The following is a 57671-nucleotide window of genomic DNA, read 5'->3' as shown; positions in this document are numbered from 1 at the left end:
TTCTCTTATCGGAGTTATTTTCAATATATAGTTATTTGATTTCGTCTCTTTTACACGTTTGAAGGAATTGCAGTGTGACGGGAAAGAGCATACTCATGAGCCATATTTACGGCAGTCATTTCAATCGCTAGTGTAGTAGTGTTAGTAAAAAAACTGCCGACACATTGTCAGGCAGTTTTTTCTTCTATATATCTAGTCTTCAAAATGATGTTCCGCCATCTTGGCGAGGTTTTGCGCGTTGCTGCTGATCTCCTGCATCGTGGCGGAAATTTGTTCAACGCCGGCGGCCTGGCCGCTCGTATGTTCATTGATGACTTCGATCGAATGCTCAAGGTCTTTCAATAACGCGTGGATTTTCTTCGTGATTTGGTCAATCTGCCCGACGTTTTCTTTTGAGTGTGTCGCGAGCTTGCGGATTTCGTCGGCGACGACGGAGAACCCTTTTCCTGACTCTCCGGCTCTCGCCGCTTCAATCGCCGCGTTCAGTCCGAGCAGGTTGCTTTGATCTGAAATGCCTTTTACGGTAACTGAAATTTTCTCAATTTCTCCGGCGCTTTCACTGACTTCTTTCGCCTGCTTGGAAATGTCGGACATTTGTCCGGAAAACCCGCTGACAGATTCGGCGATATCCTGAATGGCTGAGGCCGTCTGCTCGACGATGACCGACAGGCTTTCTGCGACGCGGTGAAGCTGATCCGATTTTTCAAGACTCGTACCGAGTCCGACTCCGCCGATAACCCTTCCGTTCTCGTCATGGAGCGGGATCGCTCTCGCCGCAAGAGGGAAGCCGAACAGTTCCTTAGGCACCATGCTCACTTTCTTTTTGTTTTGGCGGATGGCGTCTGTAATAATATCGCCTTCCTGCAAAGGATCACCCGCTTTGACATCAAGGGAAAATGTCTTTCCCGGAATGTTGACGATCAGCTTTTCAGTATCGTAAATCCCCACTGTCACATCGTCCTGAATCAGCTGATTCAGAAACGGCGCCACTTTCACAAAAGCATCCAGCAGCGGGTGGATGTCCGTTTTTACTGCTTCATTCATGTATCAAATCCTCCTTTTAATATGGAAAAATCCTTTTCTGGTGCTGGACGGAAATCCATTTTAACGTTGTAAATTCGTCAAGGCTCCACTCACCGTTCAGCCTGCCGATTCCAGATTGCTTTTCACCGCCGAAAGCGACATGTGGCTCGTCGTTGATCGTTGTGTCATTGACATGGATCATGCCCGTCTCGATTTGCTTCGCGATGGCAACGCCGCGCTCCACATTTCCCGTGTGTACGGCTCCGCTCAGTCCGAACGAAGTGTCATTCGCGATCTCAACCGCTTCTGCTTCGGTCTCAAACGGCATGACGCACACAACCGGGCCGAACAGCTCTTCCTTGGCGACAGACATGTCAGACGTGACATCCGCAAGAATCGTCGGCTCGACGAGATTGCCTTTAATATCGCCTTTCAGAAGCGGTGTGGCGCCTTCTTCGATGCCTTTCTCAATCGATTTTCTTAAATGTTCAGCTTGGCGTTCATTAATGACAGGGCCGATCACAGTTTCAGGATCCAGCGGATCACCCGTTTTAAACCCGGAGATTTTTTGGCTGAACAGCTTTAAAAATTCCGGATACACTTCTTTTTGAACGAGAATCCGGTTGGCCGACATGCAGATTTGCCCCTGATGTGTGAAGCGGCTGAAAGCCGCGGCATTGACAGCGTATTCCAAATCGGCATCCTCAAGAACGATCAATGCGCTGTTTCCGCCGAGTTCAAGCAACGGTTTTTTAAAATGTTTGATCGCCAGCTGCCCGATATAGCTGCCGACCTTCGTTGATCCGGTAAACGAGATGATTCTCGGAATCGGGTGCTCAACGAAGCTGTCGCCGATTTCCCCGATATCCGTGACGACAACATTCAGAAGTCCCTCCGGAAGACCGGCTTCTTCAAAAATCTTTGCAATCAGCGTGCCGCCGCAAATCGGTGTTTCTTCATGCGGCTTTAAGACAACGCCGTTCCCTGCGCCAAGCGCAGGTGCAACCGATTTTACAGATAAAAAGAACGGAAAGTTGAACGGACTGATGACACCGACCACTCCCGCCGGAATGCGGTATATCCGATTTTCTTTCCCATCAACCGGTGAAGGGAGAATTTTACCTTCCATTTTGAGCGGGAAACCTGCCGCTTCTTTGATCATATTGACGACAAGATCGATTTCAAAAGCCGCTTTCAGCCGTGTTCCGCCAAGTTCCTCCATAATGAGGTACACGATCGCTTCTTTATTGTCTTCAATATAAGCCGCGGCTTTTTCTAAAATCGCTCTTTTTTCATAAGGATTGACGTTATCCCATTTCTTTTTCGCCTCAAGCGCAGCTTTGTACGCCGCATCGACATCCTCCCGCGTCGCTTTCCGAAAAGAGGTAATCGTTTTATGGGTAAAAGGATTCAGATCGGCCAAGACGCTTTCACTTTGGCCGTCTCTCCATTCCCCTCCTATGTATTGACGGTTGAGGTCAGTTATTTGAATCATTCAGTCCATCTCCTATCAAACAGTTTTGGGAAAAGTTAGACTACATCTTATGTATCGGCAGTCTTTCAAGAAAATTCAATCTCATGAGTCTTTTGGATATAAAAAAAGATTTTACCGATAAATCGGTAAAATCCGGAATCGATCATCAAACTCTGTTTTCATAAATCTGAAACAGTCTGACATTTGTCTTTTCATCTTTTTTCAGCTGATGTTTAAGGCATGATCACTCAGTAAATTTGTAATTTTGATATACAACAGCAAATTTCTTTTTCTTATTTAGCTTATGTAACTTGATTGTACTGTATATTTCTGATGTAAAAGATGCATATATACCTGAAATACCTAGTTTCCATTTATACGAACCTCTTGCATTCATATCATACCCTACCTTTTCAGCTTTACCGTCAGGAACCGATGTAGAAGAACTTGTGATAATCATTAAAGGATCTATTCAGATGTTCCACTATCGGATGCATACCTCATTTTCAATCCAAAATTCCCCACTGTATAGTGGTTTCGTAGCACTAAAGATCCTAATGTGATGCCAAGGGATTTCACACTAACCCTACATGTAAATCTTCTAGCACCATATTTTTTTTCGAGTACATTTCCTTTTGAAAAATCATATCCAGAAGTCTTTACTAATTCATCTTCAGTTGACTCTATAACATCGGAAGACTCTAATTCAATAGTCGTCCCCATGCCTAAATCTATTTCTTTATTTTCACCTAATTGAACATCAACTTCACTTAAAGTATTTTGTACTCGCTCTCCTACTTCTTCAAGATATTCAGTCTTCTCCTCATCAGTTGAATCCTCCAAAGCTTGGATAAACTTTTGTTTTTTAACTTGTTTTGATAAATCATCACTTTTATCAATTTCAAAAATTTTTTCTTCCAAACTTAAACCTTGCGTTTTTTCCTTTGCAATGGCAGTCCCATAGGCAGTAGGGAACACTAGCAATAAGGATACTAATAATAAGAATCTCTTCATTCAAATCACCCTCCGAATAAAGTAATTTTTTTAGGTGTATTTAGCTGGAAGTCTATTCAACTATTGTTAATATTATCATGTGTAATACTTAGAGATAATGACAAATCGGAAAAAATATACTTTAATTACATTTATATTAAAATATACTTTTAATTTCATCTTTCTTCTCTATAAAATTTATTTTTTGATTAAAATGTGTTTTAAGATAATGCTCCTTTTTATGATTCACATAATATAACAAATGAATTATTTTTTTGAAAAAACACCTTTTTTTAGATGCACATGTGTTAAATTATTATTACATATGAATAAAATAAATGAACCAAACCAATTAATCTTAATTGCAAAGGCACTTGGAAACCCAATTCGCTTAAAAATTCTAACCATCTTATCAAAAGGAGGTTGCTATGTTAGTGAGCTTGCACGCAAGTTAGAAATCAATAGGACATTACTTTATTTGCATCTAACCAAGCTCGAGGAGACAGGAATTATATTTAGTGAAATGAAAGTTTCATTAGATGGTAAAGCTCTTAAGTACTATTATCTAAAAGAATTTTCCTTTACGATTGATAATGATTTAATCGAGAATTTGGGGAAACAACAATCTACAGAATGTAAGGAGACTAAAGATGGGGACAGTTGATATTATCACAATTTTAATACCAGTATACTATTTTGTAATGGCAGCACTTGTCATTGCGGGTATCGTTGCCTTAACAAAGGTTGTCAAAAGATATTTAAGGAACGGCAAATTGGCCGAAGAGAAATTGAGACTTGAAAACGAGGAAATAAAGGATATCAAGCAGCGGCTTGAGAAAATTGAAGCCATACTAAAAGACGTAGAATAAAAATTTTCCCAATTCAGTCATCTGTATGATGGGGATTTGTTTGCAATAATCTTCCCCTCAAGATGATATCCAGCTGAATGACTTGATTGGGTGACGGGCTTAATGGTTCGTTTTAATGTACCACTTTAGTGGCAAGCTCAAAGGTCTTTTCTTATTTTTGCTTCCTTTTCTTGACCTTTTCATCTACAAAGGATTCCATATATCCCTTAAATCCCCACGCGACGATATTATCTTCGATCTGATTTCGTATATATGTTTCTATTACTTTTTGTTTCTTCCTACTTTATCTACGTAATGTCCAGCACACCGAAAATACCGACTCGTATCTGTATTTCAGATTTGCGTGTCGATCGGAACCCTAGGCCTTGCCTCGGGTTTTCTTTTCCACAAAAAAAGATTTTACCGATAAATCGGTAAAATCCGGATACAAAGGGGAACAGCACCATCTTAGTTTTTCTGCGCAAGGTAAACGGTTGTGATCAGCATTGATAAACATTGCAGGATATATAAACCTGTTATTAAGAAAAATGAAAAGGAAATCCCTTGGAAAATAATTGCCAATGTCCAGGCCATTAAAATAGCCGCCATTGTAATGTTCCAGGAGAGCGCCTTAGCCTGATAATTAATTTTCTGCTGGCGTTCATCGAACAGCCTCTCTTTTTTTCCAATCCGTTTGTTCACACTGTATATAATTACGATCCCGAGCACGCCTATTCCTAAACCTGCTAAAGCGATCAGTGTGTTTGTCATCGTTTCAGTCAATATTTTCATCCCCCTCAAAAATAAATAAATCTTCAATCAGACATTCAAAAATTTGAGCCAGTTTATGCGCCAGAACAAGTGAAGGTTTATACTTCCCCTTTTCAAGGGAAATCACCGTTTGCCTTGACACATCGAGCCTTTTAGCCAGTTCTTCTTGTGTCATGTTCAGCGAAGTGCGCTTTTCCTTTATTAACGTTTTCATCTTTCCTCCATCGGAATGTAAAGTTTACTATACGTAAAGTATACTTAACAAAAAATCAGGTGTCAAGTTAACTTTACAAATAAAAAAAGATAGACAAAACAGACTTTCGCCTGTTCATCTATCTTTTTACTTCACGATTTCTTTTTACGCCCCTAAATCGACATTATGGTAAACTTGCTGAACGTCTTCCAAATCTTCCAGCGCGTCAATCAGTTTTTCAAACTGCGCGCGCGCATCCTCAGGAAGGGCGACGTCATTTTGCGCGAGCATGGTCAGCTCGGCCACCGTGAACTCTGTGATGCCGGCGTTTTGCAGCGCCTCCTGTACGGCGTGGAACTGATCGGGCTCGGCATAGACGATCACCGCATCGTCTTCTTCTAAAATATCACGGACATCAATATCCGCTTCCATCAATAATTCGAGCGTCTCATCAGCCGTTTTCCCTTCAAAGCCGATGACGGCCGTCGGATCAAACATGTAAGCGACAGATCCGCTCACACCCATGTTTCCGCCGTTTTTGCCAAATGTGGAGCGCACATCGGCAGCCGTGCGGTTGACGTTGTTTGTCAACGCGTCAACGATCACCATCGCTCCGTTCGGCCCGAAGCCTTCATAGCGCAGTTCGTCATAATTTTCTTCAGAACCGCCCTTCGCTTTTTCAATCGCCCGCTCAATAATCGCTTTCGGGACATTGTATGTTTTGGCGCGCTCTAGCACGAATTTCAGGTTCTGGTTCAGTTCGGGATCGGGCTCTCCCTGCTTTGCCGCCACATAGATTTCGCGGCCGAACTTGGCGTAGATTCGGCTCGTATTCGCATCCTTGGACGCTTTCTTCTCTTTTATATTGTTCCATTTACGGCCCATGATGTAACCACTCTCTTTCAACATTGAATCTTTCATTCACAAAATCTATTATACCGCAGGGCAGGGCGATTTCATCAAATTGATGCATCGAATTTACGACATTTTTTTGGAAATCCGTCTTAAGATGCGAGTTTTCCGCTGTCTTTCTTCTGCTCTTTTTTCAAAACAGTAATGAAAATTCCTGCAATTACAAACACGATTCCGGTCAAATGAACCAGTGTGAATTGCTCCTTCAAAATGACGCCTGAGAGCACAACGGCCGATACGGGGAGAACCGAAGTGAAAATCCCGGAAACGCTCGCCGGCACTTTCGTCACGCCATTGTACCATAAGTAAAAAGCAAGCACCGTAACAATCAGCGCGTAATAAAGGACATATGACCAATCAAGAAGTCCGGGCTCGCTAAAATCAAACGAGACAGCCTCAATGACCGCAAACGGCAGAAAAAACAAAAAACCGAACAAGGAAACAAACGCCGAAATCGCCAATGCGGAAATATGGGGCGACAGCAATTTTGCCATTAGCGTAAACATCGCTTCACCGATCACTGCGGCCGCGATTAACAGATTTCCCATCAATGCATAAGGGCTCCCCGCTTCGCCGCCGGCCCCGAACAGGTTGATCGCCATCACGCCGATAACGGCAAGTACGATACCGGCAGCCATTCTTTTTTCTATTTTTTCTTTTAATAAAAAGAAAGCCAAAACACCGACAGCCATCGGCGTCGTGCTCGTAATAATGCCGCTCTCCATCCCCGTCGTCAGCTTAACCCCGTAAAGCATGCAGATGCTGAACAGAAAGACACCCGTAAAAGACTGCAGCAAAAGAACAAAGACATCTTTTTTCGATAGAGCGGGAATGCCTTTCTCAATCCAAAAAAGCAAGATCATTAAAACGGCAGCCGCGATAAAAAAACGAATGCCAGACGACAAAAACACCGGAATCGTCTTCACCATCAGCTTGCCGACAACAACCGAACTCCCGACGATCGCCATGGCGAGAGCCAGAGAAAAATAAACCGACATTTGGTTCCGCATGAGTTTTCTCCTGTCATAATGTATTTAAAATCCTTTTTAAGTTTAACAAAAATAAGGTAAAATTTATTTCTTTTGGAATAAATATTTTCAACTCTTGCACATCAACCAGACAGCATTTTAATCAGTCCGCTTAATTGCGTAATCCCTTTCTTCAGGTCTTCACAGGAAGCAAATGCATATGACAGCCTCATGTAATCGCCTCTTTCCTGCCCGTATATGGCCCCAGAATTAAAGAGAATTCCTTTTGAAAGTGCTTTGGCATAAAGAGTTTTCATGGATACCGGCGGCAATATCTTCAGCCAAATAAAGAAGCCGCCTGCTGGAACGCTCCATTCCGCGAGTCCTTCCAACTCTGTTTTTAACACATGCAACACAAAGTTTCTTCTTATTTTTAGCTGTTCTCTGACGTTTTCCAAATGTTTCTGGTAAAGCCCAGATGTCAGCCATTCGGCTGCGACTCTCTGAGACAGTGAACTCGAGCCGTAGTCCGTCTGCATTTTAATATCTGATAAACGTTCAATGACCGGCTCCGGGCCGACGATCCAGCCGATTCTTAATCCCGGGCTCAACGTTTTCGAAAAACTGCCAATGTATAAGACGCGGCCGTTTTTATCCATCGCTTTCATTGGAGCAGGCGGCGGGGCATCAATCCATAATTCGCGGTATATATCATCTTCAATGATAGGCAGGTGGTGTTGTTCGCTGAAAGCCAGAATCTCTTCCCTCCGCTTTTTGGACATTAACACTCCGGTCGGATTTTGAAAACAAGGGTTGGTGTACAAAATGGCTCTCGTCCGCATGTTTGGCGTCATCTTGATGCTTTCTGGCATGAGGCCTTCTTCATCCATTTGCAATCCGGCCATCCTCATTCCCGCAGATTGAAAGACATGCAGCGAATAAAGGTAAGACGGCTGATCAAGAAAAACGGTTGATCCGCTTTGCAAAAGCCCCATTGCGATTAACTGCAATGCTTGCAGCGCGCCGGAAACAATTAAGATGGAAGACGGGGAAGCGTGGATGCCGACCGTTTGTAAATAGCTGCTCAACGCCTCTCTTAAAGGAAGATAACCTTTCGGCTCCTCATACCCAAAGGCATCCATGTTATGAGCAACCTTCTCCATCATCTCCTTCATAATGTCCAGCGGAAACAATTCATTTGAAAGCTCGCCTTTGCTGAGCTGTATCAATGTTGAATTCGATTCAGATTGATTAATTTCCTGAACCGTTTTCCGGCTGGGCTGCTGGAATCCGGCTGCCACGTATTTATCCCAATCAGGGGTCGAATGTTTGGCCAACAATGTCCATGTATTGTTAATAACGATCGTGCCTTTCCCCATTCTGCCTTGTACTAATCCATCGGCTATTAATTCTTCCAAAGCTGTAATCACCGTGCTTCTGTTCACAGCGAAATGTTTGGCCAATGAACGCTGACTCGGAATTTTGGTGCCGATCGGCCATTCTCCATTTGCAATCTTCTCTTTTATAAATTGAATGATTTGTTTGTATTTTGGCGCGCGGGGCATAAATGGATCTCCTTTTATCGATATGTGGTTGGGTTTATATTCTCAAAACTGGTTGAAGCCATTTTACCAAACGTCCATTAAGATGGATACACACATTTAAACCGGTTGGTTTTTTTAAAAAAGGAGATTGAAAAATGATGAAGAAACAGAGAATGTACATCATGTTGTCATACTGCCTGATGATCGGCTTTTGGGCTTCGGCTTTTCCGGGGATCCGAGTCGGGCTGGAAGACTATACGCCTCAGCACCTCACATTGCTTCGACTACTGTCAGGTTCTTCGGCTCTAATATTGCTGGCCGCTGCCGTCCGGATGCGCCTGCCGGAGGCAAAGGACGTCTCCATCATCTTGCTGCTCGGCTTTTTAGGATTTTCTGCTTACCACACATTGCTCAATTTAGGCGAGGAAACGGTAAGCGCCGGAATGGCAAGCCTCCTGGTCTCGACAACGCCTATTTTTTCAGCATTGTTAGCGAGGCTGTTTTTTGCAGAACGATTTGGTGCAGCGAAATGGCTCGGATCAGGGATCAGCTTTTTAGGCGTCATGCTCATTTCACTCGGCGTCGGAAACTTTGAAAACACGGCGGCTGGGGTGTTGTTCATTATACTGGCCGCGGTATGTGAAAGCATCTATTTCGTATTTCAAGAGCGCTACATTCAAAAATACGGTTTTATCCCTTTTGTTTCATACGCGATCTGGGGAGGAACCATCCCCATGCTGTTCTTTTTGCCCGGGCTTTTCGAAGAGCTTTGTCATGCTTCCACTCAATCTACTGCAAGTGTCGTTTATTTAGGATTGCTCCCTACAGTTGTTCCATATTTTGCGCTTGCTTATATCACCTCGTACAGAGGATCTTCAGAGGCCGCGATTTCGCTTTATTTAACGCCAGCCGCAACACTTTTCATATCATGGGTATGGATAGGCGAAATTCCCGCTTTCCTATCACTTGCCGGGGGAATCATAACGATAGGCGGCGTACTGTTTACATACAGAAAAACGAAAAATACCATTTGCAAACTCGAATAATTTAAATCTGCTTATCTCCCAAAAAACCGGAAAGGATGTCCGGACCCGGAAGCATCTTTTTTCAATGGAATGGGCGTTGCTTACGAAAACGAAAATTTTCTAATGGATGCTGCACGCTCGTTTCATCTTTTAATCGATCAGTTGTCAGGCAAAGAATGGTTTCACATTAGAAAAAAGCCTTTTTATATGGAAAAGGCTCTTAAACTTTATTTTTCTCATAAACTTGTTTAACCAAATCAACGATATATTCGATATGTTTTTCATCATCGATTTGAATTTCATAATCACCGTTCCCCCAGTGGCCGGTGTTTGCGACATCCCTAAATAAATCCATGGGATCATCTAACTCGCCTCTTTTGGCATTTATCCAAATTTTTAAGCCCTTTTTTAAGAGAAGAACGTCTACCATGTTACGCTTATGAACAGTAAATGCGATATATAGCTTTGTTGCTTTGACAGATATGTTGTCACCCACATTTAAAATCTCTTCTTTTAACTGCTGGTATAGATCAATCACCTCATCAGGCTTACGGACTAGATGATCTTCTTCTGTGAAAACTTTGATTTCCCTGTTCACTTGTTCAATTGCTTCACTTTGATTCGAAATTGTGTTTATCGACCCCGATGCCCCATTTGGTCTGATAGGATTCATTTGTAGCAGGTCATTTTCATACCTTTTGATTTCCCACAATTCCATCGGCAAATCTCTAAAATTAATGGATTCCTTTTGGTGTGTAGTAAACTCAGGCGAAATAAAGATGACCCTTGATTGCGACCAATCGACACTGTTCCTTTTTAAAAGCTTCTCTTGATTTTCATTATATTCAAGAATAAAGTCAGCTTTATTATTAAGCATGATGGACAGATAAGCATAGCCTTGATCTATTACGCTGGAATGTTTCTTGTTTTTATATTCAATAATAACAAACGATTGTGTCTGGTCATCAAATGCTAGCGTATCAATCCGAAATCCGGCGACTCGAAACTCAGAGGCAATGAACTTGAGGCCTAATAATTGCTTTAAATTTTTTTCACATAGGTGCTGTATGTCTTTTTCTTTCTCAAACGGTATTTCCCGGATTTCTTTCATATCTTGATGGTGTAATTGAAAGAGATTCATGGCTGCGCTCCTTACCTTCATTAAGAATGAACAACGTCATTTTCTAAAAGCATCCTCTTCAACAATCCGCTCGGTTTATTCGCGCTGTCTGATAAACAATTCATATCACCCATGACAAGGAAGCTGTCCTTTGCCCTTGAAACTGCGACGTTTAGAAGGCTTTTATTGGCGTCTATAAAAAAGCAGCCGTCATTTTTCCCGTACACCGTCGACATGATGATGACCTTTCTTTCGCCGCCTTGAAAAGTATGGACCGTTCCTACGTCGATAAACGGTTTAACATCGGGTGATAGCGCACGCTTGATGATGCCGACTTGCATTTTAAAAGGGGTGATAATGCCAATGAGACTTTTTGGATCATCTTCATGATATGCATTTCGGATGTTGTAGAAATGCTCATTGATCCATGTGGCGATGGCCCTTGCCTCTATTTCATTATATCGGCTGCCCGCTTTTTTGCTTGACTGGTATGAGTCAACCTGCATATGACCAAGAGGTGGAATCGATAATTGAACAAGCGGATTTTTCTTATCCTCTGCCGCTTTACCTCTCATTGGCTCAAGTTTTCCTCTATACACCAGATTGTTGCAGTATTCAATAATTTCATCATAACAGCGCCTATGTTCGCTCAAAAACAAACCGCGTTGCTGATGTTTTTCGTATTTACAGCTTTTGCACGCTACCCTCATCACACTAGATTCTGACGTATTCAAGCCGAGTTCGCGAAGCTTCTCAAACTGTTCGATCGAAGCGATGACTTTATTGGAAAGCGCTAATGAAATATCCAACGTTTCGTTGATATTCCACACCGGTTCAATCTGATAAACATCTCCGACAACAACTGCCCGTTTCGCAAGCGAAAATGAACATGCCGCAATCTCAGGAGTCACCTGTCCTGCTTCATCTACGATTAGTAAATCAATATAATTGTAGAGAAAATGCTCCTTCCCATTGTTATAGGCCAGCAGCATTCGCGGAAGCTGATAAAAAGTCATCACAAAACAAGGGGTCAACATACTTAAATTTGTATAAAACTGATTTAACACATTATCGAAATTTGTGCCTCTTTGTTTTTCCGACAGTCTTTTCTCTAAAAGCCATCTGCACTCATAGTAATGAACTGCTAGCCAAAAAGAGGCGTATTTTATGGTTGTATCTAAAAATTCATTCGCCTTATCTAAAGAAGAAAATGAACCAGGATATTTCTCAAGAATGTTCAGTGATATAAGTTCCACCATTAATTGTTTATATTTTGTGTTCAATTTGCTGACTTGTTGGTATGTCGCATCGACCTGCTTTATTTTTTCTCTCGTCTCTTTTGCTTTTTCGCTATACAGAGAGAGAATTTTATCGAGATTCATTGACTCATCAATAAATTCTTCATCCGGCTGAATAAAATATCTGACATAACTGACTAATTTGCTCTTGAAGAACGGCAGAAACTTGAATAAGCGAACAAAGAACGGCAAGTTTGAAAAGTGCGTCTGCCACTCTTTTATTCTTTGTTGTATCGATTGAAACGTGCTTTCCCACTCGGTTTTTTCCTCGGTCAATTGCGTCATGTATGTATCTAAAGAAACGCCTTTAGGAGCTATTTGATCATATTCGGAGAATAAGGATAAAACTTTTTGTCTGATTTCTTCAAGCGCTGTTAACCGATTTGAAATCGTTTGCTCACATTGCTTAATATCAGTATGGTTTGTTTCAAAATATCGACTGCATTCTTTGAGCATCTTTTCGGTTGATCGCTCAATGTTCTCGTTGCTTTCAACTTCGTCAAAAAAGTTTTCTCCCCGAGGGTTCGTATATTGAAATCCTTTTTCTTGCGCCTCTTTCTCCTTGCTGCCGGACGGAAAATAAACAGCAAAGCTGTCGACTCCTTCGATCCATCGCTGCTCTAAATGATTGTTTTCCCATTTTGGTTTAATCTTTCCGAATGATTCAATAATATTGGTTACTGCCTGATTGTTTGTTGATGAAGCGACAATGACAGGAGGATCTTCCTTTTTTAATGCTCGTTCGACATAAAGATTGGCAACGAGCGACTGCAATAACGTCGTTTTCCCCGTACCCGGCGGACCGTTGACTGCAAGAATTTCTCCATCTTCCATATTGTTGAAATGGTTCAGGCACTCCCTTTGCGATGGCGACAAAGGATATTCCCCGCCCATTTGTCCGACATGCTTCTGCATTTCTGACATCCGGTTTGGAATAAGCGGCGATAAAGAAGTGAATTTTTGGTTGATAAAATTTTGATAAAGCTGCAGATGATTCGGCTGGCTGGATAAAAGGTGATCATATAACTTTAATATATTTCTGGTTGCATTGATGGAATCATCCTTAAAGATATAAACATTTTTCTCTAATTCTATTTCTTTAACTGTATTTGAAGTTATTTCGGTTTCTGTAACTGACTCATACATATCTTTTGCAAACTCAAAATAGCTTTTCCAAGTGAGGTTGCTTTCCAACCTCTGATAATTGTTGCTCATATATTCATCAAAGTCATTGACATAGCCGATCGCAAGCTCTTCGTCAATGATTGGATGAAGATGCTCTCTCGGAATCCATGGATATTTGTCTTCTGAAGGCAACAACATACCATTGGCAGTCAAAACTGCCGGGATATAAAGAATGCCGGTCATATCTTCAATATTTGTCTCAACCCTTTGCTGCACGTCGAATTTCGTCTTGATCGTCTTTGCCACAACGATAACATCGAGTTTACCGGAGACATTTTTGTGGTCTGAAAGAACCGCGTAGTACTTACTGTCTATCTTTCCTTGTATAAGGCTATTCAAATCTGAAATCATAAAACGACTGTTTTTAAAGTTGATTTTTAGTTTCGCAGCGACACTATCGCGAAAATACTTGGTTACAGTTTGGGATGCCATCGCTTTTCCTCCTGATGTATGAAAAAAACATAATACTGGTAATAACATTAAGTAGTAACAATTATATCCTAAATGAATATATGGATAAATAACTGGCTTTACAAAAATATAGGAAAATAAAAAAGGATGTCACCATATAATATGAGACACCCTTCATAGGCAAATCTTTGATCAAACTCTAAATCGCTTCCGCTAAAATCATAAACCGGTACTGTGTGACATCAAAATAACCCTTTTCTTCAATCATTTTATGAATCGCGTACAATTCATCCGTGTATTGATCCACTTCAAAACCGGGCGCCTGCCAGGGAATGGCTTTTAAGTAATAGACCAGAGCCCCAATATCATAAAACCTTTGAGTCGGACACTCTTCCCTGCTTTTTAAAACCTTAAAATCATGTTTTTCTATTTCTTTTAACGCTTTTTCCAAGTTCCAGTCCTTAAATTCTTCATTTAGCGGTACACCAAGTTTTTCATTGATTTCTTCGCAATCATGCCCGCCGACTTGCTGAGTGAGAAACAGTCCTCCTTTTGAAAGGATTCTCCTCACCTCTTGTGCTGAATATGACTCGTGTTTATTGATGACCAGGTCAAATTGGCCGGATTCAAATGGAAGATCTTCATCATCATCAATTTGGACGACCTGAACCCCTAAAGGCGTCAATCGTTCCTTTGCAACTGGCACATTGGGCAAATAGCATTCAGTAGCGTATGCTGACGAAGGAAACGGCCCCAATTTCGATAAAAATTCTCCGCCGCCTGTCCCCATATCGAGCATGGATTTGGAATCTTGAATAAGAGACAGAGCCATGCTTCCGTATGACCATGAAAGCAGGTCGCTTTTCATTCTTCCCGTATCGTCAATGAAAGAAAAATCCCAGCCGCTGAAAGGCTTATCTGCGTGTTTTAAAAATGATAAAAATGTTTTGTCATTCATGATATTCCCCTCCAATATTTAGTTTAAATATGTTTTAAACGATTGGAGGGCCTCTCGCGAATATGGAAGGTTTTTATATTTCATGCTCTTGCAGATTCACTGTAATCGCACCCCATTTCATGTCTTTAAAAAAGAAGCCCTGTAAAAGGACTTCAGCAAACATTAACCCCCAACCGGCAGCTCCGCTGTTTGAACGCCGCCTGACGCCTGATTGTGGCTTTGGGATAAAGCTGCTCCGCCTAAGACCATAGCAGTTAACGACAAGCAAAGAATCAATTTTTTCATGACAATACCTCACTCCCTAATGATCTCATTTTGTTTTCGGCTTTCATGAATATTTTAACAAATTCCAGCGCTTTCTTGTCATCTCCTTTTTTCTCGAAATAGCTTGAGATGAGCAGAGAAAGGTCGCAAACACCGTCTAAATCATTCATCTCGTCCAAGGAATCGATGTCGTCTTTGATGCTTTTTACGTTTTCATGGCAATACAGCTCATACATAATATTTATTTTCTTTTCATAATGCTTATTCCCGTTTTTCTCTAATTCCTCCTGTCCTTTTTTATAATAGAACAGGGCCGCTTCTGTTTCGCCGATTTTGAAAAACTCTCTGATCAGCATGTAAAGCGAGTTGATATAGTAGCTTGACTCGCACCATTCGGGGTTGCTCAACGCATGCTGGACGGCGAGAATGCATTCCTGAGACCGGCCGGAATTGGAATACAGAATGCTGATATTGTGATGAAGCATCGCTTCTAAAAACGAATCGTCGATCTTTTTGGAAATTTCAATCGATTGTTCAAAGTACTTCTCCGCATCTTTAAAGCGCTGCATCTGCATGTAATTTGTCCCCATCACAACCTGGGAAATCGCCAGCTTTTTTTCGTACCCGTCATGCATTTTGTAAATATTCATCGCGTCTCTCGCATAATTGAGAGAAACCGCATTTTGCCGGAGAGACATATACAGCCAAGACACTTTAAAATAAAATTCGCCCGCTTCGATCTGATCGGGCACCTTCGCCAGTTTTTTCTCGGCAACCTTGTACAGACTGATCGCCCGCTCAACATTCTTGTTGTACGCTTCATGCATCGCCTCAAAAAAGTAGAAATAGTAATCGATCATATGATCCGTCTGCTCGATGCACTCGATTTGCGAATCATTAAAGTAAGACTCCCGCGGCAGCCGCTTTCCCCTCGCATCATAAAGCATCATCCGGTACCGCTCCTCAAGAAGCGAAAAATAAGCCAGCACATTCTGATCCTCTTCCATCTCGGAAAACATCGACTTCGCCTCTTCAAAAAGACTTTTCGCCTGCTCAATAGCATGCTTTTTAATTGCCAAATGGAATTCGTTCAACACCCCCGCAACCACCTCTGAAGCGACCTTGCTCATGCCGAACCCCCTCTTTCTCTTTAAGATTGTTCTCTATCTGTAAAATGATCTTATCACATGTGTAAATTTTTGTAATGACCTTTTGTCAATTAGTGATATGTTTTTGTCAACAATTGAAAAAGCCTTTTGTTGTCAATTTTAACTGTTGGTATAGATCAATCAACTCATCTGGCCTATAAACAGAAATGCTCCTTCTTTTTCAAAAACAAGAAACCACTCGCCTTCCACAAAGGCAAGTGGTTCTTCATTTATTTTAATTGCTGATAAGAAATCAAGCGATGAATATGGACTCCCAAGTATGTTAGTTCATCGTTCGGAATGACGATTCCGTGTACCTGTTTGATATAATCTTTGATTTTGAAAGCTACATCCATTGCTTGCGGATATAAATTAGCAATTTGCTCAAACAATTCATGCTCCTGATCTGCCAGCAATTTATCAGCGTAAAATCTTTCAACAAAAAATTTAACGTGTGTGATAAATCGGCTGTAATGGATATTTTCTTGATCCCATTTCATATTTAATGTGTACCGGACAAGATTGACAATGCTCCCGATCATTTTTGCATACTTCATTCCATTTTTAGATTCTGTTTCTTCACCTAATGCATTAATTAAGTGGAACGCAATATTTGCCGCTTCCTCTTTCGGTAATTGGATCCCTAGTTTTTCATTGATGAGCTGCAGTGCATAATTCCCTGCCTCAAACTCTTCTGTATAGTAGTTTTTAATTTCCCAGTAGACGCGATTCGTAATATTGATGTTCTTTTTATAACGCTCTACTGCAAAATTTAAGTGATCCATTAATGTGAAGTAAACGCCGGAATTTAGCTTTGTTTTTAATTTTTCTTCTGCATAATGAACAATTTGCTGTGTCAATTCAATAAATTCTTGCGGTATTGAATCCAACAGTTGAAGAAATTCTTTTGCCTTCATATTGTCTACTGGCATAAACACTTGATCAGCTTGTTTTTCTTCAATCATATGCCCAGGTTTTCGTCCGTAACCGATGCCTCTGCCGCATAAAACCATCTCCTGTCGGTTCTGATCTTCAGCCAGTACCACACTCGAGTTTAAAACCTTTTTTATTTTAAACATCGCCATCACCTTTTCATGAATGCGGTTTTTTAGTCTAATACTTCTCCATTTGACTCGATCACTTTCTTATACCAGTAGAATGAATCTTTACGTGAGCGCTTCAATGTCCCGTTGCCATCGTCATCTTGATCAACATGGATAAATCCATATCGTTTGGACATTTGAGATGTTCCCGCACTAATAATGTCAATGGATCCCCAGCTGGTATATCCGAAGAGATCTACACCTTCTTCAATGGCTTCTTTCATCTGACGGAAATGTTCTCTGAAATAGTTAATACGATAATCATCATGGATCGATCCATCGCTTTCAACAACATCTTTCGCACCCATGCCGTTCTCCACAATAATGAGAGGTTTTTGATAGCGATCATACAATTCAATGAGCGAAATTTTTAAACCGACCGGATCGATTTGCCAACCCCAATCTGTTGAAGGCAAATAAGGGTTTTTCACACCGCGAATCGTATTGCCATCTGTTTTTTCCAGCCCTTCTTGTGCAGATTCTGTCAGGGACATATAGTAGCTAAATGAAACGAAGTCTACCGTATGTTCTTTCAAAATGGCAAGATCGTCCGCTTCCATCTTAATATTGATATTTTTTCGTTCCAGCATGCGTTTGATCAATGGCGGATATTCGCCAAACACTTGAACATCTGCATAGAAATAGTTATCAAGGTTTTGCTTCAGTGCGCGTTCGACATCATTCGGATGACAAGTGTGCGGGTAAGTCGTAAGTTTCGTTAGCATACATCCCACTTGACTGCCTGGAATGATGCGATGGCAATCTGCAGTCACAAGAGCAGAAGCCACAAATTGATGGTGCAATGCTTGATAAACGGTTTCTTCTACCTTCCCCTCTGGACAGCGGTCAGGAATGATTCCCGCTGTAATGAAAGAATGGCGATGTATACTGTCAATTTCATTAAAGGTAAGCCAATATTTCACAACATCTTTATAGCGTTCAAAACACACATTGGCGAACTTCACAAAGAGGTCGATCACTTTTCTTTCAACCCATCCGTTGTATTTCACACTAAGTGCTAATGGCATTTCATAATGTGACAGCGTCACGATCGGTTCAATGTTATGTTTTTTCATTTCTTGAAACAGACGGTCATAAAACTGAAGGCCTTTCTCGTTCGGCTCAGCTTCTTCCCCTGTCGGGAAAATTCGGCTCCATGCAATCGATATACGCAATGTTTTAAAACCCATTTCTGCAAAGAGAGCCAAATCTTCTTTATAGTGATGATAGAAATCAATCCCTCTGCGCTTTGGATATTTTTTTACGTCCGGGTCTTTCATTGCGCGTTCAATGTTTTCAGAAGTAACAGCAAGGTGTCCTTCGTAATCTTCTACACTCAAATTCGAACGGTACATGGCAATATCTGCAACAGACGGTCCTTTTCCATCAACATTCCAAGCTCCTTCTGCTTGGTTTGCGGCAATCGCACCGCCCCATAAAAAACCTTTTGGAAATCCTTTTGTCTTTGTCATCATGATTACCCTCCTAATTGTGTAACAACCATCAACGTATCTTGACGATTGACCTCTTTTAATTGCGTTACTTTTATATCATATTGATCCGTATTCGTAATAACTGCTAGTGTAACTGGATCATAACCTGCTTCTTTAATTTTTTCTAGGTCAAATTGAATGAGCAGATCACCTGCTTTGACTTTGTCTCCTGCTTGAACCAAAGGTTTAAAGAACTTGCCCTCTAGCTGAACGGTGTCGATCCCAATATGGAAAAGAACCTCAACTCCGTTTGCTGTTTTCATACCGAGCGCATGGTTTGTTTCAAAGAGAAGGGAAACCTCGCCATCTACCGGTGCATATAGTTCACCCTTTGAAGGAATAATGGCAATTCCTTCCCCCATGACCTTTGAAGAAAATATGTCATCTTCTACATCAGATAGTGAAATCATTTGACCGATGACTGGACTTTTGAACGTCTCATCTGCGCCAAGTTTTTCAGCGAAAGCACCTGGCTCTGCTTCTTTTTCCGTTTCTTCTGTCTTTCGATCCTTTCCTAAAATAAAGGCAGCAACAAACGCAACAACAAATGAGATGGCAAAACCAATCACTGCAAACATGAAGTTGCGTGGAAGATCGTCAGATATAAACATCGACATACTTGCAAGACCAGGTCCAACAAGAACAAACGCTTGAAGTCCGACAAGCCCAATGAAGATACCGCCGATGAAAGAACCGATCATGACACTGCCAAGCACACGTTTATTTTGCAATGTCACCCCGTATAATGCCGGTTCGGTAATGCCAAAGAATGCGGAAATTCCCGCAGAAATGGCAGTTGAACGAAGCACTTTATCTTTTGTGCGAAGGGCAACTGCGAAACACGCCCCACTTTCAGCGATATTATGTGCAAGTGATGCAGGCAAGTAAAGTGCTTCTTTTCCGAGATTGCCCATTGTCGTTACAGCGTATGGCACCATCGCTTTGTGCATCCCTGATGCCACCATAAATGGAAGGACTGCTGCCAGGATCGCAACCGCAACCCAGCCCACTTTGTCAAACATAGCAAGGATGAGCGCTGTGAAACCTTGCCCTGCTGTAAAACCGATTGGTCCCAGCAACAGGAGAGTGATCGGAACTGTCATAACCAATGACATCATCGGTACGAAGAAGATACGAATGGGTTTTGGCGAAATACGAGTAAACCATTTTTCCATCTGTGCATACAACAGGACAGATAAAATCGCCGGAAACACCTGATAGGCATACGCAATATTTTTCAAATCAAATGAAAATAATTGAGCGCCTTCTGTCAGCATAGCCGTCATGTTTGGCAGAATAAGAGCGCCGACTGCCGATAATGCAACAAGCGGATTCACTTTTAGTTTATTGGCTGTCGTCACGGCGACTAGCAATGGCAGGAAGTAAAGCGGCGCATCGCCAACCATATTTAAAATCTGATACGTTTGCCCTTTGGCATCCATTAATCCGAATAACGAGAAGAGGAGGAGAAACGATTTTAAAATCCCTCCACCCGCAATGGCTGGAACAAGCGGTTGAAAAACGCCAACAATGAAGTCTAATAGTACAGTCCCCACTTTTCGCTTTTCCTTCGGCTGATGGGTAGACCCATTTTGTCCAGAAAGTGCTCCGCCGAGAAGGCCGGTCAATTCCTCATAGACTTCGATGACATCGTTTCCAATCACAACCTGGCACTGACCCGACATACGGACAGCGATGACACCTGGTGTTTTCTCAAGTGCCGGTACATTCGCCTTGTTTTGATCAATCAGCGTAAAACGGAGTCGTGTCGAACAATGCTCCAAATGGGCAATATTCTCTTTACCGCCTACATGCTGCAATACGTCTCTTGCTGTTTGTGTGTAATTCACTGTTTCTCCCCCTTTTCTGAAACATGAGACCTATATTTAGGCAATAAAAAAAGGACCTAAACCGACAAATTAAAAAATTTATCGGTTTTAGATCCTGCCTGCATGACCAGTCACATGTCTAATTTATCAATATTGGATTTGATTAAAGTATATATCGGTTTTATGAAAGCGTCAACATTTATTTTGGTTTTTTGGTAAGAAGGAAATTTCCTGGTCGAATGGCCTGTAATTTATTCTCAATGGCGAGCATGAACCATCCTCAAGCACCCGAAAATCGCGCACCAAGGTTCCAGGGTTACAAGATACATAAACTGCAAGCCTCGGTTTTATCTCAATAATGGTCCACAGCAAAACATCATCCGACATCACTCCTCAAGCAGCGAGAAGTAGATTCTAATTCTCTTCCATCTCGAAAAACATTGACTTCGCCTGTGCAATATTTATGCTTTTTAATTGTCAAAAGGACTTCGTTTAACACCCCCGCAACCACTTCTAAACCGACCTTGTTAATGCCGAACCCCTCTTTCCCTTTAAGATGTTATCTATTATTAAAATGATCTGTTATAGCCTTTAGTATTAGGTTAAACAGCACAAAGCCATGGTACGCTTGACCAAAGCTTTTAATCTGAATCTAAATATTCGATATTTCATATATTCGTTTAAGTTGTGAAAAGGTAATTTCAATCCCTACCTTTTTTAAATGATCCTTCCGCTGATCATACAATTTTTTCAAGAGTTTTTCCTTCTCCTCATCTTGACCATAATGAATAAGACGATGACAGTGTGGGCAGAGGCTCACCAAGTTTGCCAGTTGATCTAAGTCATATTTGAACTCCTCTTGCTTGGCGATAGGAACAAGATGATGACATTCAACATAAGGCATGTTGGTAGATTTAGAGATAAAAGTTTTGTGGGAATGGTCAATTTCACAAGTATAATTTGAAAGCATCATAGCTTTTGATGCAAGACTTGCATTTCTTGTCCATTGCCTTTGACCACCTTGATTAATGATAGCTTGCGGACGTTCTCTCTTTTGATTGATTTCATATCCGATATTCGAATTCTCGGATATGATAAAGGTTTGAGCCGCTATCTGATACTCCTCTTCGTTAACCCGGTCTTCTAAAAATTGGCCGTCTTCCTGGGACAGAATAAAATCATTAAATTGTTCTATCGATCGATGTCCGATAAGGCCTTCTATTTCTCTGTATGTAACTAATAGTGCTTGTAAATCGCTTATAATGTCTTCTGAACTCGGAAAATTGCTTATATCATAAAAACGACCACATACATGTCCTAACTCATATCCCCTCGCAAGATTACCTTCACCCTTTAAATTGATATTTGAAAGACTCATATTTCGAGGTATGGTATTTAGTTTTTCTCTAATAATAGAAGCTGTTTTTTGGATTTTGGCCCTACCTATCTTTGTACCATACTTCTCCTTGAAATATGTCCACCCCTGATACAAACTAACATAAACACCATTTCCATCTGCTCTAAATAAGTAAACAATATAGTAGCCTCTTGTCGCCGAAGTCGTTAAGTTCTTTAGAAAAATTGAAACCCAAGGAATCTCAGCCCAACGGCCTTTTCCAACTGAACCTGCTACATGATATATATTAGGATCTAAGTCAACAACTTTAAAAAGAGTATCCTTTATTTCATGACAAATAAGGTGTGACAAAGGATGTCCTTTAAACTCCTCATTTTTTGCTTGCTGATATGTTGATAAAACACGCTTCATTTGTTCACTAACCGTTAGTTGATTCGAGATTTTCTGTTCTATTTTGATACACCTCTTTATTAAGAAAGGCTAGGACTTTATGCAAGAAATGGAACCTTCATATAACATTATAAGCCTCTCCTGGATTAGAGAGGCTTATGTTTTTAAATTTTTATTTATCTTTTTTGAAAAGTACAGCCACACACTCCACATGGCTAGTATGCGGAAACATATCAACAGGCTGCACTTCAAGCGTCTCATACCCGCCATCCTCAAGCACCCGCAAATCGCGCGCCAAGGTTCCCGGGTTGCAAGACACATAAACCACACGCTTCGGCTTCATCTCCAAAATCGTCCGCATCAATGCCTCGTCGCACCCTTTGCGCGGCGGGTCAACCATAAGCGTATCAGCCTTGATACCTTCCTTATACCACTTCGGAATCACGACCTCAGCTTCGCCAACTTCAAACTCAGCGTTCTCAATGCCGTTCAACTCGGCATTCCGCTTCGCGTCCTCAATCGCTTCCGGTACAATTTCGACGCCGTATACTTTTTTCGCCTGCTTCGCCAGAAACAGCGAGATCGTGCCGATGCCGCAGTAGGCGTCAATGACTGTTTCTTCGCCGTTCAATTCGGCGTATTCAAGCGCTTTGTCGTAGAGCACTTTCGTTTGCTCGGGGTTGACTTGGTAGAATGATCTCGCAGAGATGGCGAATTTGATCTCTCCGATGGTGTCGTAAATGTATTCTTCTCCCCAGATGACAGTTGTTTCGTCGCCGAAGATGACGTTTGTTTTTTTCGGGTTGATGTTTTGGACGATCGATTTGACGTGCGGGAATGCCGCGGTGATCTCTTCGACGATTTTCGCTTTGTGCGGGAAGTCGTTTGTCCTTGTGATGAAGACGACCATCATTTCGCCTGTGACGGCGCCGTATCTGACCATAATGTGTCTGAGCCAGCCTTTGTGGCGTTCTTCGTTGTACGCTTTGATGCCGTATTTGCCGCAGATTTCTTTAATCGCTTGCACGACGCGGTCGTTTTCCGACTGCTGGATCAGGCATTCGTTCATGTCGATGATCTCATGGCTGCGCTGCTGGTAGAAGCCTGCGATCAGGCCGCCTTCTCTTTCGCCGACAGGGACCTGCGCTTTGTTTCGGTAGTTCCACGGGTCTTCCATGCCGAGAGTCGGGTGGACGGTGATCCGGCTTAAATCGAGCTTGCCGATTCGCTCGAGCACGTCTTTGACTTGCTTCTGCTTGTATAAAAGCTGGCCTTCGTAGTTGATGTGCTGAAGCTGGCAGCCGCCGCACTGCTTGTAGATCGGGCACGGCGCGTCCGTGCGAAAGCGGCTTTCTTCTTTCAAGTCGATGAGGCGGCCGAAGGCGAAGCCTTTTTTGACCCGGGTCACTTTGATCTGCGCCTTTTCGTCAGGCAGCGCGTTCGGCACGAAAATCGGGAAGCCGTCAACTTTGGCGACGCCGGCTCCTTCGTGTGTTAAATCTTCAAATACGACATTGTAATATTCATTTTTTTGAACGGGGGCTTTTTGTTTCATCTTTTTCACCTACTATAAGAAAAACTTGGCCAGCTCTTTAGACCAAGTTCATTCATCCAATTTTCTCGCTTTTTCTTTTGACATGACGACGTCGATATGGCGGTAGAGGTTCTCGAATTCGCCCGGCAGTTCGCCGCCGTATTCGCCGTCAAGATTCAGGAGCATTTTGTCTTTGACCGTCACTTTGACGCGGTTCGCTTTCGTGTAGATGACATGCTCGTCATTGATGTGTTCGCCGCGGAGGGCAAGTCCGACGAGTCTGATGAATTCGGCGAGGTTTGCCCGCTTTAAAATGACGAGGTCAAACATGCCGTCATTCAAGCTTGAGTCGGGGGCGAGCTTTTCAAAGCCGCCGACGGAGTTCGTCAGCATGACGAGAAACAGCATCACTTCTCCTTCAAACAGCTTGCCGTCGTATTCGATTTCAACCTCGGTCGGCCTCAGCGAAGGAAGGAGCATTTCCATTCCTTTTAAATAATAGGCGAGGTGGCCGAGCATCGTCTTCAATTTGCTTGGTACGTCATATGTCAGTTCGGTGAGGCGTCCGCCGCCGGCAATATTAATGAAATATTGGCCGTTGACGCGGCCGATGTCAATCGGACGGGCTTCTCCCTCTAGTATTGTGTTTACCGCCTTTAAAATATCCTCGCGCGGAATGCCGAGCGCTCTCGCAAAGTCATTCGTCGTTCCGACCGGAATGACTCCGAGCTTGGGACGGTGTTCCAACGGCGCCAGTCCGTTGATGACTTCATTTAATGTGCCGTCTCCTCCGGCCGCAACAATCAAGTCAAATTCCCGCTCAGCGGCGTTTCTGGCGGCCTGTACGGCATCCCCTTCCCCTGTTGTCGCATGGCAAGACGTTTCATAGCCTGCCTGCTCGAACTTCTGCAGAACTTGGGCAAGGTTTTTTTTTGAAAATTTCGCGTCCGGAAGTCGGATTGTATATGATTCGTGCACGTTTCATGTTTTCATCATCCTATTAGAGTATCCGTATCATTTCTTTACCAACAACCTTTAATTATACTAGTTGTTGAAAAAATCGCAACAAAATGGGTTTTATTATTTGTTTAATTTTAGATAAAATGCCCTAATTCATGGTAAAAAAGACTTCGGGATCTAATTGATGTAAAATAATCAATATTAAGAAAAAAGGAGATGTTGCTGTGAAAAAGCCCGTTTATTTTAACCATGACGGAGGCGTCGATGATCTCGTCTCTTTATTTCTGCTATTGCAGATGGAAGATGTCAAATTGATCGGAGCATCCGTCATACCGGCGGATTGCTATTTGGAGCCGGCTCTCAGTGCCAGCCGAAAAATCATTGACCGCTTCGGTTCGTACCAGGTCGAGACTGCGGCATCCGATTCGAGAGGGGTGCATCCGTTCCCGAAGGAGTGGCGCATGCACGCTTTTTATGTCGACGCCCTGCCGCTTTTAAATGAAAAAGGCGAAGTCCGGACCCCTGTGTCAGACCTGCCCGCTCACCTCCATCTCATTGAATGCGTCAAACAGAGCCCGGAACCGGTGACGCTGCTGTTTACCGGCCCGCTGACAGACTTGGCGAGGGCGCTTGAGGAAGAACCGGCGATCATCAAGCACATTGCCAAACTTGTCTGGATGGGCGGCACCTTCCTTGAGAAAGGAAATGTGGAAGAGCCTGAGCACGACGGGACGGCGGAATGGAACGCCTTTTGGGACCCTTACAGCGTCAAGACGGTGTTTGAACGCGATATTCAGATCGAAATGGTCGCGCTTGAAAGCACGAACCAGGTGCCATTGACAAACGATATCCGCTCCCATTGGGCAAGCCTCAGAAAGCATGTCGGGATCGATTTTATCGGCCAGTGCTATGCGATGTGTCCGCCGCTTGTCCATAACGAGACGAATTCGACATACTACCTTTGGGATGTGCTGACGACGCTGACACTCGGCACAGTCGATATGACACGCTCGCGCAGCGTCAAGGCGGTTGTCCATACGGAAAGCCCGCGCCAAGGAACGACAGAAGAGCATCCTCACGGCAGAATGGTCGAAGTCGTCGATCAAGTCGACAGGGATCAATTTTTTGCGTATTTTGAAGAGTTGATGAAAAAAGCCGACCGCATTCCATCTTTATAAAAGGAGACTTTCCATGATCAAAAAAGGGACAAACATTTATATCAGGCCGCTCACGGCTGAAGACGCCGAGGCTTGCCTTGACTTGCAGAACGCAAACCGCCCGTTTTTTGAACAGTTTTCAATGGAGCGGAACGAAGAGTTTTATACAATCGAAGGACAACAGAAGAGGCTTCAAAGTTTATATGAAAATATGCAGAACGATGTAGATTATTATTTTGGCATCTTTGATCCTGCAAACGATACGCTGATCGGAACGATCAACCTTTTCCAGGTACTGCGCGGCTCCTTGCAAAGCGCCTTCATCGGCTATTTTTCGGATCAGAAACACAACGGCAAAGGCTACACGACAGAAGCCGTCAAGCTGATGGTCGAGTTCGCCTTTCAAGATCTCAAGCTCCATCGCATCGAAGCCGGCGTCATGCCCCGTAATCTTGCCTCGATCCGGGTGCTGGAGAAGGCGGGCTTTCACAAAGAAGGCATCGCCCGGAAAAACGTTAAGATCAACGGAAAATGGGAAGACCATCAGCTGCTGGCGGTAATCAATCCGAATGATTAACCGCTTCTTTGCGGGGCTGGAAAACGAAATCAGCAGCATTAAAAAAGCTTGTCGATGAAGATCATTCCAACCTTTATCGACAAGTTTTCATCTGCTTTTTGTCTCTTTCATGATGCTGAAAATGACTAAGGTGATAACACCTGCACATACAATATAAAATAAAACATCAGTCACAGGATTTCTTATATTTTTCAAGAGAAAAATGACTCCGATCAACACGATCGGTATGATCCAGGTGAGCCGCTTTACGGCTTTGGAGCTTGGTTCGTTGTTTCCTTTCGATTCCATTCACTGCCTCCTCTGTTGCCTTTTCTAAACAAAGCATAACACAGGATATATTTGTTAAACACCGACGATCGTCTCATCAAAGAAAAAACCCCTTGGAAAGGACCATTCCAAGGGGTTCATGTTTTATCGACTTACTCTTCTTTCATACCCGGTTTTTTCCGGCGGAATTTCGCCAGCACTTCGTATACGATCGGTACGATCAGCAGGGTAAGGAGCGTCGAACTGATCAAACCGCCGATAACGGTGACGCCGAGTCCTTTTGAAATGACCTGGCTGCCGCCTTCAAATCCGAGCGCCAATGGAATCAGGGCGCCGATTGTGGCGATGGCCGTCATCAGGATCGGACGGAGCCTTGTAGAGCCGGCTTCAAGGAGCGCTTCTCTCGTTGAGAGCCCTTCCGCTTCCTTATGGATGACGCGGTCGATTAAGACAATCGCGTTTGTGACGACGATTCCGATCAGCATCAGCATTCCGATCATTGCGTTCAGGCTGATCGTTTCTCCTGATACGTATAGTCCCACCAAGGCGCCGATAATCGTAAACGGCAGCGAGAACAGGATCGCAAATGGCGCCAGTGCTCCGCCGAATGTAATCACAAGCACGAGGTAGACGATCGCGACCGCCGCAAGCATCGCGAGTCCGAGTTTTGTAAAGGAATCTTCGATATCAGCGGATACGCCGCCTGTATCGATTGTGACGTTGTCAGGCAGCTCGATCTTGTCGATGTTTTTCTGTACGTCGACTGATACGGCTGTGACGTTGTCCGATGTGACTTCCGCCGTGACATCGGCATAGATTTTGCCGTCGCGTTTTGAAATCGTGTCAGATGTCGTGCCTTCTTTCACTTTCGCGACATCGCCGATTTTCACTTCCTGGCCGGTCGGAGTTGTGATTTTCTTGTTTTCTAAATCTTTGACGCTTTTATAAGTTTCTTCTTCTGTTTTAATCGTGACATCAAGATCTTTTCCGTCTTTTTTCACGGTTGTAAGCGGCGCCTGCGATGTTTCTTTCATGAGCGCCTGAGAAATCTGTGATGCCGTTAACCCGAGTTTGCTTAATTTCTCCTGGTCAGCGACAAAAGTAAATTCGTCATATGTGCTGGACAGGCCTGAGTTTACGTTCTTCAGGTCATTTTGGTCTTTCATAATCTTTTCGATCTCTTTTACAGTGCCTTTAATCTCTTTTTCTGAATCTCCGTACACATAATAGGTTAACTGATTGTTATTGCCTGAAGAGCTGAAATCCTGGGTTTTCCATTCTCCGCGTTTGGATTGCTTCTGAATGTCTTTTAGGACGTTGTCTTTTTCTTTATCAAAATCAGGTGTGTCTTCCTCATATTTGATATAGAACAACGCGCCGTTTGAGCTTCCGCCCATCAGCGGATTTCCCGCTCCTAACGTATATTGAACCGTATCGACGTGTTTGCGGTCCAATAGGACTTTTTCAGCTTTTTGCGCTTCTTTTTCCGCTTCTTTTTTCGTTTCTCCCGGTTCAGGAGTGTATGTGATTTGCACCATTTTATCTTTTGTAGCAGGCAAGTAGCTCGCTCCGATTAGCGGCACGAGGAACAAGCTTCCGACCAGCATTAGAACCGCGATGATCGAAGTGATCCATTTATGGCTGAGCGACCAATTTAACACTTTTTTGTAGAAGTTGGCCAGTACCCCAGGCTTGTGTTCTTTCGCCTTCACCGGCGCACCTGTCAACGACTTTTTGAAGAGGGTGTGCGCAAGCATCGGCACGAGCGTGATCGCGATCAGCAGGGATGCGGCAAGCGCGAATACAATCGTTAAGGCAAACGGCAGGAACAATTCGCCGATTTGACCGCCGACGAGTGCGAGCGGCAGGAATACCGCGATCGTCACGATCGTTGATGACATGATCGGCATGAACATTTCCTTCGTCGCTTCGCGCACGAGCGCTTTTCCGCGCAGCGGCTCATCTTTCAGCCTCATGCGGCGGTAAATGTTTTCAATGACGACGATCGAGTCGTCGACAACCCGTCCGATGGCGACCGTCATGGCGCCGAGCGTCATGATATTGAGCGTGATATCAAGCTGGTTCAAGACAAGCAGTGCGATTAACAATGACAATGGAATCGAAATGACCGAGATTAATGTTGATTTAATATCCCTTAGGAATAAGAGAATGATCACAACCGCAAAGATCGCTCCGAAAATCGCTTTGCTCAGCATCGTCTCGACCGACTCGGTGATCGGTTCGGCTTGATCGTATGTCGAGCTGTATTTGAAGCCTTTGTGGTCTTTTTTGAATTGTTCGAGTTCAGCTTTTACGTTGTCGGCTACCTCGACGGTATTGGCGTCGTTTGCTTTAATGACGCTGATGCCGATGCTGTCTTTACCATTGGTTCGTGAAATGGATTCGGCTTTTTTGACATCTTTAATCGTTGCGATGTCAGACAGCTTAACCGTCGGGATTCCCGCGCTTTGCTGAGCTTGTCCGGCGCTCTGTGCTCCGGCTTGAGCCTGCGCGCCCTGGGCCGCTTGCGCACTTTGCGCTCCGGCTTGCGCGCTTGCGCCTCCGGCAGACGCCGCTGGAATTCTCATATTTTTCAAGTCTTTAATTGTTTCGATATCGCCGCTCACGACGACCGATTTTTCTTCTTTCCCGAATGTGTACAACCCAAGCGGAGTCGTCACATCAGATCCTTGAATCACTTGCTTGACTGTATCCTCGTCAAGCCCATATTGCTTCAATTTGTCTTTTTTAAATGAAAATTCGACTTCTTCAACCTGCTGCCCGGAAAGCTGAACGGAAGCTACGCCTTCAAGGCCTTCAAGCTTCGTCAGGAGGCTGTCTTCCACTTTTTTCGTCAAGCTTTGAAGATCGTCTTTATCACTGGACACGCTGAGCGCGAGGATCGGGAAGGAATTCATGCTGTAGCGCGAAATGCTCGGCTCTTTCGCATTGTCCGGCAGATCGAGATTCGCCAATGCTTCAGCGGCTTCCGTCTTCGCTTTGTCCATATCCTTTTCATAATCGTATTCAATCATCACCGATGATGCGTTTTCATACGAAGTGGACGTCACAACGCTGACGCCGTCCAGATTTTGCACGGCTTGTTCAACAGGCTTTGTGACTTCATCAGCTACCTGGCTCGGAGTGGCTCCGGGGTATGTCGTGCTGACGGTCAAATAAGGCATGTTCACATCAGGAATTGATTCCTGCTTCATATTTAAACCCGCATAAATGCCGGCAACCGTAACAATAATCGTCATCAGCCACACAGCGAACTTGTTCTTTAGTACAAAATTAATGATAGAATTCATTACGACCTCCATTGTGTATATCATTTTCAGAATACAGATTGACTGACTGGTCATTCTATACAATAATAAACTTCAAAAGTAAACAGCGTCAACTTATATATGTTAAAATTTATTCAATTTTAAAGAAGTGTTAAAGGGGTACATTCATGACAGAAAAAGAAGAAAAAATCATTAAAGCAGGCCTGCACCTGTTCGCGAAAAACGGGTTTGCTTCCACAACGATTCAGGACATCGCCAATGAATGCAACATCTCAAAAGGAGCTTTCTACCTCCATTTCAAGTCGAAAGAAGCGCTTTTGCTTGCAATCATTAAGTATTATATCGATCGAACGATGGAAAATATGAAGATCATTCAGCAAAAGAATTTTCCTCCGAAGGAAACGTTCAAGGAGCAGATTGCTTATCAATTCAGTGAGAGCAAGGAGCACCGCGACTTTATTCTCGTGATGATCAGCGAACACAGCATCCCGGAAAACAGCAAGATCGAAGAATATTTTAAAAATGTCAGCCAAAAATTCCACGAGACGTATAAAAACGCGCTGTCAGCAGCCTACGGGGACATTGTGAAGCCCTATCTGTCAGACTTGTCCGTGATCGTTCAAGGCATCGTGCAGTCTTATCAAAATTTGTTTATCTTTAATGAACTGGATATCGATTTTTACGAACTTGCGGATTTTATTATGAGAAGAATCGATGACATGATTGATGGCATGGTTCAAAACGGGGAGCAGCCGATCCTGGCCGGACGGACGTACAGCTATTACCGGAACGCCGGCAGTACGGCCGATAAACATACGATTTTGCGGGAGCTTGAAGATGCCAAACGTCAGCCGGCGCTGCCGGAAGACATTCTCATTACACTGGATGTGATCGAGGAAGAGCTGAGAAAAGATTCGCCCCGCATCCCCGTGCTCCAGGGCATGCTGACAAATTTGGAGCATCAGGACAATGTCCAGCATCTCTATGGAATGATCACCCGTTTCCTTCATTCATAAAACAGCCTGATGGCTGTTTTTTTATTTCCCTACAATACGACGATCTGACCATGAATATTTTGGAAACAGCATGTATAATAAGATCGCTTAAGACAATCTAGATTTTTAGGGGGTTTTACCTTAGTGAAAAAAAGCATCGTTTGCTCTATCTTCGCGCTGCTCCTTGCTTTTGCCGTTTCGCAGCCGAGCTACGCACACACCGTTTCTCCGGTGAATCCGAATGCCCAGCCGACGACGAAAGCGGTGATGAACTGGCTTGCCCACCTGCCCAATCGGACGGAAAACCGGGTGATGTCCGGGGCATTCGGAGGATACAGCCTTGACACATTTTCGCTGACTGAAGCCGACCGGATCAAACAGGCAACAGGACAGCTGCCAGCCATATACGGCTGCGATTATGCAAGGGGATGGCTGGAGCCGGAAGAGATCGCCGATACGATTGACTACAGCTGCAACAGCGATTTGATCGCATACTGGAAAAGCGGAGGCATTCCGCAAATCAGCCTGCACCTCGCAAACCCCGCGTTTACTTCGGGTCATTATAAAACTCAGATTTCAAACAGCCAGTATGAGAGAATTTTAGATTCTTCCACGCCCGAAGGAAAACGGCTTGAGGCGATGCTGAGCAAAATCGCCGATGGCCTTCAGGAGCTTGAAAATGAAGGCGTACCCGTTCTATTCAGACCCCTTCATGAAATGAACGGCGAATGGTTCTGGTGGGGGCTGACGCAATATAATCAAAAAGACAGCGCGAGAATCTCCTTATACAAACGGCTCTATGTGAAAATCTATGACTATATGACAAAGACAAGAGGCTTGGATCATCTGTTGTGGGTGTATGCGCCTGACGCCAACAGAGACTTTAAAACAGACTTTTATCCGGGCGCATCATATGTTGACATCGTCGGGCTTGACGCTTATTTTGATGACCCGCACGCCATTGATGGCTACGATCAGCTCACATCTCTGAACAAGCCGTTTGCCTTTACAGAGGTCGGGCCACAGACGACAAACGGCGGGCTGGATTACGCGCGGTTTATCCATGCAATCAAAGAGAAATATCCGAATACGACGTACTTCCTGGCGTGGAACGATGGGTGGAGCCCTGCTGTGAATAAGGGAGCGGGCGCCCTCTATCTTCATCCATGGACGCTGAATAAAGGAGACATCTGGGACGGCGGTTCTTTGACGCCTGTTGTGGAATAACGAAAAAACCTTGGAGAATTATTCTCCAAGGTTTTTTAAGCAGCTTGTTCTGTCCTTTTGAGGCTGGTCCTGTTATTTAATATCCATGGCTTTCATAACTCTCATTTCTCTTTCCTGCTTTTTTTTCAAAGCTTCTCTGCCTTTAATCCATTCCCCCAGCAATAAAGCCAGTCCGCCAATAAGAGGAAGATAGAATGATGCGAAAGATTTTCCTTCATGAATGGATAATGCAACGAGAAAAATGATATAAGCTGTTGGCAGTATAGCTCCCCAAAAAGTACGATTTCTGGTCGATAAAAAATATTGAATTCCCAGTATTGCAAATCCGATCAGTAGTATATATATAGTATTCATTTATGAACACCCCGCTCTTTTTTATATTTCTCAATGATTAACTTTGCATTTTCCAGACTTATCTGATCATCGATAGCTAACTGTTTAATAAAATGAACAAAAGTCTCATTTTCCAATTCATCAATGAGTTGAATTTTTTGTATTAATCGATCCAACCTAACCCTAACTGTTGGATAGGATACTTGATAACTCTTTGCAATTTCTTTTAACGAACCAGATTTCAGCGTAAAGTTTTTAATAAATTCTACATCCTCTTCTTCTAAAGCCAATATCCATTCGGGTACATCTTTTCTTTCCATAGACAGCCCCTCTTATCAATAAATTTAAAAACAAAACTTAAATTAATGATAATATATCTCTAAATAAAGTTCAAATAAATTTTAATTTTATTTATTTACATCTTTACACAAATAAAAAAAGGTCCCCAATATGAGGACCTCCATTTAAGTAGCATAAGTCTGTTTTTTTATCGTTTATTAATCTCTTCAAGAAGAAGCTTGTTGACCATCGGCGGGTTCGCTTGTCCTTTTGAGGCTTTCATGATTTGGCCGACAAGGAAGCCGATCGCACGGTCTTTTCCGTTTTTAAAGTCTTCGATCGATTGCGGATTGTTGTCGAGCGCTTCTGTGACAAGCTTTCTGAGCGTCGCTTCGTCAGAAATTTGTACAAGGCCTTTTTCTTTGACGATTTTTTCTGCGTCTCCGCCTTTTTCGATCAATTCTTTGAAGACCTTTTTCGCGATTTTCGATGAAATCGTGCCTTTTTCGATCAGCTTGACCAATCCTGCAAGGCCTTCAGGCGTGAGCGCAACATCCGCAAGCTCTTGTTGCTGAGCGTTCAAGTAAGCCGACACTTCACCCATCAGCCAGTTCGACGCCAGCTTCGCGTCTGCGCCTTTTTCGACGGCTGCTTCGAAGAAGTCGGACATTTCTTTTGTCAAAGTGAGCACTTTCGCGTCATAGGCAGGCAGGCCAAGCTCTTCGATGTAGCGCTTGCGGCGCTCGTCCGGAAGCTCAGGGATGCTGTCTTTCACGCGCTGTTTCCACTCATCGTCAATGTAAAGCTCGACAAGATCAGGCTCAGGGAAGTAGCGGTAGTCGTCAGATCCCTCTTTGACCCTCATCAAAATCGTCGTTTTGGACGCTTCATCATAGCGGCGCGTCTCCTGCTGAATGACACCGCCTGACAAAAGAACTTGCGCCTGGCGTTTTTCTTCGTGCTCAAGGCCTTTTTGAACAAAGGCAAATGAGTTCAGGTTTTTCAGCTCTGTCTTTGTGCCGAACTCCTCTTGTCCGATCGGACGGAGGGAGATGTTGGCGTCGCAGCGGAGCGAGCCCTCTTCCATCTTACAATCGGAAACGCCTGTATACTGAATGATTGATTTCAGTTTTTCAAGGTAGGCGTAAGCTTCTTCAGGCGTTCTGATATCGGGCTCGGAGACGATTTCAACGAGCGGTGTTCCCTGGCGGTTATAGTCGACAAGGGAGTAGCCGTCGCCTGTATGCGTCAGTTTTCCCGCATCCTCTTCCAAATGAAGGCGGGTGATGCCGATGCGCTTCGTTTTTCCGCCGACTTCGATTTCGATCCAGCCGTTTTCGCCGATCGGTTTATCAAATTGAGAAATTTGATAAGCTTTCGGGTTGTCGGGGTAGAAATAGTTTTTCCGGTCGAATTTCGTTTCTGTCGCAATTTCGCAGTTGAGCGCCATCGCGGCTTTCATCGCGAAATTAACGGCTTCTTTGTTCAACACAGGCAGTACACCCGGATAGCCTAAGTCGATAACGCTTGTCTGCGTGTTGGCCGCCGCGCCGAATGGCGTTGGAGAACTGGAGAAAATTTTCGATTTTGTTTTGAGCTCCACGTGGACTTCAAGTCCGATTACCGTTTCAAAGTTCATGTTTTTTCACCCCTTACAGTTCAGGTTTTGCTTTATGGTGGTCTGTCGCCTGTTCGAATGCATGGGCGACGCGGTATACTGTGCTTTCGTCAAAGTGTTTGCCGATGATTTGCAGGCCGAGCGGCAAGCCGTTCGCCAAGCCGCACGGGACGCTGATTCCCGGTACGCCCGCAAGGTTGACAGGAATCGTCAGAATGTCATTGGCATACATGGTCAGCGGATCGCTCATTTTTTCGCCGATTTTAAATGCCGGCGTCGGCGTTGTCGGTCCGATGATAACGTCATAGTTTGCAAATACGTCTTCAAAGTCCTTTTTGATCAGCGTTCTGACTTTTTGCGCTTTTTTATAGTACGCATCATAGTAGCCTGAGCTGAGCGCGAACGTACCGAGCATGATGCGGCGTTTCACTTCGTTTCCGAATCCTTCGGAACGCGTTTGTTTGTACAGGTCGATCAGGTTGTCGGCATTGTCCGTGCGGTAACCGTAGCGGATGCCGTCGAAGCGCGCCAGGTTTGCCGACGCTTCAGATGAAGAAAGCAGGTAGTAAGTCGCCAGCGCGTATTTGCTGTGCGGAAGCGATACTTCTTCCCATGTCGCGCCAAGGCTTTCGAGCACTTTCAGCGCTTCAAGCACGGAATTTCTCGCTTCTTCTCCCACTCCTTCGCCGAGGTATTCTTTCGGCACGGCGATTTTAAGTCCTTTAATGTCGCCGGTTAACGCTGACAGATAGTCGGGCACGTCCACATTGGCGCTCGTCGAATCCATTTTGTCGACGCCTGAAATCGCCTGAAGAAGGTAGGCGTTGTCTTCGACAGATCTTGTGATCGGGCCGATTTGATCCAATGAAGAAGCAAATGCGACAAGGCCGTATCTGGAAACGCGTCCATATGTAGGCTTTAAGCCGACGACGCCGCAGAAAGATGCCGGCTGGCGAATCGATCCGCCCGTGTCAGATCCAAGTGAAAACGGCACTTCCCCGGCCGCAACCGCAGCCGCAGAGCCTCCGCTTGATCCGCCCGGAACAGTTTCGAGATTCCACGGGTTTTTTGTCTTTTTAAAGCCTGAGTTTTCTGTGGAAGAACCCATCGCGAATTCATCCATATTCAGCTTTCCGATGGTGACGGCTTCAGCTTCGTGAAGACGCTCAACAACGGTTGCATCATAGATCGGGTCAAAGTTCTCGAGAATTTTGCTTGCGCACGTTGTCCGCAGATCCTTTGTTACGATATTGTCCTTAATACCGATCGGCATCCCGAAAAGAAGGCCGTGCTCATCACGGGTATCAAGCGCTTCGTCCAATTCTTTGGCGTATGCGCGGGCTTTTTCTTCATCAAGCTGCAAAAAGGCTTGTACCTTTCCGTCAACTTCGTGAATCCGTTTGTAAGATTCATCGACTAAATCTGATATGCTGATCTCTTTATTATGTATGAGACGTTTTAATTCAGATATTTTATGGTCAAACAGTGACATGTTTTCTCGCTCCCTCCTTTATTCAGTCCAAGATTGACGGCACGCGGATGTAGCCGTCTTTATGATCAGGCGCGTTTTTGACGACGTCTTCAACCGGAAGGCCTTTATCAGGGACATCTTCCCTCATGATATTCTTCATTTGCAATACGTGCGTTGTTGGTTTAACATTCTCTGTATCGACTTCGTTCAGCTCTTCTGCAAATGAAATAATGCTGTCAAGCTGTTCGGTAAACATCGCCGCTTCTTCGTCCGTAATCGCCAGTCTGGCAAGATGGGCGACATGCTTTACTTCTTCTATAGAAATACGCGACATACTAAAAACACCTCCAAGGTTATTCTCGCTTAGTCATAATACTGATCATATCAAATTTTAGCCTTCTAAATCAACAAAACCACGATCTTCGCCCCATTAGGCGGCTTTTATTTTATCGCACATGAAAAATTCAGTAAAATAGCCCGTACTAATATTCAGAATATTTTTACTTTATATAATATTTGTAAGCGTTTTCATTATGATGCTTATCAGAACCATCGCGCTCTTTTTCAATAAAATCGGATGTTTTTCACGGTTGATTGATGGGGAATAGTTTGATAGGTTAGGTAACTAAGTACGATCTAATCGGCAGCGCCTTAATTCCAATACTTGATTTTTCAAAGAGGGGGCCCTGCAATTTTCTTCGTACCGCAAGTCAGTATTGTCGAAAATTTTAAAGAGGTGATGCCACATTATTTTTAAAGAGGAGAGATATGAAACGTGAGTGTTGAAATATTTATTTCGTTAGGGATTTATTTTGCCGCGATGCTCTTAATCGGCTGGTATTCCTACAGAAAGACATCCAATTTGAATGACTACATGCTCGGCGGCAGAGGTCTTGGGCCTGCTGTTACGGCTTTATCGGCCGGCGCGTCGGACATGAGCGGCTGGATGCTGATGGGACTGCCCGGAGCCATGTATGTGACAGGACTTTCGAGCGCCTGGCTTGCCGTCGGTTTAACAATCGGAGCTTATGTGAACTACTTGGTTGTCGCTCCCCGGCTGCGCACATATACAGAAGTAGCAAACGATGCGATTACAATTCCGGATTTTTTCGAAAATCGGTTTAATGATACGACGAGAATCTTGCGCCTGGCATCAGCCATCGTCATCATGGTGTTTTTCACACTGTACACGTCGGCGGGTATGGTGTCCGGAGGAAGACTGTTTGAAACGGCGTTCGGCCTCGATTATAAAATGGGTCTTTTCTTAACGGCAGCAGTCGTGATTGCTTATACGCTGTTCGGAGGGTTTTTGGCCGTCAGTCTCACTGACTTTGTGCAAGGTTTGATTATGTTTATCGCTTTAGTGCTCGTGCCGATCGTTGCCTTTACTCAATTAGGCGGAATTACGCCGACTTTCAATGTGATCGAAGAAATCAATCCAAGCTTGCTCGATTTCTTCAAAGGAACGACCGTCATTAGCATTATTTCATTTCTCGCCTGGGGACTGGGCTATTTCGGTCAGCCGCATATTATCGTCCGCTTTATGGCGATTTCATCCGTAAAAGAGCTGAAGCCTGCGCGCCGCATCGCAATGGGCTGGATGATCATCTCCGTAATCGGCGCACTGCTTGTCGGACTGATCGGTGTAGCGTATGTCCATGAAACAGGTACAGCGCTTAAAGATCCGGAAACGATTTTTATCGTGTTCTCAAAAGTATTATTCCATCCGCTGATTACCGGATTTTTGCTTTCCGCTTTGCTCGCGGCGATTATGAGTACGGTGTCTTCCCAGCTGCTTGTCACATCAAGCGCCATGACGGAAGATTTTTACCGGACGTTTTTCCGGCGCAAAGCTTCGGATAAGGAACTCGTTCTTGTCGGACGTCTGAGCGTTCTGCTTGTCGCCGTCATCGCGATCCTTCTGTCTCTGACACCGAACAACACGATCCTTGATTTGGTCGGCTATGCGTGGGCCGGGTTTGGTTCCGCATTCGGACCCGCCATCCTTCTCAGCTTGTACTGGAAGCGGATGAACCAGTGGGGCGCATTGGCCGGTATGATCACAGGAGCCGTGACCGTGCTGATTTGCATTCTGACCGGTCTGCAGGAGAAGACGGGAATCTATGAAATGATCCCTGGTTTCTTCCTGAGCTTGATTGTCGTTTACGCTGTCAGCATGATCACGAACAAGCCGGCAAAAGCAGCAAGAGATATGTTTGAAGAAATGGAACAGACGCATGAGGAAGAACATTCTTAAATGATCAGGCAATGAAAGCCGCCGGGCGATATCCGGCGGCTTTTTTGCTCAGACGGAATTCTTTTGATGCCACACCGGCAATATAATGGTAGGAGTATTGGGCTTTCTTGCTGATGAATGGTTCCGCGACATCCCCTTCAAAAACAGTTGTCGATCCATAGCGTCTGTGAGAAAATCATATCAATCATATAAGATATTGTCGGAAAGGAGATCATGGGCATGGATTGGCATATTGAAACAGAAACACTGTTGAAGCTTGGCATCGCAACATTAATCGGAATGGTCATCGGTCTCGAAAGGGAGCTGAAAAACAAGCCGCTCGGCTTAAAAACGTGCATCGTGATTGCGATCAGTTCCTGTGTTCTGACAATGATCAGCATTGATGCGGCATACCATTTTCCAAAGTCGAACAGAATTATGATGGACCCTTTGCGGCTTCCCGCACAAATCATATCGGGGATCGGCTTCATCGGAGCGGGCGTGATCTTACGCAAAAGCAACGACGTCATTTCCGGCCTGACCACTTCAGCGATGATCTGGGGAGCAGCCGGCCTCGGCGTCGCCATCGGAGCGGGCTTTTATAAAGAAGCATTTGTCAGTCTCATTTTCATTTTAATCAGCGTCGAGTTTTTGCCGTGGATCGTCGGCAAAATCGGCCCGAACCGCTTGCAGGAAAAAGAAATCCGCGTCCGCATGTCTCTGAATGACAAGGATAAACTGACGGATATCCTCAAGGAAATGAAAGCGAAAAAAATCCGGATTCATTCCGTCCGGATCGATGATATGCGCGATAATGAATTTCCGGTCATGGAAACGAAAATCATGGTTCATAAGAAACGGTATGTCACCGATGTCTATTACGATATCAAAGCGATCGACGGCGTCGTCGGCGTAAAATGCGATACGCTTTAAAAAAAGCAGCCCTTTGGCTGCTTTTTTTGTGGATCATAAATATGGACAGTCGGTTCTATAGGATGATGGCTTTCTCTCGCCTAGAGGAGTTATTCATTTTCCTCCATTCTCCCCTTTTCAACTGTTCGAGTAAATAATATGAGGACAAGCGTATATGTAATTCCTTACCAGCAGGGTGGAAATTTGCTATATTCAGTCGTTTTTTACTGATTGATCGCTAGGAGATCTCTTGAAATTTTTTTAATGTCATCAGCCGATGTCTGTTATTGAATTTTATTTAAGGCCGCATCATCTGCCATCACAATCACATCATTATGTTTCCTTAAAATTGAAGCAGGGAACTCTTGGGAGACACGGGTGCTGTTCAGCAGCCGTGCCAATGCTTCAGATTTTTCATTTCCAGACACGAGCAGAAGGATCCGCTTACTTTCCATTATTGTTTCAATTCCCATGGTCAATGCCTTTGTCGGTACTTCGTCCAAGGAACGAAAGAACCGGGAATTTGCCTGCCGGGTTGATTTATCCAAATCAACGATATGGGTTCTGCTTTTAAAGCTTGTCCCCGGTTCATTAAAACCGATATGACCATTCAATCCCATCCCTAATATTTGTATGTCAATTGCTTTTTCGGAAACAAGTCTGTCGTAACTGATGCATTCTTGTTCCAAATCTTCCGCCATCCCATTTGGAATATTGATATTCCTTTGCCTAATATCCAGATGTTTGAATAATATTTCATTCATATAATAATGGTAGCTGTTTTTATTTTCTTTAGCCAGTCCAACGTACTCGTCTAAATTAAAAGCAGTAACATTCTTAAATGATATTTCCTTTTGCCGATACTTTTTGATCAGGCATTTATACAAACCTAGCGGTGTCGAACCTGTTGCAAAACCGATAACAGGATTTTTTGAATTGTTAATGAGCTCAGTCATTAAATCAGCTGATTTTTCACTCATTTCTTCATAACCTGATACATGAATAATTTTCACGTCGTTCTCCTTTCCGCAAAATAACATGTCCAAGACGGACTACTGTATTAAACTGCACTTCAAAAAGACAAGGCATCTTCGCTACACCTCAGTAAGACAATCCATTATTCAAGAACTCCGATATTCCGCTGATAACGATCATTTACTCGATTACATTTCCTTTAGAATCAAATACACCGATAAGTTCAGGATCTTCAGAAACGTTTTTTAAGATTGCAATATGCGCATTCGTGACAAAGACTTGTGTACGAAAAGCAAATATTGCCGTATCGCCGACTTTTGCTTCAACTGTGTTTAATGCGCCATAATAATCAATATGATCAGGTGTCATTTCAATAGCTTGAACCTTCTTAAGATGATTTTTATTTGTTCCAACCAGCGCCGCTTTCATATGTGAACGCGGATAGAATCCACCGCCGAAAACATAAGCATGATGATTAGATATGTGGGATACTTCAGTTACATATACCATTGCAGGTCTTTCTGCGAGTTTTTTCGTTGCATGAATGGGCGTCGTTCCAATTAAAGCATGACCGGGTTCGCCTTGAGTTGCACCATTTTCCTTCAACAATTTGATTGTTCCACAAGATGTTGCACTTGGCATATTCATCTCAAGCCTTTTATACCCTCTTTCCATTAAAAAAGATTTTACGGTTTGCATGGATGTTACATTCGGAGTAACTGTTGGAAGGCCGTCTTTAATCAATATACAAGGAAAGCTTGTTAAACCTGCAATTTCAATTCCTTCTAACTGTTCAATCGATTCGATATCCTTAACGATTTGTTCAAAAGTGAACCCTCCCTCTTGACCTTTATATATATAATCCTCTTTGTTTGCGATTCGTAAAAACACTTTTTGTTTTCTTCCCATTTCCTTAGCTGCTCTACTAATGTTTCGAGCATTTGCAAGACTGAAAACCGTAACATAGTCAGGATGAAGCTTCAATATAGCCGGAATCATATGAATAGGTATTTGAACAAGATGTCCGACATGCCCAATTTTGATTCCATTTTGGCTGAGTGTGATTGCCTCCCACGGGTCTACAGCAACCGCTTTGTCAATTCCGCTTTCGGCGATAGCTTGTGCTACCAACGGATTACGGCCAAATTGCTTTGTCATAAAAAACAGTTCAATATCCTGTTTTCTGGCTTTTTCACTTAAAACTTTTGCATTTTTCTTGACAGTGTCCAAATCTAATACATAAGTGTTAGGTGAAATGATTCCCCGCTGATGAAAATCCAATGCAGCTTCTATTAATTTTTTATTATATTTTAATGTAGATTCCAAAAACATCAGTCTGTCTCCTCTTTTCCTTTTTGCATTAAATGAAGGAATGAACTGCCGTTTTCAGTATTGCGAAGCCCTAGATAATCAGCAGAAGTTGCAGCAATGTCGGATAGCGTTTTTCTTTCTCCGATATTTACGGGGGATAACTTTTTGTGATAAGCCAGCAAATACGTTTTTTCCCGTGTGTGTTGGTTATGGCCGATCGTAGGGTCATTCCCGTGATCTGCACTAATCATCAGCAGATCCTGATCTGTCATTTTCCGGAGAATTTCCGGCAAATATTGATCTACCATTTCAATCCGATTCGCATAACGCACAGGATTCTGTGCATGTCCGGCTAAATCGGTTTCTTGTACTGTGGCAGCAATCACGCCTTTTTTGACACGGTCCATCTCCTGTATAATATCCTTCATAACTTGTTCCGTATCTACACCCGGAAACCTATTTGCACCTTTACAATAAATAATGTCCTGCATTTTTCCGATAAGAGAAACTTCCATTCCCCCATTTTTCGCCAATGTTGGCAACTGCTTCTCGGGAGAGATACCAAAACCTAAGTGACGGACTTGATACCCTTGCTTGTATACATTAGATTTAGGCGAATTCACTCCTACTAATCCGTCTTCTCTTCTTTCAACTGACCTCTGCAAGTGTTCGGGTGTTACATTTTCTCCTCCAAGAACAATCACACGATTTACTTTAACATGATGACGGACACATCTTCCTATTTTCAACACTTCATCAAACGGAATATAATCCAGCGGAGCGCTTACATTATAAATTTGCCCGTAATCTGTTTCGATATTATCGGCCACGACTACTAAATCGTTTACTAATAGATACGGCAAATCTGAATTTGGTATGTTAACTTTATAACCCTGATCTTCCAAAGCGAGTTTAACATGATTGATATGTTCTGCAAAAGGAGCTAAATATGTCTTTTTTGGCTTTGTCCCCATGATTTCATTATGCCCTTCAAAACTGTCTGCTCCTTGATGCATCAGGTTCAAAACACCATAGCTGGCAATATGGTCTACATTTTTCAATTTAGGATGGTGCAAGATTTTGTTTATACCCAATTTTTCGAGATTTGGAATGTTTAAAGAAGGCACCGTATCAAGTATGTGATAGAAAGTATTAGCGCCAACGTCTAAAGGGTGATAATCGCTTGCATCTTCCATATAACCGACACCTAAGCTGTCTAATATTATGATAATGACTCTTTTATTCATTTATATCATCCCCTATTGAAGGATTTACACTAAGATTTTCTGTTGCTCGGTGAACGGATATGTTTAGAATTCTTAAAATGGTCTCAGGACCGCTTCTTAATGGATTAATGCGGATCATTTTTTTGGCCAGTGATGGATCTGCAGATAAAAAAGTGCCAGACACTCTATAAAACATTGGTGCAAACTCGTATTTTGATTCAGCACCTACCGGATGGGGTGCCGCTCCCAATTCATTAGCATGATGGAGCACTTTTTCGGCAATTGGTTTAACAAACTCTACAAGTAAGACTTTTGATTGTGCATTTGCCAAATAAGCCTTTTTAACACCTTTAATGGCTCCATTATTAAGCGAGTGAACTAACTGATCATTGACACTTGCTTGAATTGCCAGCATAACTGGCGCATATACCAGGCCCCTTAAAGCTTCTAAAGCTTCATAACCTTGAACTTGGCTTCCGCCTGAATAGTTTAAATTTTCTATTCTTTGTATTAAATCATTTTTGCCTAAAATGACTCCAATACCTTCCGGACCTAGTAGCTTGAACAATGAAAAGGTGGACAAATCGGCTTTGACTTGCGCTCCAACCTTTTCCGCTTTCATCGCAGCATAGTTGTCATCCGTAATAATGACTAGACTAGAATGAATGGAACGAATTTTTTTTATCGTTTCAGCCAAATCATAATGGTCATCTATTTTTTGCCTCGTATGCTGAATCAATACACCTTTTAACTTCGGGTGTTTGAGGATGGCTTTTTTTATTTGTTCAGAATCGTGAAAATCCGCGTATATTGGCAAGACCCCCATCGACTCTAACGTTGTTTTACTTGTTGGATATATAGGTGCATCATGGACAAGGATCTCGTCACCTGGCTTTAAAAAACTCATAAAACCAAATCTCAATGCCCCTGTTCCTGCACCACGAACTAACATTGCTTTCTCTGTGCCAAAGAAATCGGCTAGTGTCTCTTCTATTTTTTTTGTGAACCGCGGTTTATTCATTCCTTTTACAACGCCTAAATCGCCAAGTGAAAGCAATTCTTCTCCTCGAAAATGTCTTGTGATGACATCCACCAACTTAAATTGTCTATGCATGGCTTCTTCAATAGATAGACTATATAGAGGATAAGTTTCCATGCTCATTCACTCTCCCCTTTCATAAAAGCACGAGGATTTTTAATCAACATCTTATCAATTGATTCACCAGTTATTCCATAGGTTTGCAAGAGAGGGATAAACGTGTCTATCAAATATGAATAGCCCACCCCGCCTTTATATACCAAATGTGATTTTCTGGTGATGTCCATAGACAGCAGAACCTTGTCTATATACCCTTTAGCCTGTATCTTTTTCAACATTTCTGCCCGAACACGATCAGGCATATAATTTTCTTTACCTATTGTATCGAATTCTACATACACACCTTCTCTCAGCATTTTCAATATATAATCGGCATCTCCTGATAAATCAACATGCCCTATCACCACTCGGTTTAAATCAACTTCATGTTTTTTGAAAAATTCTACTTGTTCATGCCCTAATGTTCCTATGGAAGTATGGGTTGATATTGGTTTTTTTGTTTGCTTATGCGCCACAACAACCGCTTCAAATACTTTTTGTTCGGTTTCCGTCCATTTATTGTAACTTGTTCCAATTTCACCGATCAGCTCGGCTTTAGCATCTGTTCCTCTAATTCCTTCAACAATCTCCATTACCATTCTTTCTGCCAACTTTTCTTTTGGTTCGCGAAACACATGGATCGGGTAAAAAGTATCTTGGTAGAAACCAGTTGAAAAGACAATATTAATGCCTGTTTCTTCTGCTACTTTTTGAACGTATGTAATATTTCTCCCCATTCCAATATTCGTGACATCCACAATATTGCGTACGCCCTTTTCGTATAAACTTTTAAATTCTCTAACGGTTTCAGAAAATACATCCAACTTACAATCCTCATTGTTTTTTACTTCGGAAAGGTCTATCGTTGTATGTTCATGCATATAGGTCATTCCGTCTTTCAACATTCGGAAACTTCCCCTCTTTCGATGATTTAGCCAACCTGCCATAAACCGACTGCATAGAGAAGATTGGCAACAATCCCCAACAATATAACTGCAATAGGGCCGACAGCCAATTCAACAAGTGGTTTTGATGCAATTCGGTTTATTAAATAAAATCCAATCACCCAGAAGAAGCCAATACCGGGAGCAATTTTTTCCCCTGCCATCGCACTGCCAATTAATATAGCCATTCCTAGAACATCTGACAGCGAAGTGCGAATATGCTCCCCCATCTCCCTTACACCAGGCAGTTTGTCCATACTTTTTGATACTGCGGATAATGATACGACCTCTAAATACATGACTAAAAAGCCCAACAGAAATGCTAAAATCGGTATATCCCTGAAAATAAGACCGATTGCAAATACCAAAGTGGTACCAGCTAAACCATAAACTCCTGTTACGATCGCAGTTGAAAAAACTAAAGGGATGAAGCCAATTCCACGTGCAAATGTAGCGATTGCCGCCTCTGTGTAAAGCTCTTTATTAATCAATGCTTGAGGCATTGCATCCACTGCTAAAATCAGCATGGATGATGTTAAAGAAACAAGTCCTCCCATAAGAGCTAATAACCAGCGGTTTTTCTTAATTCGATTTACACGCTCATTAAATATATTCACTAAATTTGCATTAGTAGATTCATCTCCGCCTCTAATTCTCGCTGCATAATAAATCATCATTAACATTCCTGCTAATAAAGCCATTCCTTCAGGACTGAGCGAAATTTTATATCCTGCAGCTTGAAATGTTCCAAACTTCTCGAATAAGAGAAACGAAGCCAAAGTGACGATTGCAGTGACGGCGGCTTTTTTTAAACCGTGCTGATATCCAACCGCTACAGCTGGAAATACTGTAAATGCAATAATAATAGGCTGACCAATAAGACTTAAAGAATCTATAAAATTCACGGGAAACATGCCAAATAAATCCACTACAAATTGCAGTCCTAAAACGATTCCAATACTATAAACGGCACCAATAACCCCTGCAGTTATCATGCCTATTTTGTTTTCCGGGGTCCAAATGCCAATAATGTCACACGCCAATAAAATGCTGTGTCCAATAATGATTGTTGCTCCTATTGAAAGCGGAATACCAAACCCTATGATTAAGCCAAAACTTAATGCAAAACTTGTTGCAGCAAGCTCCCCTCTTGTCATTCTCCCCTCAAGGTATTCGGGCATAATCGGTCGCAAACCATCATTAAACACAGCTACTCCGCGATTTACTAGTATAGAACCTAATGCACCAACAGCCGCTATGACAAGACATTGAATTAAAGAAAGGTCCATTCATTATTCACCTCTATGATTTTTCTCATCTTCTGTACATCATGTCATCCGTGCTTCTTAAATCATCCAAGAAAGCGCTTTCTTTAACTGAAAAAAATGTATACAGTTGAAGCCGGTGTAACAAAATATAAAGAAAAAAATTCATTTATTTTAATAAATAAGGAATTAAAATGTTTAATATATTTTGTGAAGACGAAGCTGTAAAACCAAAGGCAATTTTGCCGCTTTCTACTTCCTTCTCGATCTCTTCCTTGTTTTTTATGGTACTTGGCGAAGCCAAGGTGACGCATTTATCTTTGCCTAATAATGCAATTGCCATTGCAAGCGCACCACCGGATCCTGTTTCACAGGCGCCAATATAATAATCTACCTTATTGTTTTTCACAGCCATAACAGCGTCCAAATCACCTTTAACCAAAACTTCTACATTGCTTCCCCCAATTTCTTTAACAAGTTTTTCAATCGCTTGTTTTTTCAACTGTCCGCCTATTACGATTCTCACCATAATAAAACCCTCCTATTCATTAGATTCTATGACTTTATGAAGATGAAGATAAAAATAGACACGCTCACCTTCTGGAAGTTCTAAACCTGCCAGTGAATGTATAAAATCTATCACTTCTTCTATAGCATTTTTATATGGTGTTTCGTACACTTCATTGATGATGGCAATTGCAGGACTTTCTTCGCTTTCTCCCCTCTCAATTCTAGTTAAAGCCATCGCCATATGCGTCCAAAACATTTCAGAGTCTTTGATCACCTCCTTTTTCAGCTTTTTTGATAAGAAAACAAATGTGTTCAAAGTTGTGTTGAAAGCATTTTTTGTAATCACTCGACTCGTTAGTAAAATAGACAACTTTTCTTCCAGCTGTATTTGGTTCACGACAGTTCCTCCAATATACTGTATTTAGTATTTTAAATTTCAAATGCTGACCCATCGCCTCATGTATTGAATGACAAGTCGGATGGGCCGGCATTTTAGTAGCGCGGTATTTTCTCTCCTTTTTCTACACTTTTTTGAGTGTATAATATTTGTTTCTCATTAACCAAATTCCACTTTTCTGCTATTTCTTTTTCTCTGTCTCCTTCAATAACAATAACGGCTTCAGTTGTATCCTTGGAAATTTTCTTGGCTTTCGGTGAAAAAAAATCGATTGCTTTAAACGTTTGAATCATTCTTTTGTCATCGGCATTCCAAACTGCTGCATCAATTTGTTTTGAAAGAAGCATATCGAAAAGCTGCATATAATTCACATTGACAAACTCTGCATTTTTATTTTCAAATTCAGCCAATGTTAATTGTTTCTGATCCAGGGACTCCAAATCAACACCTACTCTTACGACATCCTTACCTATTTCCTCATCTGGATGAGCTAAGAAGATTTTATGGGAAGATACATAACTGCTTTCCCCGAATTTCTTAAAAATTTTCAAATTTGGATATTCTGCTATGATATGATCTGCCGTCATCTTAGAAACAATTGCAAAATCACTTCTTTTTGTTCGGACTGCTTCAATTCGATTCACTCCGCCACGCATGTAGATCAAGTTAACTGTTTTTCCGGTTGATTCAAACCCTTCCACAATCCCTGTTGCCAGCCCTTCATATTTCCTTGAATACGGAAGTGGCATTGAGCCGATTAATGGTGCAATACCTGCAATCTCAAGTAATAAATTGTTATCCTTACTTACCAAAAACGTTCCTAAATGGCCTCTAGCCTCCAAATGAATCGCTTTCATATCAACCAATAAATTCAGCGCACTTTGGACAGTCCCCCTGCCGATGGATAACTTATGACAGTAGTCTGAGATGCGGGGAATTTTTTCACCTGCTTTGATATTCATCAATTCTTTAGCAATATTTTTAGCAGCCAAACCATTTTTAGAGTAAAATTTTTCCCACATAATTCATCTTCCTCAAAACAATATACTATATTCTGTATAATCAATTATAAGAGTTGTATCCTAATTTTGCAATAGTATTATTCAGAACACTATAAAAAAATATTTTGTTGGCGCACCGTGAATGAATGATAGGTCTCCTTATTCCTGTTTCCGCGTGACAAAAAGAAGCAGCCGAGAAGGCTGCTTCTTTTTTATGAATCATAAATATGAACGGTCGGTTCTTTGTCTCCCGGCTTTTTCAGGATAACGGCTTCCTGCCCGGCTGACGAATTAATGTTGATCTCAACGTTCAGTCCGCTTTTGCCGTAGTAATCCATTACTTCACCGGTCAAGAACTGGGTAAAGGCGATGACTTCGCTTTTGCCGTAAAACTGCATCGGGATGTTGATTTTCATGTCCTGCATTTGGTCGTCTTTATAGAGAGCCGTGCCGACAACCCCTGTGTAGTTTGGAAAATACGTATCGACTTTGTTTTTAAAGCGTTTGAAGAGCTCCGCGTCATCCGGATGTTTCTCTGAACCTTCTGTTGAAGGGAAGAACGTGTACTCTTCATTGATTTTATCCCAGCCGCCGAGCTCGCTTGTCCCGGATTTCACATCGGTTTTGGCGATAAAGTTTCCAGGGACGATCGATGACTTAGGCGCCTGCTTGTAGAGCATGATGGTCAGCGGAATGTTTTTCAAATCATCCATGTTTCTGATCCGTTTCGCCACTTCCTCGGCGATTTTTTCGCCTTCCTGCCTCAGCTTTTTGTCGCTGATGGTCACTTCTTTTTGCGGGTCGCCGACATTTTCGCGGTAGTAGTAGACAGAGTTCAGCGCAAGGCCGATCACGACGCCGCCGAGCTCAATCGTATCCTTGTCTTTGCGGACGAGGTAGTCATGCTCAAGCATATGGGCGAGGTATACCGGGCTTTCTTCGTTTTGCTTCTCTGTTGACCCGCTCCCGGAAAGGGCGGGGTTCAGTCCGAGGTTTTTGAAGTTTTTATCGTCTTTCTCCGCTTTTTTCAGGTCGTCTCCCGTTTTTTTGCGGGCGAGCCAGCTCGTAACTGTATCCTCATCCAGGTATTGTCCTTCTTGAAAAAGGTAATCGTCAGTAGAAAATGAATCTTGCGCAAGGCGCATCATGCCTGTCTCAAATTCATCGATATCCAGCCGCGTATTCAGGCGTTCGGTCGTCAAGCCGCGGGCTTTCCCCGCCTTGAAAGGAAGAACCATTTTATAATAAGAATCGGAGATGTTGTATTTCGGAATGATGGCTTTTTCTTTCGACTTATCCGTTTTCTGCACCATCTCCCGCTCTTCTTCTCCCCCAAAATTCGGCGCACAGGCCGAGAGCATGAGCATACCCGCAGCAGCCGCCAAACATAATATCTTTTTCAATAGAAAACACTCCTCTTATTTCTTTAGCTCACTGATCAGTCTTGCTTCATCCCATACTTCGATGTTCAGCTCTTCAGCTTTCGCCAGTTTGCTGCCTGCCGCTTCGCCGGCAATGACGAGATCGGTTTTTTTGCTTACACTGCCTGTGATTTTTCCGCCGAGCGCTTCGATTTCCGCTTTCGCGTCGTTCCGCGACATTTCGTTGAGCTTCCCGGTCAGGACGATCGTTTTCCCCGCAAAATACGAATCGCTCGCTTCAGCGGCCGCTTTTTTCGGGCCCTTATACTCGGTGTTCACCCCGAGTTCTTCAAGCTCGTCCAACAGCTTTAAAATCTCTTCTTTTTCAAAATAAGTGACGAGGGCGTCCGCCATCTTCTCGCCGATTTCATCGACTTCGACCAATTCTTCTTTTGTCGCTTTTTTGAGCCTGTCAAGCGTTTCAAAATGCATCGCCAGTGTCTTGGCCGCTTTGGCGCCGATGAAGCGGATGCCGAGTCCGAAGAGAAGCCGTTCCAATGAATTCTCCTTCGATTTTTCAATCGACTTCAATAAGTTGTCGGTCGATTTTTCCCCCATCCGCTCGAGATTGATCAGCTGCTCGCGCGTCAGCTTATACAGATCGGCGACATTGTGGACGAGGTCTTCGCGGAACAGCTGGGTGATGACGCGCTCGCCAAGACCGTCTATATTCATCGCGTTCCGGGAAACGAAATGGATCAGGCCTTCCCTGATCTGAGCCGGGCACTCCGGATTGATGCAGCGAAGCGCGACTTCTCCTTCAATTCTGACAAGCTCGCTTCCGCATTCCGGGCATTCCTTCGGCATGTTGAATTCTTTCTCTTCTCCCGTCCTCTGTTCGACGAGCACGTTGACAACCTCGGGAATGATGTCTCCTGCTTTTTTAATGACGACTTTGTCCAGCAGTCTGATATCCTTCTCTTTAATCAAATCTTCGTTGTGGAGAGAAGCTCTTTGGACGGTCGTTCCCGCCACTTTTACAGGTTCGAGAATCGCAGTCGGGGTTACTGCACCCGTCCGGCCGACGCTTAATTCAATGTCCAAAAGCGTTGTGACAACCTCTTCGGCAGGAAACTTGTAGGCGATTGCCCAGCGCGGGCTTTTTGCCGTAAAGCCGAGTTCTTCCTGCTGATCAAGGGAGTTGACTTTAATGACGATCCCGTCGATTTCATACGGGAGGTCGGCGCGTTTTGTCTTGAGCTCTTCGACGATCTCAATGACTTCTTCGATCGTGCTGCATTTTTTTCTTTCATGATTGGTTTTAAAGCCGAGTTCGTCGAGGAAATCAAGTCCCTGGCTTTGCGTTTCAACGCCCATTTCGTCAAGCTCCGCTATACTGTAGACGAAGATGTCGAGATTTCGTTTCGCGGCGATTTTCGGATCGAGCTGCCTTAATGAGCCGGCAGCGGCGTTCCGCGGGTTGGCGAACGGCTCTTCATCCCGTTCGAGCCGCGCTTTGTTCAGCAATTCAAAGGAGCGCTTCGGCATAAAAGCCTCGCCGCGCACTTCAATTGAAAGATCGCGCTTCATTCGGAGGGGAATGTTTCTGATGGTCTTCAAATTTTCTGTAATATCCTCGCCCGTTGTTCCGTCGCCTCTTGTCGCACCTCTGACAAATACGCCGTTTTCATAGCGCAGTGAAACAGCAAGACCGTCTATTTTAAATTCGACGTTGTACTCAACATCTCCGACCGCCTGGCGGACGCGGCGGTCAAAGTCGCGTAGATCTTCTTCATTAAACGCGTTGCCGAGGCTCAGCATCGGCGTTTTATGCTGCACCTTTTGAAAGGCGTCCAAAACGGCTCCGCCGACGCGCTGAGAAGGAGAGTCCGGCGTTTTCAGGTCGGGGTGCTCTTCTTCAAGAGCAATAAGTTCCTTCATCAGCTTGTCATATTCGGAATCAGGCACGCTTGGGTCGTCAAGGGTGTGATATTCGTAGTTGTATTTGTTAATCAATGCATGCAGTTGTTCCACACGGCGTTTAGCTGCTTCTTTTTCCATTGGTTTCGTCCTTTCATTTCAGGTCTTTTGCCATTTATTGCTTTTCAATAGGCGCAAAGGCCGCGAGAAGACGCTTCACTCCGGTCGGGCTCGGGAAGGCGATGTCAAGCTCAGTCGATTCGCCGGATCCTTTGACGCTGACAACGGTTCCGACGCCCCACTTTTTATGGGAGGCTTTGTCGCCGACTGCCCAATTGACACCGTCGCCGCCGGTTTTGCTGTACGATGCAGCCGGCCGGGTAACCGGGCCTCTCCGCTCCGGCTTTCTTCCAAACGGCGTTTTTAGATCTTTTTTCTTCTCGTTTAGATTGTCCAATAATTCTTCCGGTATTTCCGCAATGAACCTTGATTCCGGGTTCATATTCGTTCTCCCGAACAATGTCCGCATCCGCGCGTTAGTTAAATAAAGTTCTTCCTCAGCCCTCGTGATGCCGACGTATGCGAGTCTCCGCTCCTCTTCCATCTCCGCTTCCTCCATTAGGGAGCGGCTGTGCGGGAATACCCCTTCTTCAAGCCCCATCAGGAACACGATCGGGAATTCGAGTCCTTTTGCGGCATGAAGCGTCATCAAGATGACCGCGTCTTGATTTCCGGTCTCTTCTTCCTTTTGATCAAGCTGATCGATATCGGCGATAAGGGCCAAATCTGTCAAAAAGGCGACGAGCGATTTATCTTCGCTTTGCTGTTCAAAGTTTTTCGTTACGGAGAGAAACTCGTCGATATTTTCAAGACGGCTCTGCGCTTCCAGGGATTTTTCCGCTTTCAGCATTTCGCGGTATTCGGTTTTTTCAAGGATTTCTTCCGTAAGCTCTGTGACAGATAAGTATTCCTGCATGTTCGTCAGGTTTTCGATCGTCTGTCTGAACTCGTCAAGCGCGTTCGCCGCTCTTGCGCTGAGGCCGATAAAGTCAACCTGTCCGAGCGCTTCAAATAAAGACATTCCGTTCATATCGGCATAAGCCGCAATTTTATCGACTGAAGTCGCACCGACGCCGCGCTTCGGCACGTTTACGATCCGCGCAAAGCTGATATCGTCGTCAGGATTTGCGACGAGGCGCAAATACGCAAGGATGTCTTTGATCTCTTTCCTGTCATAGAACTTCGTGCCGCCGACAATGTTGTAGTTGATGTTCGCTTTCATCAGCGTTTCCTCGATGACACGCGATTGAGCGTTCGTCCGGTACAAAATCGCGATATCAGAGAAAGATCGTTTTCCCGAGCCGACGAGCTCCCTGATTTTGCCCGCGACAAATTGGCCTTCGCCAAATTCGTTGTCGCCTCTGAAGTAGGAGATTTTCGCTCCTTCGTCATTTTCGGTCCAGAGGTTTTTCGGCTTTCTGTTGGAGTTGTTCTGAATCACTTCATTGGCCGCGTTCAATATCCGCTTTGTCGACCTGTAGTTTTGTTCGAGTAGAATGACGCTTGCATTCGGATAGTCTTTTTCAAACGACAGAATGTTGGCAATGTCCGCGCCGCGCCATCTGTAGATCGACTGGTCGGAGTCCCCGACGACGCAGATGTTTTCGAAGCGCTGCGCCATTTTTTTGACGAGCAAATACTGCGCCCTGTTCGTATCCTGATACTCATCGACATGAATGTATTGGAATTTTCGCTGGTAGTATTCGAGCACTTCCGGCACCCGGTCAAACAGGATGATCGTCGTCATGATCAGATCGTCAAAATCGAGCGACTGGTTTTTCCGCAGTTTTTTCTGATAATCTTTGTAGACATCGCTGACGACTTGTTCAAAAAAACCGCCGGCTGTTTTCTCGTACTCTTCCGGGTCGATCAATTCGTTTTTCGCACTGCTGATCGATCCGAGTATGCTTCTGGGATCGAATTTTTTCGGATCGATGTTTCTTTCCTTTAAGATTCCTTTAATGACGGAAAGCTGATCTGACGTATCAAGAATCGAGAAATTCCGGTTGATGCCGATTCTGTCGATGTCTCTCCGCAAAATTCTCACACACATGCTGTGGAACGTCGAAATCCAGATGTCGTCCGCTCCCGGTCCGAGAATGCGTTCCACACGTTCTTTCATTTCTCTGGCCGCTTTGTTCGTAAATGTAATCGCCAAAATGTTCCACGGGGCAACGCGCTTCTCCGCCATTAAATACGCAATGCGGTGCGTCAATACCCGCGTCTTTCCGCTTCCTGCTCCGGCCATGATCAAAAGCGGACCGTCCGTCGTTTTGACCGCTTCCTGCTGCATCTTGTTTAATCCGCTTAATAATTGGTCGCTAATGTAATTCAATTCCGTTCACCGCCTATTCAAACATATGTTCTATTATAAACCAATCCGGTTCGTTGTGCTCATCCTTTTACGGCCTTTACCGTTTGCAGCGCATCTTCGAAATTCTCATAAATCGCGTTTCCGACGACGATCACATCGGCGTGCTCAGCCATTTTTACCGCCGTCTCCGCATCTTTGATGCCGCCGCCGTAAAACAGCGTCGTTTCCTGAAGCACCGCTTTTGTTTCCTTAACGGTCTCCGAATCCCCCAGCATGCCGCTGTATTCAAGATAAAAGACCGGGAGGCGGAAAAGATGTTCTGCCACGCGGGCGTATGCTTTAATATCCTCAATGTCAAGCTCGGTATCTGCGTTTGTCAAAGCGGCAGCCTTGCAGTCCTGATTCAAAATACAGTACCCTTCAACAACAATCTCATCAGGTGACATCAGCTCGCCGTATTCTTTCATCGCCTTTTTATGTAAGCCGGCAATCCAGTCGGTATCTCTGCTGTTGAGCACAGTCGGAATAAAATAGAGATCAAATCCCGGGACGATCGCGTCAATCGTCGACACTTCCAGGACGCACGGCACTAAAAAGCGGCGCACTTTTGACATCAGCCGAAGGACATCATCTTCTGTGACATGATCGCTTCCGCCGATCAAAACCGCGTCTGTTCCAGATTCGCACAGCTGTTCAAGCTGATCATCCGTAATATCTTTATTCGGATCGAGTTTAAAGACATGCTTCCACTCGGTAATATCGTACATGAAAAAAGCTCCTCCATTCGTTCTTACCATTTAAATATTATAACAAATTCAGCCCCTTTCGAAAAACGGATAACGAATAAACGATAAACGTGCAGAAAGCACAAAAAAACCGCCGGTGCTCAGTGCCCTGAGCCAGGCGGTTTCATGACATCATGAAGATGATTCAGATTGATTTGCTTTGACGCGGTCCAGCGCCATGATATAAGCGTCATTTCCGTAGTTCAGGCAGCGTTTCACCCTGGAAATGGTCGCGGTGCTCGCTCCGGTTTCCGTCTCAATTTTGTGATACGTGTTACCGTCGCGCAGCATTCTGGCTACTTCGAGCCGCTGAGCCAATGACTGAATTTCATTTATTGTGCATAAATCATCGAAAAAACGATAGCATTCTTCGAGATCTTTTAGTGATAGTATGGATTGAAAAAGCTGGTCCAGCTCTCTCCCGCGCAATTTATCGATCTGCATCTTTACACACCTTCTCCTTTGCTAATAGAAACCTTGCTGAGATCGGGAACGATATTGATCCACGTTTTTCCCGGCACAAACGGAACGGTCTTGCCGTCCGTCTTCGGTATAATCCGGCCGTTTTCGTTCTTCCAGCTGATCCGATGGACTTCCCCGTTTTGCAAAAGGAGCCCTTTTCCGCCTGAACGAAGGTCAATATCCCTTCTCCCGTACGCATCTTTCATATGATGTTCGGCTTCCGCTATTAGAATGTTTTGAAGAACAACAGGTTCTTCTGTTTCAAGGTCTGTTGTCAAAATACCGTCTGACTTTCTCACATAGCCTTCAACCTTTTTATCATAACCATATTCGACACGGTTTGTAACGGATTTTGTTCCGTAATCTAACCGTATAGAATAAAGCGCATCCGAAGGTTTGTCAGGGCTTGCTTTAAAAGTGAGCGGTTCTGTGCGGGTTTCGATGGCATATCCTTTGTCATCTGCTGCTTGCTTTACATTTTTATATGACGTGTACGAATTATGCGGCGCTTCCCGAAAATCGGCCCTCCAAAACAGGCTGCCGTCGTAATCCATTCCATTGATATGATCGGCGTCGCCGTTCAACAGGCGGCTTTTTGCACCCGGACTCCAGCCGTGATGCACCAAGAGGCTGTCAAAACCGAGAGCCAAATCAATGAAATACTCCCGGGCGCTGCGGACTGGGCCAACCGCTTCAGGCATGTCGCTTTGATAGATCGCCAACAATCGTGTGATCGGTCCTTCACTGAGAGCTTCAATGACAATGTCAGCCTTGCTTAATCCCGACTGCGGCCGTGCTTTTGAATGATTGTTCACCACAACGGCAATGGGCCGCTGCCGAATATCTCCGTCCGCCTTCAATCCTGTCAGCGGATGAATGTTCTTTTCCTTTTCCTGCTGTTCCTGCGACTGGCACGATGCAAGCAGTAAAAGAGAAGCAAAACAAAGCAGTACTCTTACATATCGATTCACCATAGATTAGCTCCCGCTCTTTTATATTTTAACGCATTATCGATGGAAAGAGTACAGTTTTTTTCATCACATCAAAGATCCCTTTCGGCGTCACCCTGATATAAGGCAGATGAGTGCTTTGCAAAAAGAGCAGGGTGTAGATCGGGTCGTCAAACGTATAGCCTCTTTCAAACAAAAGCTCTTTTAACGTCTTTTCCCTTTCAAGCACCTTTTCATACATCTCATTTGATGCGCCGCCGCTTAAATGAAGAGGAATTTCGTGCAGGATTTTTCCGTTTTCCGCTAATACGATACCTCCCCCGATTTCTTTCATCCGCTTGAAGGCCAAAAGCATGTCTTCCTTGTTTTTGCCGACCGCGATAATATCTCCCGTTGTCGAATAGGAGCTGACGAACCCTTGGACGCGGGTTGCAAAGCCTTTCAGCATCGTATTGACACGCCATTTTCCGTATTTGTCGAACAGCGAGAGATAGCTTTCATCATGGTCAAAAGAAAGCTGGTTGACAGAGTTGTCAATCTCAATCGTATAAGGCTCCATAATGACGGAATTCCTCATTTTTAAGCCGAGCGGCATGGAAAACTGCAAGTCATCCATCGTTAGATCATATGAAAGGTTCAGAGGGACAAGACCCCCTTTTTGCCAATCCGGAACTGTAAACGCATTCATATTTACGCCGCCTGATTTGATCAGCCGCCCTTTTGCCAAAACTGTCTCCGGATTCGGTTCATCAGGGCTATTCAAAATGTTGAGCGTTGCGTATCTGCCCGGTGCCACCACACCGAGGATATCCTCCATATGATAATACTTAGCGATATTAAACGAAGCCATATTATAGGCATCGATCAGCGGCACGCCCTCTTCGATGGCAATTTCAATCAGCTTGTTTGTCATGCCTTCTTTATAAAAGTTCGGCGTTGCACCGTCCGTTGTATAAAACATATGGTCATAATGGTGAAAGCCGTCTTCGTGCAACTCGCGCAAAATCTTTCGTAAATCAGGACGGATAGAAGACTGCCTCAAGCCGACGTGGTATCCAAGTTCAAGCCGCTTCAGCACTTCCTTTCCAGTCATGGCTTCATGATCTGCATCAGCGCCGAAAAGCTTCATCTTCGTGAGCGTTTTTTCCGATGCCCCCGGAAAATGACCCTCGATCCGCTTTCTCCTTCTTTTCGTGCACTGCATGCAATGAAGGAGCAGATCATCGCCGTCCAAGAGGCGCGGCCAGCCTGTCATTTCTCCTCCCTGGATGACGTCCGGGTGTTCTCCCCAACGTTTTCGGTAATCGATCGATAAAATTTGATCTTCATTCAACACTTCAGTCTGCAAGTCATACCTTGACCACCAATAGTAGTGGACAGGCTGTTTTTTCAGTTCTTCCAATATAGAAAACGCTTTCTTTTTTCCGCAATGCAAAAGCAGAAACAAGTTGTCATTTACGAATGTCGTCGTTCCAAACTGTGACACATATTCAGCCAAAGTTTGGGGATTATAAATTTGAAAAGGATGGACATGCGGCTCAATATACCCGGGTACAATGTATTTTCCTTCACAATCTATTGTAGTTTTAACAGCCGTCTTCGGCAAGTCACGGCCGACGTAAACGATTCTGTCATGATGAATCCATACGTTTGCCAGAATCCATTGCTTTACATACGGGTTCAGTACAGAGGCATTTCGTAAAAGGAGCGTTGGCTGCAGCCTTGAACTTACAACATCAACTTGCGATCTGATGTGTTTATTTTTCCAAATTAAGGTGCGTTCGGACATTCACATACTCTCCTTTACATGTAATGATCCTATGTTAACACATTTACTATCGTCACGCATTACCAATCCGTTACAATTTTTCGAAAAAACACTTTATTTA

At 43.7% G+C, this 57671-nt stretch carries 51 protein-coding genes and 2 pseudogenes (1 of these 53 only partly in view); 10 read left to right on the top strand and 43 right to left on the bottom strand.

Features of this window, described 5'->3' with window-relative positions; translation table 11 throughout:
• Window positions 1-31, top strand: partial view of a heme o synthase gene (gene cyoE / locus M1D59_RS03965; protein WP_458117805.1) — the final stretch only. Its footprint begins 887 nt before the window's first position; only the last 31 of its 918 coding nucleotides appear in the window; the start codon falls outside the window, past its left edge; its stop codon occupies window positions 29-31.
• A gap of 161 nt (window positions 32-192) precedes the next feature.
• Here cyoE and M1D59_RS03960 read toward each other — a convergent pair whose 3' ends face one another.
• From M1D59_RS03960 to M1D59_RS03950, 3 genes are all read right to left on the bottom strand, one after another.
• On the bottom strand, window positions 193-594 hold the full coding sequence (locus M1D59_RS03960) for a methyl-accepting chemotaxis protein (RefSeq protein WP_370510587.1): 402 nt from the start codon (window positions 592-594) through the stop codon (window positions 193-195).
• Window positions 595-1060: 466 nt separating this feature from the next.
• A complete protein-coding gene (locus M1D59_RS03955; protein ID WP_020450499.1) occupies window positions 1061-2518 on the bottom strand; it encodes an aldehyde dehydrogenase family protein in 1458 nt (485 codons plus the stop codon).
• Between the two features lie 447 nt (window positions 2519-2965).
• On the bottom strand, window positions 2966-3511 hold the full coding sequence (locus M1D59_RS03950; RefSeq protein WP_458117804.1) for a hypothetical protein: 546 nt from the start codon (window positions 3509-3511) through the stop codon (window positions 2966-2968).
• A 241-nt stretch (window positions 3512-3752) separates the two neighbouring features.
• Between M1D59_RS03950 and M1D59_RS03945 the strand changes: the two genes are divergently transcribed.
• Window positions 3753-4154 carry an ArsR/SmtB family transcription factor gene (locus M1D59_RS03945; protein WP_458117803.1) on the top strand — a complete coding sequence of 134 codons (402 nt, stop codon included), beginning with the start codon at window positions 3753-3755 and terminating at the stop codon, window positions 4152-4154.
• A complete protein-coding gene (locus M1D59_RS03940) occupies window positions 4141-4359 on the top strand; it encodes a hypothetical protein (RefSeq protein ID WP_020450496.1) in 219 nt (72 codons plus the stop codon). Before M1D59_RS03945 ends, M1D59_RS03940 begins: the two co-directional genes overlap by 14 nt.
• A gap of 447 nt (window positions 4360-4806) precedes the next feature.
• Here the strand turns inward: M1D59_RS03940 and M1D59_RS03935 are convergent, their stop codons facing one another.
• The 5 genes from M1D59_RS03935 to pdxR all read right to left on the bottom strand — a co-directional run bounded on the left by M1D59_RS03935 (window position 4807) and on the right by pdxR (window position 8747).
• Window positions 4807-5130: a DUF2178 domain-containing protein gene (locus tag M1D59_RS03935; RefSeq protein WP_223254874.1), complete on the bottom strand. Its 324-nt coding sequence runs from the start codon at window positions 5128-5130 to the stop codon at window positions 4807-4809.
• The gene (locus M1D59_RS03930) at window positions 5114-5323 is read right to left on the bottom strand and encodes a helix-turn-helix transcriptional regulator (protein WP_020450493.1); all 210 of its coding nucleotides are present in this window, start codon (window positions 5321-5323) and stop codon (window positions 5114-5116) included. Before M1D59_RS03930 ends, M1D59_RS03935 begins: the two co-directional genes overlap by 17 nt.
• 144 nt (window positions 5324-5467) lie before the next feature.
• Window positions 5468-6187 (bottom strand): YebC/PmpR family DNA-binding transcriptional regulator, encoded by a 720-nt coding sequence (locus tag M1D59_RS03925; protein WP_003179658.1) that lies wholly within the window; start codon window positions 6185-6187, stop codon window positions 5468-5470.
• 119 nt (window positions 6188-6306) lie between these two features.
• The gene (locus M1D59_RS03920; protein WP_458117802.1) at window positions 6307-7224 is read right to left on the bottom strand and encodes a DMT family transporter; all 918 of its coding nucleotides are present in this window, start codon (window positions 7222-7224) and stop codon (window positions 6307-6309) included.
• 101 nt (window positions 7225-7325) lie between these two features.
• Complete coding sequence (gene pdxR / locus M1D59_RS03915; RefSeq protein WP_458117801.1) at window positions 7326-8747, bottom strand: MocR-like pyridoxine biosynthesis transcription factor PdxR; 1422 nt, start codon at window positions 8745-8747, stop codon at window positions 7326-7328.
• A 137-nt stretch (window positions 8748-8884) separates the two neighbouring features.
• Here pdxR and M1D59_RS03910 point away from each other — a divergent pair, with 137 nt between their 5' ends.
• On the top strand, window positions 8885-9772 hold the full coding sequence (locus M1D59_RS03910) for a DMT family transporter (protein WP_458118039.1): 888 nt from the start codon (window positions 8885-8887) through the stop codon (window positions 9770-9772).
• 199 nt (window positions 9773-9971) lie between these two features.
• On the opposite strand, the gene M1D59_RS03905 is transcribed toward M1D59_RS03910, so the two are convergent.
• The 12 genes and pseudogenes from M1D59_RS03905 to M1D59_RS03850 all read right to left on the bottom strand — a co-directional run bounded on the left by M1D59_RS03905 (window position 9972) and on the right by M1D59_RS03850 (window position 24826).
• Window positions 9972-10892 (bottom strand): DUF5655 domain-containing protein, encoded by a 921-nt coding sequence (locus M1D59_RS03905; protein WP_458117800.1) that lies wholly within the window; start codon window positions 10890-10892, stop codon window positions 9972-9974.
• 20 nt (window positions 10893-10912) lie between these two features.
• Window positions 10913-13786 (bottom strand): AAA domain-containing protein, encoded by a 2874-nt coding sequence (locus M1D59_RS03900; protein ID WP_458117799.1) that lies wholly within the window; start codon window positions 13784-13786, stop codon window positions 10913-10915.
• A 178-nt stretch (window positions 13787-13964) separates the two neighbouring features.
• Window positions 13965-14723, bottom strand: a complete 759-nt coding sequence (locus M1D59_RS03895) for a class I SAM-dependent methyltransferase (RefSeq protein ID WP_128823450.1) — start codon at window positions 14721-14723, stop codon at window positions 13965-13967.
• Between the two features lie 162 nt (window positions 14724-14885).
• On the bottom strand, window positions 14886-15008 hold the full coding sequence (locus M1D59_RS03890; RefSeq protein WP_011197633.1) for a PhrK family phosphatase-inhibitory pheromone: 123 nt from the start codon (window positions 15006-15008) through the stop codon (window positions 14886-14888).
• Window positions 15005-16117: a Rap family tetratricopeptide repeat protein gene (locus M1D59_RS03885; RefSeq protein WP_328031736.1), complete on the bottom strand. Its 1113-nt coding sequence runs from the start codon at window positions 16115-16117 to the stop codon at window positions 15005-15007. The genes M1D59_RS03890 and M1D59_RS03885 overlap by 4 nt, the downstream gene beginning before the upstream one ends.
• A gap of 248 nt (window positions 16118-16365) precedes the next feature.
• Window positions 16366-17214 carry a PRD domain-containing protein gene (locus M1D59_RS03880; protein WP_151253461.1) on the bottom strand — a complete coding sequence of 283 codons (849 nt, stop codon included), beginning with the start codon at window positions 17212-17214 and terminating at the stop codon, window positions 16366-16368.
• A 29-nt stretch (window positions 17215-17243) separates the two neighbouring features.
• Complete coding sequence (locus tag M1D59_RS03875) at window positions 17244-18710, bottom strand: glycoside hydrolase family 1 protein (RefSeq protein ID WP_145625451.1); 1467 nt, start codon at window positions 18708-18710, stop codon at window positions 17244-17246.
• 5 nt (window positions 18711-18715) lie between these two features.
• Window positions 18716-20581 carry a beta-glucoside-specific PTS transporter subunit IIABC gene (locus tag M1D59_RS03870; RefSeq protein ID WP_458117798.1) on the bottom strand — a complete coding sequence of 622 codons (1866 nt, stop codon included), beginning with the start codon at window positions 20579-20581 and terminating at the stop codon, window positions 18716-18718.
• 231 nt (window positions 20582-20812) lie between these two features.
• Window positions 20813-20941: pseudogene (locus M1D59_RS03865) on the bottom strand (hypothetical protein); the annotation flags it as partial.
• A gap of 271 nt (window positions 20942-21212) precedes the next feature.
• The gene (locus M1D59_RS03860; RefSeq protein ID WP_458117797.1) at window positions 21213-22328 is read right to left on the bottom strand and encodes an MrcB family domain-containing protein; all 1116 of its coding nucleotides are present in this window, start codon (window positions 22326-22328) and stop codon (window positions 21213-21215) included.
• A gap of 151 nt (window positions 22329-22479) precedes the next feature.
• Window positions 22480-23862: a 23S rRNA (uracil(1939)-C(5))-methyltransferase RlmD gene (gene rlmD / locus M1D59_RS03855; RefSeq protein WP_458117796.1), complete on the bottom strand. Its 1383-nt coding sequence runs from the start codon at window positions 23860-23862 to the stop codon at window positions 22480-22482.
• A gap of 48 nt (window positions 23863-23910) precedes the next feature.
• Window positions 23911-24826 (bottom strand): annotated as a pseudogene (locus tag M1D59_RS03850) (diacylglycerol kinase).
• Window positions 24827-25025: 199 nt separating this feature from the next.
• Between M1D59_RS03850 and M1D59_RS03845 the strand changes: the two are divergent.
• Complete coding sequence (locus tag M1D59_RS03845) at window positions 25026-25979, top strand: nucleoside hydrolase (RefSeq protein WP_025810350.1); 954 nt, start codon at window positions 25026-25028, stop codon at window positions 25977-25979.
• 13 nt (window positions 25980-25992) lie between these two features.
• Window positions 25993-26535: a GNAT family N-acetyltransferase gene (locus M1D59_RS03840; protein ID WP_224146549.1), complete on the top strand. Its 543-nt coding sequence runs from the start codon at window positions 25993-25995 to the stop codon at window positions 26533-26535.
• An 87-nt stretch (window positions 26536-26622) separates the two neighbouring features.
• Here M1D59_RS03840 and M1D59_RS03835 read toward each other — a convergent pair whose 3' ends face one another.
• Both M1D59_RS03835 and M1D59_RS03830 read right to left on the bottom strand, forming a co-directional pair.
• Window positions 26623-26823: a hypothetical protein gene (locus tag M1D59_RS03835; protein WP_458117795.1), complete on the bottom strand. Its 201-nt coding sequence runs from the start codon at window positions 26821-26823 to the stop codon at window positions 26623-26625.
• A 131-nt stretch (window positions 26824-26954) separates the two neighbouring features.
• A complete protein-coding gene (locus tag M1D59_RS03830) occupies window positions 26955-30113 on the bottom strand; it encodes an efflux RND transporter permease subunit (protein WP_458117794.1) in 3159 nt (1052 codons plus the stop codon).
• A gap of 146 nt (window positions 30114-30259) precedes the next feature.
• Here M1D59_RS03830 and M1D59_RS03825 point away from each other — a divergent pair, with 146 nt between their 5' ends.
• Together M1D59_RS03825 and M1D59_RS03820 are read left to right on the top strand one after the other, a co-directional pair.
• Window positions 30260-31108 (top strand): TetR/AcrR family transcriptional regulator, encoded by an 849-nt coding sequence (locus M1D59_RS03825; protein ID WP_025810344.1) that lies wholly within the window; start codon window positions 30260-30262, stop codon window positions 31106-31108.
• Window positions 31109-31231: 123 nt separating this feature from the next.
• On the top strand, window positions 31232-32314 hold the full coding sequence (locus tag M1D59_RS03820; protein ID WP_048350347.1) for a glycoside hydrolase family 26 protein: 1083 nt from the start codon (window positions 31232-31234) through the stop codon (window positions 32312-32314).
• A gap of 72 nt (window positions 32315-32386) precedes the next feature.
• Here M1D59_RS03820 and M1D59_RS03815 read toward each other — a convergent pair whose 3' ends face one another.
• From M1D59_RS03815 to gatC, 5 genes are all read right to left on the bottom strand, one after another.
• Window positions 32387-32668, bottom strand: a complete 282-nt coding sequence (locus M1D59_RS03815; protein ID WP_020450469.1) for a hypothetical protein — start codon at window positions 32666-32668, stop codon at window positions 32387-32389.
• Entirely contained in the window at window positions 32665-32967 is a 303-nt protein-coding gene (locus tag M1D59_RS03810; protein WP_020450468.1) for a DUF2089 family protein, read from the bottom strand. Before M1D59_RS03810 ends, M1D59_RS03815 begins: the two co-directional genes overlap by 4 nt.
• 167 nt (window positions 32968-33134) lie before the next feature.
• Window positions 33135-34565: an Asp-tRNA(Asn)/Glu-tRNA(Gln) amidotransferase subunit GatB gene (gene gatB / locus M1D59_RS03805; protein WP_020450467.1), complete on the bottom strand. Its 1431-nt coding sequence runs from the start codon at window positions 34563-34565 to the stop codon at window positions 33135-33137.
• Between the two features lie 13 nt (window positions 34566-34578).
• Window positions 34579-36036 carry an Asp-tRNA(Asn)/Glu-tRNA(Gln) amidotransferase subunit GatA gene (gene gatA / locus M1D59_RS03800; RefSeq protein ID WP_095292954.1) on the bottom strand — a complete coding sequence of 486 codons (1458 nt, stop codon included), beginning with the start codon at window positions 36034-36036 and terminating at the stop codon, window positions 34579-34581.
• 22 nt (window positions 36037-36058) lie between these two features.
• A complete protein-coding gene (gatC, locus tag M1D59_RS03795; RefSeq protein WP_003179590.1) occupies window positions 36059-36349 on the bottom strand; it encodes an Asp-tRNA(Asn)/Glu-tRNA(Gln) amidotransferase subunit GatC in 291 nt (96 codons plus the stop codon).
• Between the two features lie 441 nt (window positions 36350-36790).
• On the opposite strand from gatC, the gene putP reads away from it, so the two are divergent.
• On the top strand, window positions 36791-38272 hold the full coding sequence (gene putP / locus M1D59_RS03790; RefSeq protein WP_023855603.1) for a sodium/proline symporter PutP: 1482 nt from the start codon (window positions 36791-36793) through the stop codon (window positions 38270-38272).
• A gap of 219 nt (window positions 38273-38491) precedes the next feature.
• Window positions 38492-39184, top strand: a complete 693-nt coding sequence (locus tag M1D59_RS03785; protein ID WP_020450464.1) for an MgtC/SapB family protein — start codon at window positions 38492-38494, stop codon at window positions 39182-39184.
• Between the two features lie 263 nt (window positions 39185-39447).
• Here the strand turns inward: M1D59_RS03785 and nagB are convergent, their stop codons facing one another.
• The 16 genes from nagB to M1D59_RS03705 all read right to left on the bottom strand — a co-directional run bounded on the left by nagB (window position 39448) and on the right by M1D59_RS03705 (window position 57571).
• Window positions 39448-40176, bottom strand: a complete 729-nt coding sequence (nagB, locus tag M1D59_RS03780) for a glucosamine-6-phosphate deaminase (RefSeq protein WP_020450463.1) — start codon at window positions 40174-40176, stop codon at window positions 39448-39450.
• Window positions 40177-40318: 142 nt separating this feature from the next.
• Window positions 40319-41470, bottom strand: a complete 1152-nt coding sequence (locus M1D59_RS03775) for a YhfX family PLP-dependent enzyme (protein WP_039073301.1) — start codon at window positions 41468-41470, stop codon at window positions 40319-40321.
• Window positions 41470-42696 (bottom strand): phosphopentomutase, encoded by a 1227-nt coding sequence (locus tag M1D59_RS03770; RefSeq protein ID WP_075213008.1) that lies wholly within the window; start codon window positions 42694-42696, stop codon window positions 41470-41472. Before M1D59_RS03770 ends, M1D59_RS03775 begins: the two co-directional genes overlap by 1 nt.
• Window positions 42689-43837 carry an aminotransferase class V-fold PLP-dependent enzyme gene (locus tag M1D59_RS03765; RefSeq protein WP_020450460.1) on the bottom strand — a complete coding sequence of 383 codons (1149 nt, stop codon included), beginning with the start codon at window positions 43835-43837 and terminating at the stop codon, window positions 42689-42691. The genes M1D59_RS03770 and M1D59_RS03765 overlap by 8 nt, the downstream gene beginning before the upstream one ends.
• Entirely contained in the window at window positions 43834-44718 is an 885-nt protein-coding gene (locus M1D59_RS03760) for a phosphotriesterase family protein (protein ID WP_096747944.1), read from the bottom strand. Before M1D59_RS03760 ends, M1D59_RS03765 begins: the two co-directional genes overlap by 4 nt.
• Before the next feature lie 26 nt (window positions 44719-44744).
• Window positions 44745-46046 (bottom strand): YhfT family protein, encoded by a 1302-nt coding sequence (locus M1D59_RS03755; RefSeq protein ID WP_020450458.1) that lies wholly within the window; start codon window positions 46044-46046, stop codon window positions 44745-44747.
• Between the two features lie 145 nt (window positions 46047-46191).
• The gene (locus M1D59_RS03750; protein ID WP_020450457.1) at window positions 46192-46551 is read right to left on the bottom strand and encodes a DUF2620 domain-containing protein; all 360 of its coding nucleotides are present in this window, start codon (window positions 46549-46551) and stop codon (window positions 46192-46194) included.
• Window positions 46552-46563: 12 nt separating this feature from the next.
• Window positions 46564-46929 carry a PRD domain-containing protein gene (locus tag M1D59_RS03745; protein WP_020450456.1) on the bottom strand — a complete coding sequence of 122 codons (366 nt, stop codon included), beginning with the start codon at window positions 46927-46929 and terminating at the stop codon, window positions 46564-46566.
• Between the two features lie 95 nt (window positions 46930-47024).
• Complete coding sequence (yhfZ, locus tag M1D59_RS03740; protein WP_025810327.1) at window positions 47025-47951, bottom strand: GntR family transcriptional regulator YhfZ; 927 nt, start codon at window positions 47949-47951, stop codon at window positions 47025-47027.
• 191 nt (window positions 47952-48142) lie between these two features.
• Entirely contained in the window at window positions 48143-49333 is a 1191-nt protein-coding gene (locus M1D59_RS03735) for a CamS family sex pheromone protein (protein ID WP_458117793.1), read from the bottom strand.
• 15 nt (window positions 49334-49348) lie between these two features.
• A complete protein-coding gene (gene ligA, locus M1D59_RS03730; RefSeq protein ID WP_020450453.1) occupies window positions 49349-51352 on the bottom strand; it encodes an NAD-dependent DNA ligase LigA in 2004 nt (667 codons plus the stop codon).
• A gap of 34 nt (window positions 51353-51386) precedes the next feature.
• A complete protein-coding gene (pcrA, locus tag M1D59_RS03725) occupies window positions 51387-53606 on the bottom strand; it encodes a DNA helicase PcrA (RefSeq protein ID WP_020450452.1) in 2220 nt (739 codons plus the stop codon).
• A gap of 59 nt (window positions 53607-53665) precedes the next feature.
• Window positions 53666-54352 carry a heptaprenylglyceryl phosphate synthase gene (pcrB, locus tag M1D59_RS03720; RefSeq protein ID WP_020450451.1) on the bottom strand — a complete coding sequence of 229 codons (687 nt, stop codon included), beginning with the start codon at window positions 54350-54352 and terminating at the stop codon, window positions 53666-53668.
• A gap of 150 nt (window positions 54353-54502) precedes the next feature.
• Window positions 54503-54814, bottom strand: a complete 312-nt coding sequence (locus M1D59_RS03715) for a YerC/YecD family TrpR-related protein (protein WP_003179568.1) — start codon at window positions 54812-54814, stop codon at window positions 54503-54505.
• Between the two features lie 2 nt (window positions 54815-54816).
• On the bottom strand, window positions 54817-55803 hold the full coding sequence (locus tag M1D59_RS03710) for a DUF3048 domain-containing protein (RefSeq protein ID WP_230631828.1): 987 nt from the start codon (window positions 55801-55803) through the stop codon (window positions 54817-54819).
• 28 nt (window positions 55804-55831) lie between these two features.
• Window positions 55832-57571, bottom strand: coding sequence for an adenine deaminase C-terminal domain-containing protein (locus tag M1D59_RS03705; RefSeq protein WP_095292965.1), 1740 nt, complete (start codon window positions 57569-57571; stop codon window positions 55832-55834).
• Window positions 57572-57671 lie beyond the last annotated feature (100 nt).

The organism is Bacillus sp. PK6-026, assembly GCF_054161455.1.
The sequence above is the reverse complement of the archived record's forward strand: the minus strand, read 5'-3'. Positions and strand labels throughout refer to the sequence as shown.

Excerpts from the sequence above, each read along its gene's own strand:
- M1D59_RS03910 (WP_458118039.1), top strand. The coding sequence starts at position 8,885 with ATGAAGAAACAGAGAATGTACATCATGTTGTCATACTGCCTGATGATC.
- pcrB (WP_020450451.1), bottom strand. The coding sequence starts at position 54,352 with ATGTACGATATTACCGAGTGGAAGCATGTCTTTAAACTCGATCCGAAT.
- pdxR (WP_458117801.1), bottom strand. The coding sequence starts at position 8,747 with ATGCCCCGCGCGCCAAAATACAAACAAATCATTCAATTTATAAAAGAG.
- gatB (WP_020450467.1), bottom strand. The coding sequence starts at position 34,565 with ATGAACTTTGAAACGGTAATCGGACTTGAAGTCCACGTGGAGCTCAAA.
- M1D59_RS03955 (WP_020450499.1), bottom strand. The coding sequence starts at position 2,518 with ATGATTCAAATAACTGACCTCAACCGTCAATACATAGGAGGGGAATGG.
- M1D59_RS03925 (WP_003179658.1), bottom strand. The coding sequence starts at position 6,187 with ATGGGCCGTAAATGGAACAATATAAAAGAGAAGAAAGCGTCCAAGGAT.
- M1D59_RS03920 (WP_458117802.1), bottom strand. The coding sequence starts at position 7,224 with ATGCGGAACCAAATGTCGGTTTATTTTTCTCTGGCTCTCGCCATGGCG.
- M1D59_RS03945 (WP_458117803.1), top strand. The coding sequence starts at position 3,753 with ATGAATTATTTTTTTGAAAAAACACCTTTTTTTAGATGCACATGTGTT.
- M1D59_RS03885 (WP_328031736.1), bottom strand. The coding sequence starts at position 16,117 with ATGAGCAAGGTCGCTTCAGAGGTGGTTGCGGGGGTGTTGAACGAATTC.
- gatA (WP_095292954.1), bottom strand. The coding sequence starts at position 36,036 with ATGTCACTGTTTGACCATAAAATATCTGAATTAAAACGTCTCATACAT.
- M1D59_RS03705 (WP_095292965.1), bottom strand. The coding sequence starts at position 57,571 with ATGTCCGAACGCACCTTAATTTGGAAAAATAAACACATCAGATCGCAA.
- rlmD (WP_458117796.1), bottom strand. The coding sequence starts at position 23,862 with ATGAAACAAAAAGCCCCCGTTCAAAAAAATGAATATTACAATGTCGTA.
- M1D59_RS03815 (WP_020450469.1), bottom strand. The coding sequence starts at position 32,668 with ATGAATACTATATATATACTACTGATCGGATTTGCAATACTGGGAATT.
- M1D59_RS03835 (WP_458117795.1), bottom strand. The coding sequence starts at position 26,823 with ATGGAATCGAAAGGAAACAACGAACCAAGCTCCAAAGCCGTAAAGCGG.
- M1D59_RS03770 (WP_075213008.1), bottom strand. The coding sequence starts at position 42,696 with ATGAATAAAAGAGTCATTATCATAATATTAGACAGCTTAGGTGTCGGT.
- M1D59_RS03840 (WP_224146549.1), top strand. The coding sequence starts at position 25,993 with ATGATCAAAAAAGGGACAAACATTTATATCAGGCCGCTCACGGCTGAA.
- M1D59_RS03875 (WP_145625451.1), bottom strand. The coding sequence starts at position 18,710 with ATGACAAAGACAAAAGGATTTCCAAAAGGTTTTTTATGGGGCGGTGCG.
- ligA (WP_020450453.1), bottom strand. The coding sequence starts at position 51,352 with ATGGAAAAAGAAGCAGCTAAACGCCGTGTGGAACAACTGCATGCATTG.
- M1D59_RS03715 (WP_003179568.1), bottom strand. The coding sequence starts at position 54,814 with ATGCAGATCGATAAATTGCGCGGGAGAGAGCTGGACCAGCTTTTTCAA.
- M1D59_RS03860 (WP_458117797.1), bottom strand. The coding sequence starts at position 22,328 with ATGAAGCGTGTTTTATCAACATATCAGCAAGCAAAAAATGAGGAGTTT.
- M1D59_RS03830 (WP_458117794.1), bottom strand. The coding sequence starts at position 30,113 with ATGAATTCTATCATTAATTTTGTACTAAAGAACAAGTTCGCTGTGTGG.
- M1D59_RS03950 (WP_458117804.1), bottom strand. The coding sequence starts at position 3,511 with ATGAAGAGATTCTTATTATTAGTATCCTTATTGCTAGTGTTCCCTACT.
- yhfZ (WP_025810327.1), bottom strand. The coding sequence starts at position 47,951 with ATGTGGGAAAAATTTTACTCTAAAAATGGTTTGGCTGCTAAAAATATT.
- M1D59_RS03785 (WP_020450464.1), top strand. The coding sequence starts at position 38,492 with ATGGATTGGCATATTGAAACAGAAACACTGTTGAAGCTTGGCATCGCA.
- M1D59_RS03895 (WP_128823450.1), bottom strand. The coding sequence starts at position 14,723 with ATGAATGACAAAACATTTTTATCATTTTTAAAACACGCAGATAAGCCT.
- M1D59_RS03775 (WP_039073301.1), bottom strand. The coding sequence starts at position 41,470 with ATGTTTTTGGAATCTACATTAAAATATAATAAAAAATTAATAGAAGCT.
- M1D59_RS03890 (WP_011197633.1), bottom strand. The coding sequence starts at position 15,008 with ATGAAAAAATTGATTCTTTGCTTGTCGTTAACTGCTATGGTCTTAGGC.
- M1D59_RS03760 (WP_096747944.1), bottom strand. The coding sequence starts at position 44,718 with ATGTTGAAAGACGGAATGACCTATATGCATGAACATACAACGATAGAC.
- M1D59_RS03750 (WP_020450457.1), bottom strand. The coding sequence starts at position 46,551 with ATGGTGAGAATCGTAATAGGCGGACAGTTGAAAAAACAAGCGATTGAA.
- M1D59_RS03940 (WP_020450496.1), top strand. The coding sequence starts at position 4,141 with ATGGGGACAGTTGATATTATCACAATTTTAATACCAGTATACTATTTT.
- M1D59_RS03810 (WP_020450468.1), bottom strand. The coding sequence starts at position 32,967 with ATGGAAAGAAAAGATGTACCCGAATGGATATTGGCTTTAGAAGAAGAG.
- M1D59_RS03960 (WP_370510587.1), bottom strand. The coding sequence starts at position 594 with ATGTCCGACATTTCCAAGCAGGCGAAAGAAGTCAGTGAAAGCGCCGGA.
- M1D59_RS03765 (WP_020450460.1), bottom strand. The coding sequence starts at position 43,837 with ATGAGCATGGAAACTTATCCTCTATATAGTCTATCTATTGAAGAAGCC.
- M1D59_RS03825 (WP_025810344.1), top strand. The coding sequence starts at position 30,260 with ATGACAGAAAAAGAAGAAAAAATCATTAAAGCAGGCCTGCACCTGTTC.
- M1D59_RS03900 (WP_458117799.1), bottom strand. The coding sequence starts at position 13,786 with ATGGCATCCCAAACTGTAACCAAGTATTTTCGCGATAGTGTCGCTGCG.
- M1D59_RS03930 (WP_020450493.1), bottom strand. The coding sequence starts at position 5,323 with ATGAAAACGTTAATAAAGGAAAAGCGCACTTCGCTGAACATGACACAA.
- gatC (WP_003179590.1), bottom strand. The coding sequence starts at position 36,349 with ATGTCGCGTATTTCTATAGAAGAAGTAAAGCATGTCGCCCATCTTGCC.
- M1D59_RS03905 (WP_458117800.1), bottom strand. The coding sequence starts at position 10,892 with ATGAATCTCTTTCAATTACACCATCAAGATATGAAAGAAATCCGGGAA.
- M1D59_RS03935 (WP_223254874.1), bottom strand. The coding sequence starts at position 5,130 with ATGAAAATATTGACTGAAACGATGACAAACACACTGATCGCTTTAGCA.
- M1D59_RS03755 (WP_020450458.1), bottom strand. The coding sequence starts at position 46,046 with ATGGACCTTTCTTTAATTCAATGTCTTGTCATAGCGGCTGTTGGTGCA.
- M1D59_RS03880 (WP_151253461.1), bottom strand. The coding sequence starts at position 17,214 with ATGTTTAAAATAAAAAAGGTTTTAAACTCGAGTGTGGTACTGGCTGAA.